This is a genomic window from Psychroserpens sp. BH13MA-6 (genome assembly GCF_052983595.1).
In genome coordinates this window covers 461371-519041 of the sequence record NZ_JBRJGE010000001.1, presented here as the reverse complement: position 1 = coordinate 519041, position 57671 = coordinate 461371, and the positions used below count along the sequence as shown (strand labels likewise).

At 36.2% G+C, this 57671-nt stretch carries 47 protein-coding genes and 1 tRNA gene (1 of these 48 running past the window's edge); 25 read left to right on the top strand and 23 right to left on the bottom strand.

The window, feature by feature from the left end; translation table 11 throughout:
• Window positions 1–170: 170 nt before the first annotated feature.
• The gene (locus ACU8DI_RS02210) at window positions 171–668 is read right to left on the bottom strand and encodes a DUF456 domain-containing protein (RefSeq protein WP_447111100.1); all 498 of its coding nucleotides are present in this window, start codon (window positions 666–668) and stop codon (window positions 171–173) included.
• A gap of 274 nt (window positions 669–942) precedes the next feature.
• Between ACU8DI_RS02210 and ACU8DI_RS02205 the strand changes: the two genes are divergently transcribed.
• Genes ACU8DI_RS02205 through ACU8DI_RS02190 form a run of 4 tightly spaced genes read left to right on the top strand, consistent with a single transcriptional unit; the run spans window position 943 to window position 4960 of the window.
• Window positions 943–1305 (top strand): BlaI/MecI/CopY family transcriptional regulator, encoded by a 363-nt coding sequence (locus tag ACU8DI_RS02205; RefSeq protein ID WP_447111099.1) that lies wholly within the window; start codon window positions 943–945, stop codon window positions 1303–1305.
• 3 nt (window positions 1306–1308) lie between these two features.
• Window positions 1309–3303, top strand: a complete 1995-nt coding sequence (locus tag ACU8DI_RS02200) for an energy transducer TonB (RefSeq protein ID WP_447111098.1) — start codon at window positions 1309–1311, stop codon at window positions 3301–3303.
• Window positions 3303–4433 (top strand): tetratricopeptide repeat protein, encoded by a 1131-nt coding sequence (locus tag ACU8DI_RS02195; RefSeq protein WP_447111097.1) that lies wholly within the window; start codon window positions 3303–3305, stop codon window positions 4431–4433. Before ACU8DI_RS02200 ends, ACU8DI_RS02195 begins: the two co-directional genes overlap by 1 nt.
• A 50-nt stretch (window positions 4434–4483) precedes the next feature.
• The gene (locus ACU8DI_RS02190; RefSeq protein WP_447111096.1) at window positions 4484–4960 is read left to right on the top strand and encodes a hypothetical protein; all 477 of its coding nucleotides are present in this window, start codon (window positions 4484–4486) and stop codon (window positions 4958–4960) included.
• Here ACU8DI_RS02190 and ACU8DI_RS02185 read toward each other — a convergent pair.
• The 4 genes from ACU8DI_RS02185 to ACU8DI_RS02170 are packed head-to-tail and all read right to left on the bottom strand — an operon-like array spanning window position 4957 to window position 8726.
• Window positions 4957–5694 carry a Bax inhibitor-1/YccA family protein gene (locus ACU8DI_RS02185; RefSeq protein WP_447111095.1) on the bottom strand — a complete coding sequence of 246 codons (738 nt, stop codon included), beginning with the start codon at window positions 5692–5694 and terminating at the stop codon, window positions 4957–4959. The two genes, ACU8DI_RS02190 and ACU8DI_RS02185, sit on opposite strands and share 4 nt — an antisense overlap.
• Window positions 5695–5697: 3 nt before the next feature.
• Window positions 5698–6570 carry a hypothetical protein gene (locus ACU8DI_RS02180; protein ID WP_447111094.1) on the bottom strand — a complete coding sequence of 291 codons (873 nt, stop codon included), beginning with the start codon at window positions 6568–6570 and terminating at the stop codon, window positions 5698–5700.
• A gap of 53 nt (window positions 6571–6623) precedes the next feature.
• Entirely contained in the window at window positions 6624–7751 is a 1128-nt protein-coding gene (locus tag ACU8DI_RS02175; protein ID WP_447111093.1) for a glycosyltransferase family 2 protein, read from the bottom strand.
• A gap of 3 nt (window positions 7752–7754) precedes the next feature.
• Window positions 7755–8726, bottom strand: coding sequence for a lysylphosphatidylglycerol synthase domain-containing protein (locus ACU8DI_RS02170; protein WP_447111092.1), 972 nt, complete (start codon window positions 8724–8726; stop codon window positions 7755–7757).
• A 26-nt stretch (window positions 8727–8752) separates the two neighbouring features.
• On the opposite strand from ACU8DI_RS02170, the gene ACU8DI_RS02165 reads away from it, so the two are divergent.
• The 9 genes from ACU8DI_RS02165 to ACU8DI_RS02125 all read left to right on the top strand — a co-directional run bounded on the left by ACU8DI_RS02165 (window position 8753) and on the right by ACU8DI_RS02125 (window position 14346).
• Window positions 8753–9388 (top strand): cell envelope biogenesis protein OmpA, encoded by a 636-nt coding sequence (locus ACU8DI_RS02165; RefSeq protein WP_447111091.1) that lies wholly within the window; start codon window positions 8753–8755, stop codon window positions 9386–9388.
• Window positions 9388–9942: a crossover junction endodeoxyribonuclease RuvC gene (gene ruvC / locus ACU8DI_RS02160; RefSeq protein WP_447111090.1), complete on the top strand. Its 555-nt coding sequence runs from the start codon at window positions 9388–9390 to the stop codon at window positions 9940–9942. The genes ACU8DI_RS02165 and ruvC overlap by 1 nt, the downstream gene beginning before the upstream one ends.
• On the top strand, window positions 9939–11069 hold the full coding sequence (gene hemW / locus ACU8DI_RS02155; protein WP_447111089.1) for a radical SAM family heme chaperone HemW: 1131 nt from the start codon (window positions 9939–9941) through the stop codon (window positions 11067–11069). Before ruvC ends, hemW begins: the two co-directional genes overlap by 4 nt.
• Window positions 11070–11819: a cyclase family protein gene (locus ACU8DI_RS02150; RefSeq protein ID WP_447111088.1), complete on the top strand. Its 750-nt coding sequence runs from the start codon at window positions 11070–11072 to the stop codon at window positions 11817–11819. It abuts the gene before it with no gap.
• A 2-nt stretch (window positions 11820–11821) separates the two neighbouring features.
• Window positions 11822–12175: a DUF4260 domain-containing protein gene (locus tag ACU8DI_RS02145; RefSeq protein WP_447111087.1), complete on the top strand. Its 354-nt coding sequence runs from the start codon at window positions 11822–11824 to the stop codon at window positions 12173–12175.
• A 2-nt stretch (window positions 12176–12177) separates the two neighbouring features.
• A complete protein-coding gene (locus ACU8DI_RS02140; protein ID WP_447111086.1) occupies window positions 12178–12789 on the top strand; it encodes a DUF4230 domain-containing protein in 612 nt (203 codons plus the stop codon).
• 28 nt (window positions 12790–12817) lie between these two features.
• Window positions 12818–13186, top strand: a complete 369-nt coding sequence (locus ACU8DI_RS02135; protein ID WP_447111085.1) for an MmcQ/YjbR family DNA-binding protein — start codon at window positions 12818–12820, stop codon at window positions 13184–13186.
• A gap of 36 nt (window positions 13187–13222) precedes the next feature.
• Window positions 13223–13801: a PhnA domain-containing protein gene (locus ACU8DI_RS02130; protein ID WP_447111084.1), complete on the top strand. Its 579-nt coding sequence runs from the start codon at window positions 13223–13225 to the stop codon at window positions 13799–13801.
• A gap of 263 nt (window positions 13802–14064) precedes the next feature.
• Window positions 14065–14346: an STAS domain-containing protein gene (locus tag ACU8DI_RS02125; protein WP_447111083.1), complete on the top strand. Its 282-nt coding sequence runs from the start codon at window positions 14065–14067 to the stop codon at window positions 14344–14346.
• Between the two features lie 3 nt (window positions 14347–14349).
• On the opposite strand, the gene ACU8DI_RS02120 is transcribed toward ACU8DI_RS02125, so the two are convergent.
• From ACU8DI_RS02120 to ACU8DI_RS02100, 5 genes are all read right to left on the bottom strand, one after another.
• Entirely contained in the window at window positions 14350–14808 is a 459-nt protein-coding gene (locus tag ACU8DI_RS02120) for a YybH family protein (protein WP_447111082.1), read from the bottom strand.
• A 37-nt stretch (window positions 14809–14845) separates the two neighbouring features.
• Window positions 14846–15946, bottom strand: a complete 1101-nt coding sequence (locus ACU8DI_RS02115) for a DUF4407 domain-containing protein (RefSeq protein WP_447111081.1) — start codon at window positions 15944–15946, stop codon at window positions 14846–14848.
• Window positions 15947–16046: 100 nt separating this feature from the next.
• A complete protein-coding gene (locus ACU8DI_RS02110; protein WP_447111080.1) occupies window positions 16047–16895 on the bottom strand; it encodes a hypothetical protein in 849 nt (282 codons plus the stop codon).
• A gap of 175 nt (window positions 16896–17070) precedes the next feature.
• A complete protein-coding gene (locus tag ACU8DI_RS02105) occupies window positions 17071–19476 on the bottom strand; it encodes a M56 family metallopeptidase (protein WP_447111079.1) in 2406 nt (801 codons plus the stop codon).
• Between the two features lie 2 nt (window positions 19477–19478).
• Window positions 19479–19844, bottom strand: coding sequence for a BlaI/MecI/CopY family transcriptional regulator (locus ACU8DI_RS02100; RefSeq protein WP_447111078.1), 366 nt, complete (start codon window positions 19842–19844; stop codon window positions 19479–19481).
• 125 nt (window positions 19845–19969) lie between these two features.
• Here ACU8DI_RS02100 and ACU8DI_RS02095 point away from each other — a divergent pair, with 125 nt between their 5' ends.
• Window positions 19970–21367 (top strand): M28 family peptidase, encoded by a 1398-nt coding sequence (locus ACU8DI_RS02095; protein WP_447111077.1) that lies wholly within the window; start codon window positions 19970–19972, stop codon window positions 21365–21367.
• Here the strand turns inward: ACU8DI_RS02095 and ACU8DI_RS02090 are convergent, their stop codons facing one another.
• Both ACU8DI_RS02090 and ACU8DI_RS02085 read right to left on the bottom strand, forming a co-directional pair.
• Window positions 21368–22618 (bottom strand): DoxX family protein, encoded by a 1251-nt coding sequence (locus ACU8DI_RS02090; protein ID WP_447111076.1) that lies wholly within the window; start codon window positions 22616–22618, stop codon window positions 21368–21370.
• 1 nt (window position 22619) lies between these two features.
• The gene (locus tag ACU8DI_RS02085; RefSeq protein WP_447111075.1) at window positions 22620–24008 is read right to left on the bottom strand and encodes a dipeptidase; all 1389 of its coding nucleotides are present in this window, start codon (window positions 24006–24008) and stop codon (window positions 22620–22622) included.
• Between the two features lie 119 nt (window positions 24009–24127).
• On the opposite strand from ACU8DI_RS02085, the gene ACU8DI_RS02080 reads away from it, so the two are divergent.
• Window positions 24128–24209 (top strand) — tRNA-Leu (locus tag ACU8DI_RS02080).
• Between the two features lie 71 nt (window positions 24210–24280).
• Here the strand turns inward: ACU8DI_RS02080 and ACU8DI_RS02075 are convergent.
• From ACU8DI_RS02075 to ACU8DI_RS02055, 5 genes are all read right to left on the bottom strand, one after another.
• On the bottom strand, window positions 24281–25396 hold the full coding sequence (locus tag ACU8DI_RS02075; RefSeq protein ID WP_447111074.1) for a formylglycine-generating enzyme family protein: 1116 nt from the start codon (window positions 25394–25396) through the stop codon (window positions 24281–24283).
• Between the two features lie 450 nt (window positions 25397–25846).
• A complete protein-coding gene (locus tag ACU8DI_RS02070) occupies window positions 25847–28447 on the bottom strand; it encodes a DUF7619 domain-containing protein (RefSeq protein WP_447111073.1) in 2601 nt (866 codons plus the stop codon).
• 51 nt (window positions 28448–28498) lie between these two features.
• A complete protein-coding gene (locus ACU8DI_RS02065; protein ID WP_447111072.1) occupies window positions 28499–30901 on the bottom strand; it encodes a TonB-dependent receptor in 2403 nt (800 codons plus the stop codon).
• 88 nt (window positions 30902–30989) lie between these two features.
• On the bottom strand, window positions 30990–31892 hold the full coding sequence (locus ACU8DI_RS02060) for a FecR family protein (protein WP_447111071.1): 903 nt from the start codon (window positions 31890–31892) through the stop codon (window positions 30990–30992).
• 48 nt (window positions 31893–31940) lie between these two features.
• On the bottom strand, window positions 31941–32465 hold the full coding sequence (locus ACU8DI_RS02055) for an RNA polymerase sigma factor (RefSeq protein WP_447111070.1): 525 nt from the start codon (window positions 32463–32465) through the stop codon (window positions 31941–31943).
• Window positions 32466–32619: 154 nt separating this feature from the next.
• On the opposite strand from ACU8DI_RS02055, the gene ACU8DI_RS02050 reads away from it, so the two are divergent.
• The 6 genes from ACU8DI_RS02050 to ACU8DI_RS02025 all read left to right on the top strand — a co-directional run bounded on the left by ACU8DI_RS02050 (window position 32620) and on the right by ACU8DI_RS02025 (window position 39666).
• Window positions 32620–34404, top strand: coding sequence for a hypothetical protein (locus ACU8DI_RS02050; RefSeq protein ID WP_447111069.1), 1785 nt, complete (start codon window positions 32620–32622; stop codon window positions 34402–34404).
• A gap of 27 nt (window positions 34405–34431) precedes the next feature.
• Window positions 34432–34917, top strand: coding sequence for a hypothetical protein (locus ACU8DI_RS02045; RefSeq protein WP_447111068.1), 486 nt, complete (start codon window positions 34432–34434; stop codon window positions 34915–34917).
• A gap of 284 nt (window positions 34918–35201) precedes the next feature.
• Window positions 35202–35765, top strand: coding sequence for a hypothetical protein (locus ACU8DI_RS02040; protein WP_447111067.1), 564 nt, complete (start codon window positions 35202–35204; stop codon window positions 35763–35765).
• A gap of 104 nt (window positions 35766–35869) precedes the next feature.
• Window positions 35870–37441 (top strand): glycoside hydrolase family 32 protein, encoded by a 1572-nt coding sequence (locus tag ACU8DI_RS02035; protein WP_447111066.1) that lies wholly within the window; start codon window positions 35870–35872, stop codon window positions 37439–37441.
• A complete protein-coding gene (locus tag ACU8DI_RS02030; RefSeq protein ID WP_447111065.1) occupies window positions 37431–38780 on the top strand; it encodes a sugar porter family MFS transporter in 1350 nt (449 codons plus the stop codon). The genes ACU8DI_RS02035 and ACU8DI_RS02030 overlap by 11 nt, the downstream gene beginning before the upstream one ends.
• Window position 38781: 1 nt before the next feature.
• A complete protein-coding gene (locus ACU8DI_RS02025) occupies window positions 38782–39666 on the top strand; it encodes a carbohydrate kinase family protein (RefSeq protein ID WP_447111064.1) in 885 nt (294 codons plus the stop codon).
• On the opposite strand, the gene ACU8DI_RS02020 is transcribed toward ACU8DI_RS02025, so the two are convergent.
• Window positions 39659–42094: a DUF4982 domain-containing protein gene (locus ACU8DI_RS02020; RefSeq protein ID WP_447111063.1), complete on the bottom strand. Its 2436-nt coding sequence runs from the start codon at window positions 42092–42094 to the stop codon at window positions 39659–39661. The two genes, ACU8DI_RS02025 and ACU8DI_RS02020, sit on opposite strands and share 8 nt — an antisense overlap.
• Window positions 42095–42222: 128 nt before the next feature.
• Between ACU8DI_RS02020 and ACU8DI_RS02015 the strand changes: the two genes are divergently transcribed.
• Genes ACU8DI_RS02015 through ACU8DI_RS02000 form a run of 4 tightly spaced genes read left to right on the top strand, consistent with a single transcriptional unit; the run spans window position 42223 to window position 48004 of the window.
• Window positions 42223–43221: a GntR family transcriptional regulator gene (locus ACU8DI_RS02015; protein ID WP_447111062.1), complete on the top strand. Its 999-nt coding sequence runs from the start codon at window positions 42223–42225 to the stop codon at window positions 43219–43221.
• A 1-nt stretch (window position 43222) separates the two neighbouring features.
• Entirely contained in the window at window positions 43223–44371 is a 1149-nt protein-coding gene (galK, locus tag ACU8DI_RS02010; RefSeq protein WP_447111061.1) for a galactokinase, read from the top strand.
• 1 nt (window position 44372) lies between these two features.
• Window positions 44373–45404, top strand: a complete 1032-nt coding sequence (locus ACU8DI_RS02005) for a UDP-glucose--hexose-1-phosphate uridylyltransferase (protein ID WP_447111060.1) — start codon at window positions 44373–44375, stop codon at window positions 45402–45404.
• 17 nt (window positions 45405–45421) lie between these two features.
• Window positions 45422–48004, top strand: a complete 2583-nt coding sequence (locus ACU8DI_RS02000) for a hypothetical protein (protein ID WP_447111059.1) — start codon at window positions 45422–45424, stop codon at window positions 48002–48004.
• A gap of 61 nt (window positions 48005–48065) precedes the next feature.
• Here the strand turns inward: ACU8DI_RS02000 and ACU8DI_RS01995 are convergent, their stop codons facing one another.
• The 5 genes from ACU8DI_RS01995 to ACU8DI_RS01975 all read right to left on the bottom strand — a co-directional run.
• Window positions 48066–50993 (bottom strand): alpha-amylase family glycosyl hydrolase, encoded by a 2928-nt coding sequence (locus tag ACU8DI_RS01995; protein WP_447111058.1) that lies wholly within the window; start codon window positions 50991–50993, stop codon window positions 48066–48068.
• 64 nt (window positions 50994–51057) lie between these two features.
• Complete coding sequence (locus ACU8DI_RS01990; RefSeq protein WP_447111057.1) at window positions 51058–52857, bottom strand: SusE domain-containing protein; 1800 nt, start codon at window positions 52855–52857, stop codon at window positions 51058–51060.
• 11 nt (window positions 52858–52868) lie between these two features.
• On the bottom strand, window positions 52869–54005 hold the full coding sequence (locus tag ACU8DI_RS01985; protein ID WP_447111056.1) for a SusE domain-containing protein: 1137 nt from the start codon (window positions 54003–54005) through the stop codon (window positions 52869–52871).
• A 13-nt stretch (window positions 54006–54018) separates the two neighbouring features.
• Window positions 54019–55617 carry a RagB/SusD family nutrient uptake outer membrane protein gene (locus tag ACU8DI_RS01980; protein WP_447111055.1) on the bottom strand — a complete coding sequence of 533 codons (1599 nt, stop codon included), beginning with the start codon at window positions 55615–55617 and terminating at the stop codon, window positions 54019–54021.
• A 6-nt stretch (window positions 55618–55623) separates the two neighbouring features.
• On the bottom strand, window positions 55624–57671 hold the 3' portion of the coding sequence (locus tag ACU8DI_RS01975) for a SusC/RagA family TonB-linked outer membrane protein (RefSeq protein ID WP_447111054.1). The gene runs 856 nt beyond the window's last position; only the last 2048 of its 2904 coding nucleotides appear in the window; its start codon lies off the right edge, out of view; it ends in the stop codon at window positions 55624–55626.

Below are 57671 nucleotides of genomic sequence, written 5' to 3'. Positions count from 1 at the left end.
CGCATCAAGTTTACGGTTTTTCCGTAACAAAAAGTAAAAGACAATTTCTATATTTGAATAAGTCAACAAACTTAATTAATCCCTCTAAGTAATTTGTTGAATTAATAGCAAAGAAACAAACCTAACATTTCTCAACAAGTGTTAGGTTTATCTTTTGGTCACATTTTGAATTAGAAGATGACCTCCTGATAATCAAAGAACTTCACAATATAGAATCCTAAGAAAATCATCGCGACCATGAATTTTATAAAGGTAGAAGCGATAAAACCAAGAAAGGATCCAAATGCCGCTTTTAAAGCTTTATCAAATTCAGACTTATTAATTAATTCGCCAATAAGTGCTCCAAAAAAGGGTCCGATAATGATACCACCTGGAATGGGAGATAGTAACCCTACGATTAAGCCTATTGATGTCCCGATCATACCAGCTTTCGTGCCACCAAATCGCTTGGTGCCCATAGCTGGAATAATATAATCGAGAATCCATATACCCAAGGCAACAATGAAGGTGATAATGAGAAATGTCCAATTCATAGGGATAGCCTTGGCTAAATGAAATATGAGAAGACCTACCCAACTTGTCAAAGGACCAGGTAAGACAGGCAGAAAACTTCCAATAATGCCAAGGATCATGAAAATTCCTGCTAAAACAACTAAAAATATATCCATATAATAAATTTCAAACGTTAATGATTAGACGATAAATAACCCTTTATGTTACACTTATGAACTAAAAATTTAGTTGTAACTAAAAATTTAGTTATATTTGTGATAGAAAAACTATTTTGATTCATTAGAATGTTGTGAAAAAGGGGGTTGTCTTTGTGGTATTTTTAGTGTGCTAAGTGTCCGTAGCACAATCATCACATGCCCCAAACAATTTAGAGTTTATAAGAAATTTAATGCTTTGGTTAACTACCAAAGACTAAAATACAATTAAGTAATGAAGCAACTCACAAAAGCAGAGGAAGAGATTATGCAAATCCTATGGCAATTGGGAAAGGGGAATGTTAAAGATATTATTGCCGAAATAAAGGCGCCCAAACCTGCTTATAATACCGTGTCGACTATTGTTCGCATCTTGGAGAATAAGGGTTTTGTGGATTATGAGAAGCAAGGCAAAGGTCATTTGTATTTTCCCTTAGTAAAAAAGCAAGATTACAGTAACCAAAGCATCAATAATTTGGTTGAAAATTATTTTCAAGGCTCTTTCCAAAGCATGGTATCGTTTTTTGTAAAGAAAAATGATATCGATTTAAAGGATATGGAAACTATTTTAAAAGACATTAACGAATCAAAAACATAGCGTATGTTACATTATATTTTACAGACGATTGCGTTTCAATTAGTGTTTTTGATGATCTATGATTTAGTCCTTAGAAAGGAAACGTTCTTCAACTTAAATAGAGGTTATCTGTTGGTTACGGCTGTACTTTCAGTGGTTATTCCTTTTATAAAAATAGAACAAATAAAATCTGTAGTTTCTAAAGATTTTGTAATCACATTACCAGAAGTTATCATAGGTAATACAACAACACCTATTGATTTGTCACACCCTGAAATCGCCGCTCAAGCTGGACTCCCAATAGAGGAGCCATCAACATCCATTTGGTCTATCATTCTGATCATAGGGATGTGTTTAACAATGGCTGTCTTTTTATTTAAAATGTCAAGAATAGTGTGGTTAACTCTAACTTATAAAAAAAGATGGTTTGGAAATGTATTAATTATAGAATTGCTCAATAGTACTAAGGCATTTTCATTTTTTCACTACATCTTTATGGGAGAAAAACTGAAACCTCAAGAAAGGGCTGTTATCGTCAAGCATGAAATCATTCACGTAAAGGAAAAGCACACCTTAGACTTGCTACTATTCGAAATTTTGAGAATTGTTTTTTGGTTTAATCCTCTAGTCTATATGTATCAAAGTAGAATAGCCTTGCTACATGAATACATCGCTGATGCTAAAGCCATCAAACAACAAAATCCGAAAGATTATTATCAAAACTTGTTGTCTCAGATCTTTGAAACTCAAGAATTCTCTTTCGTAAATCCATTTTTTAAACAGTCATTCATTAAAAAACGAATCCATATGTTAAGTAAATCGAAATCTAAACAAATTCATCTATTAAAATATTTGTTATTCATTCCCATGGTATTTACAATGCTTTTATATACCACATCTTATGCTCAGGAATCTAATAATCAGGTGGATTTAAGTCAGTATAGTTACTCGATGTCATTAGATGACACTCAGATGTCTGAAGCTACCAAGAAAACGCATGAAGCTTATGAAGCATTTTTAAAATCTAATCATGATTACGTGAGCTGGGCGAAATTTGATAGTGCTTCAAAACGTGTCTTTTATTCGGTGCATTCTAAAAATGAAGAACGTCCAGATGGTTTTACGAAACACACGATGCGTTTTGAAGATGGGTCGTATTACGTGACTTATATGAATCTAAGTTCTGTGATCCAGGAAACTATGGAAATTCGAGACCTCAAAGCGTCAGATAGTCAATCGGAAGAAGTACCTTTTGCGATTGTTGATAAATCACCAACTTTCGATTTTTGTGATGCATTAAAAACCAATAAAGAACGCAAAAAGTGTATGACAGAAAATGTAGCCATGCACGTGAACAAAACCTTTAATACTAATCTCGCATCAAGTTTGGGATTAAGTGGTAAACAGCGAATTAATGTGATTTTTAAGGTTGATAAGGAAGGTTTTGTAACAGAAGTAAAATCGAGAGCGCCTCATCCTGCCTTAGAGAAAGAAGCGATTCGGGTGATCAACGAATTACCGCAATTTATTCCTGGTGAACACAAAGGCCAACCCGTAGTCGTTCCTTATAGTTTACCAATTATATTTCAGGTCGCTGACAAGAATAGTCCCTCTAAAAACACAAACAAATTAAAGAAGGACGAAGTGCTTTTTTCAGAATTAGACAAAGCTCCAAGTAATGAAAATTGTGAAAATATTGTTAGCAATGAGGACGCCAAAAAATGCTTTAGAGATTTTGTTTCTAGTTATGTCAATCAAAATTTTAATACCAAATTGGCTCCTAAATTAGGTTTGGAGCACCAATACCGTATTGTTCTTGCTTTTAAAATTAACAAGGAGGGAGCTGTGGTGCAAGCAAAAGCAACGGCAACACATCCTGAATTAGAGACCGAAGCTATAAGAGTTATCAATAGCTTACCAAAATTTACACCAGGTGAGTTAAATGGTGAGCCAGTAACGGTTAATTATTTTCTGCCAATTTTATTTCAAACAGCTCCAGATCAAAAGGATAAGAATTAATGAGATTAGTTGTATTATTTCTGTTTCTTGGCAATGCTTTATTTGCACAATCGTCCATGATTACTAAGGCAGATAGTTTATTTGTCAATGGAAATTTTAGTAAGGCAATTGCCATTTACAAAACACAGACCAATCAAGAAGAGGTGTATCATAAAATGGCACGATCATACGTGGCTATTGGAAATTACGATAAAGCGCTTGAATACTATCAACTAAGCGTCACATCTCAACCTAAAGAAGCACTAGTGCTTTATGAATATGCGAAGCTGTTATCGAAAACCAAAAAATATGATGCCGCTATCGAGGTCTTTAATCAACTCATGAATATCGATTATCGCAATCCGAATTACCATTATGAAATGGGTTTGGCCATGGAGCGGATGAATGATTCTACAGCGTTGAATCGGTTTAGAGCAGCTTACGACTTAGACAATTCGCATCAGAAAGCCATTTTTAAAATAGCCAAGCATTATCTTATCAAAAGGAAGCATGACATCTCTCTAAAATATATAGACCAAGGTTTAGAAAACTATGAGAATAACATGGAACTTATTAGTTTGAAAGCTCAGAACTATAATTATTTGAATGATTATAAAAATGCGCGACTCTGGTTTCAAAAATTACTGGATTTAGGGGAATCCTCAGAGTTTATTCATGAAAAGTTAAGTCTTATTCACGCTGAATTTTCCGATTATGAGTTGGCTATTGAACAACGAAAAAAAGCATTGGCTTTCAATCCTTATGATGCGAATGCCCTGTTCGTTATTGGCACCTATTACAATAGTTTACAAGATTTTGTAAATGCAGAAAAATACATGAAACAAGCCTTGGCTTTGAAAGATGTGCCCTTAGATTTCGAGTACCAAAAATTGGGCATAGTTTTAAATCAACAAAAAAAACACAAAGAGGCCTTAGCAGCTTTTCAAACGTCACTTGATGAGAATTCAGAGAATGTGGGTTCTGCGTTTTTCATGGTAGTAACTAAGGATAAATACTATGCAGACATTGATACCAAAATTCAACTATATCAAGATTTTAAGGAAAAATTCCCAGATAGTTTTTACAGTAAATTTTCGGAACGACGCATTTCTGAACTAAAAGAAGAGAAATTTATGAAGGAAAAGGAGTAAGTTACCGAAATATCTAAAAAAATTGTACTTTTCAGTTTCAGTTGACTTACATGAAACACGTCCTTTCAATAGTTCTATTGCTCAGTTTATGGTCTTGCGATTATTTCGATAAGAAAAAAGTGTATTCTGAAGATATCCTTGCGGAAGAACTTAAAACGTTCAATTGGAATGATGTTGATGAATATCCGTCTTTTCAGTCCTGTGATTCAACCACTGGAAAATCAAATAGAAAGTATTGTTTCGAACAAACCTTACGACAAATTCTCAACCGAAATCTGTCTCAACACCACATTGTGGTTTCAGAAGAAATCACCGATACTATTGCTCTAGAAATCACTATTGATAATCAAGGATCTTTTTTTATCAATACGATCAGGTGTCATGAGTCAACACGAACACAAATCCCACAGTTAGATAGTTTGTTAAGGCGAAGTCTCGATTCGTTACCCAAAATTTATCCAGCTATCAAGCGTAGTCAAGAGGTGGCTACGCAATTCGTTCTACCTGTGATCATAAAATTAGATTAAAATCGAATAGCTAATTTTTGGAGCAGTCTCAAGGTTTCTACATATAACCAAATAAGCGTGGCAAGAAGTCCCCAAGTGGCCAGCCATTCTTTAGATTTGGGAGCCTTATTTTTAAAACGCTCGATAAAGTCAAAATCCAATAATAAAGAAAACGACGCCACAATAGCGGCAATACAGTTAAATACAATGGCTAACCAAGATGTTCCCCAAAGGTAAGGTTTGACACCAAAGAAACTCAGAATCCATGAGATGAGGTAAACTACCATAATACTTACGGCTGATGTGATAATCACACTTCGCAATTTTTTCGTAACCACAATAATCCGTGTCTGATAAAGAACGAGCATTACAAAAAAGGTAATGATAGTAACACCAATTGCCTGATAAGGTAACTCTGGGAAATGTTTATGAGCATAGGATGAAAAGCCGCCTAGAAAACAACCTTTAGCAACGGTGTATAAGGGTACTAAAAATGGTGCCCAATGCTGTCTTACGGAAATGACAATACTGATAATAATAGCTCCCAACATACCACCTATGGTCAACCATCTTACAGGCATGCCATCTTCATTTAATTTCCAAATATAGGCTGTGATTCCTGCAATGACTAAAATACAGAGTATCGATTTAAGCGTAATTCCCAAAACCGACATCGTGTTTGATGATGATTTTGGTCCATCCCAAAAATAGCCTGAGAAAACAGGATTGTTGGTTTTGTAATTAGTGAGTTTCAACTTTTATAAATTAAACTTATAACCAACCGCAAAATCTATCGGGAAGTTGCCTTGATTGTCTAATAGTACAGAAAACAACTCATTGTATGCTAAAGTGATATAGCCATCTTTACCAACTTTTATGTCTGCTCCAACACCAAAAGTTAGTGGGACATCAAAGGCTGTTTCATTAAATTCTTCCGTGACGACACTGCCTTCATTTTCGGTCACTACAGTGGCATTCGAAAAATTCAAGGTGGCAAGCTTTACATTACCGTATAAACTGAAGCCTTCATTATTAATAGCTCGAAATCGATATCCAAGACCCAATTCTGAGGTTGAATATTGTAATTCATCTTGTTCTAAGACATGTCTAAATTGAAGAAAAACCGCATGTCTAGATATTAATTTGACATCTAAAACTTCTAGTTCTGCTCCAAATAGAGGTGTTGTGAGGTTGTCTGGATTAGTGATAAACGGATTATTCGTAATCCCAGCAAAAGCACCTAACCTAAACTGCAGTTTATTTCTAGTAACCGTAGATTCATAGGACGCATCCACAGAACTATTATAAGTATCTATAAATTCTTTAAGGCTGAAAAGGGTCAGATTTAAGCGGTCTGTAGACATACTCGCATTTGTCAATTCATATAAAATAGCCTTATATTCTTCTTGGTATTTACCATCTTTTTTAGTGTTCTTGAGCTCTACAATGGTATTAGATTCCGTTCTTACAAAATAGCGGTAATTGCCATCAATGATATTCCAAAGTAAATCCAATCGACCATCTACTTCATTTTTTAAAACTAATCGTTCTCCATCTACCATAAAGACTTCTTGCGCTTCAGATAAGGTTACGGTTAAAAGAAGGCCAACTAAAATGACAAATTTTTTCATTGCGATATTGGGTTAGAGTTAGGTAAATCTAACAAAAATAAATGATAAAAGCACTATTTTGTGAAGGCTCTGTCTTTCCATTTATAACGACTGAAAACTGAGAGAAAGGCTACATAAACATTAAAAAATGGATAGATGATACAAGCAAAGAAGTAGGACGGTAAACTGTACTCTTGTCCAAAAAATCGAGCGCTTTTAAAAATCAATAACAAATCAATAAGACTTTTGACTATAAAAGTATATAACAGGCTTTTTAAAGAGATAATTTGAAGTACATATAATAGTGGTAAACACACCAGTAAGGCATTGGTAACAAGTACTATAAATCCAGTCATTTTGCCAAGGAACCGTTTGTATTTTGATGTTTTTGAAGCCCATCTCACACGCTGTGCAACAATTGCTTTCCATGTTGTTTGTGGTTTGGTAGTTACAGTGAGTTGCGGATTTTTTATGTAATGCACTGCCTTTTTATCGTGGCTTAAAGCCTTTTCTAACAGAAATATATCATCACCACTAGCAATATCTGTATTCCCTGAAAACCCATTAAGTGCTTCAAATAAGGATGTTTTGTAAGCAAAGTTAGCACCATTACACATTAGTGGCTTATTTATACCAAATCCTCCAATCGTGATGCCTTGTAAACTCAATATTTCCAATAATTGAAAACGTTCGAAAAAGGAGTTGGCTTGGCCGTAAGTAACTGGAGCTACTAACATTTGGACTTTGTGTTCTTGAATATAACAATCCAAACCGTCCAACCAGTATTTGGGGAGGATACAATCGGCATCAGTTGTTACAATCCACTGGTATTTAGCTTGTTTGATAGCTGTAGTAATAGCGTCTTTTTTAGGAGCGCTAGTTTGGCGTTCATTGTTTAAAATCGTGAGCGAGATACTGTTTAAAATGGATCGTTCTTTTTCGATGCAGCTCAAGGAATCATCAGTAGATTCATCATTTACGAGGATAATTTCATAGAGCGACTTAGGGTAGTTCAATTTTGAAAGTGATTTTAATAATGGCGGTAAATTTTCAGCTTCATTACGAAAGGGCACAACAATGGTAAACGTTGTTTTTGGAGCAATATCTTTTAATTTATAATCAACCACTTTATCAAAACCATAAATAAAGCTTCCGATTAGAAACACGTAACACAAGAGGATAATAAAAAGAAGACTCAACATAATTTATGGTTTTGCTTTAGACAATTTAAAGTTTAGTACATAATAACTGCCTAAAATACTAGGGAGCACAAAATTAAGTAACCACATAAGTGTAATAATACTCAATACTGTAAATTCATTCACGCCTACAATTGTAAATAGATAGATGGCAACACTACCTTTTATAATGACATCAAAAATAAATATAGCAGGAATCACTGAAGCTAGTAAGTACATCGTAGTGATAACTACCATAGCATTAAAATAACTCACATCTACGCCAAACATCAGCAGGAGGTAATAAAACTGAAAAGAAAAGATGAGGTATCTAATCGCAGATAGCCAAAACGTCTTAAAAATAAGTTGCTTTGATAGTTGGCTAAAGAAATGCTTTAATCGTTCTAATGAAAACCCTTTAATCTTGAATTTGTCTTGCTTTAATGTAAATAGGGCAATAAAGGCTATCGTTAAAATGATCATTATTAGCCGAATGACTTTATAGTAATTGATATTCAGATCGTATTTTGAGTACATCACATAACATCCGATAACTCCAAAGATAACAGTAATGCTCATTTGCATAACGTTACCTAGTAGATTGAGAAGCATTATCTGTTTCCGCTTTGAAGCATGATAATACATAGCTTTTGCGCCATATTCACCAATTCTATTTGGTGTTAACAAGGAGGCAGTGAGGGATCCGAGACTTTGTTCAGTTGCACTTGTGAAGTTTATGGATGAAACACTATTTACTAAAGTTCTCCATTTTAATATTTCAAAAAACCAGTTCAAACTAGACAATATGACTAAAAAACTGATGTTTTTGAAAGAAAAGACGTTCTTTTCAGACAAAAACGCTAAAAATTGCTTGAAATCTAAATCACGATTGTCGGTCAATTTATGATAGATAAAATAAAAAGCACCAACAACGATACTTAATTTGATAAGTACAAAAAAGAATTGTTTAGTTTTGTAAGGAAGGCTGCCAAAATGCATAGTACAAATTAAACGATTATAATCATATGACCTCAAATTATAGACTTCAAAAATTAAGTATATTGATGTTATGCTTAAGCAGTGTGCTGTATTTGAATGCTCAAAAAAGTACCAATAAATGGAAAGCACAGATAGCGTTAGGTGTTAATAGTCCATCCCAATCGGGTTTTGTTGAAGCTTTTCAAAGTAAATCTTTAAATTTTCCAACCGTTCACTTAGGTATTCAACACATGTTTAAAAAGCAATTAGGCGCTAAGTTAGACTTTGGTTTTAACCGATTTTCTAGTGATGACAATTCTATTGATTTCAAAACGAATTATACGAGACTCAATGTGCAATTAGTTTATGACCCAACGGAGTCTATTGGATTTTTGCCAACACGATTTGGATTAGTAGCACACGCAGGTCCTGGTTACTCCTTTATAAGGCCTTTAGGGGATTATAGCGGTAATCAAACTTCTTTTTTTAATGTCATGGCTGGATTAGAAATACATTATGCCATGTCTCAATATATGTCCGTACATACGGATGTCTCCTATATCCTAGGATTTGGTGAGGATTTTGACCCTATTACGGACGGTTATGGGGCTTTTAATAGCGATCTTTTGACGGTTACTTTAGGAGTAACCTTCTCATTAAGCGGTTGTCAATATTGCGATTGATGGCTACAGAAAAAATCATATTGGGTATTGATCCAGGTACAACTATTATGGGTTTTGGTCTCATTAAAGTAGTAGGAAAAAAAATGACTTTTCTACAATTGAATGAACTGGACTTAAAAAAGTACAGTGATCATTATCTGAAATTGAAACTTATTTTTGAACGAACTGTGGAGCTCATCGATACCCATCATCCAGATGAAATTGCTATTGAAGCACCATTTTTTGGTAAAAATGTTCAAAGTATGCTGAAGCTAGGACGTGCTCAAGGTGTGGCCATGGCAGCGGGATTGTCAAGAGAAGTACCTATTACGGAATACTCACCTAAAAAAATAAAAATGGCTATTACAGGCAATGGAAATGCCAGTAAGGAGCAAGTCGCCAAAATGTTACAAAGTTTATTAGATCTCAAAACACTACCTAAAAACCTCGATGCTACAGATGGATTAGCCGCAGCTGTTTGTCATTTTTATAATGCAGGACGCGTTGAAATTGGTAAGAGTTATTCGGGTTGGTCGAGTTTTGTCAAGCAAAATGAAGATCGTGTAAAGAAATGAGTGGTATTTATATCCATATTCCATTTTGTAAACAGGCTTGTCATTATTGTGATTTTCATTTTTCAACAACCTTGAAACATAAAGATTCACTTATCAAAGCATTGGTAAAAGAACTGATACTTCGAAAAGATGAGTTTCACAATACCACCATTGAAACAATCTACTTTGGCGGTGGAACGCCGTCCCTACTAACGCTAGAAGAATTACATTTTATAATAACGTCTGTTTATACGCATTATGACGTATCAGATAGGCCTGAAATCACTTTAGAGGCGAATCCAGATGATTTGTCAGCCATAAAAATCGATATGTTGGCGGCAAGTCCAGTTAATCGACTTTCGATCGGTATTCAATCTTTTTTTGAGCAAGACCTCAAATTGATGAATCGTGCTCACGATGCCGAGGAAGCCAGAGCTTGTTTGGAAAAAGCCTGTGACACTTTTAGTAATATTTCCATCGATTTAATTTATGGAATTCCTGGTTTAAGTCATGAACGTTGGATAGAAAATATTGATATAGCGCTAAGTTATGGCATTCCACATATATCAAGTTATGCATTAACAGTTGAGCCGAAAACGGCTCTAGAAAGCTTTATTAAAAAAGGGCTTGTAGATGCGGTTGATGATGACATAGCGCAAGAACAATTTCATATATTGGTAGATAAATTGGAGCGTCATAATTTCATACATTATGAGCTTTCTAATTTCGGGAAAGAACGTTTTTTCAGTAGAAATAATTCGGCCTATTGGCAAGGGAAGCCTTATTTAGGTATTGGACCATCGGCACACTCTTTTAATGGTACACAACGCAGTTGGAACGTACGAAATAATTCAAAATATATAAGAGCCATTGAGAATCATGAGTTGCCATTAGAAATGGAAACGTTGACGCTTACCGATAAATACAATGAGTATATTATGACGGGACTACGAACCATTTGGGGAGTCTCACTAGAAAAAGTCAAGCATGATTTTGGTGTCAGCTATAAGGACTATTTATTACTTCAGGCGGAACCTTTTATAACGCAACATTTATTGTATATTGATGATGAAAAACTGAAGATTACTAAAAAAGGAAAATTTTTAAGTGACGGGATCGCATCCGATTTATTTAAACTCAATTTATAAATGCAAGCAACCATACAATATAATTCTAGAAAACTTCAAATTGATTTATCCAAACCCTTAGATATCTCCATTCCTATGCGTGCATCTCAGGAGAATGTCAATGCCTGGTACATCGACGCACCAAAAATTGAAGCTGAGGTTATTGAAGGTGATACCATCAGTGTTGAGAAAGGTGCTGCCGTGAATTTCAATACCATTCATTTTAATCCGCATGCACACGGAACACATACGGAGTGTGTTGGACATATCACTAAAAAAGTCTACTCTGTTAACAAGCATCTGAAGCAGTTTTTTTTCTTAGCAGAGGTGGTCACCGTAGCACCAGAGAAATTAATGAAAGATACCATCATTTCTAAGAAACAGTTGCAATTTGCTTTAGGTAACAAGAAACGTGATGCTATTGTGATTCGGACAATTCCGAATATGAAAGAAAAATTGTCTCGACAATATTCCAATAGCAATTGGACGTATTTGAAAGAGGATGCTATCAAGTTTTTGGTAAAAAAGGGCATCAAACATTTACTCATTGATTTACCCAGTGTGGATAGAGAGGAAGATGGTGGCGAGCTTAGAGGTCATAAAGCTTTTTGGAATTACGATGGAAAATTAAGAAAAGATTGTACCATCACTGAGATGATCTATGTGCCTAACACAGTAGCCGACGGCGAGTATTTCTTGAACCTCCAGATTGCACCGTTTGAAAATGACGCCTCACCTAGCAAACCTATATTATATAAAGTCTTGGAATAAAAATGGAAAAATTGCTCAAATTAGAAGAGCTTGCAATGTTGATACTAGGCATCATTGTTTTTAGTCAGCTACCTTTTAGCTGGTGGTGGTTTTTAGTGTTGATCCTCTTACCAGACTTAGGAATGTTAGGCTATCTAATAAATTCAAAAGTTGGTGCCGTAACATACAATATTTGCCATCATAAAGGCTTGGCATTGTGTTTGTACTTCATTGGTGTCTATTTTGAGATGCCTATATGGCAACTTAAAGGTATTATCATATTCTCACATGCATCTTTGGATCGCATTTTTGGCTACGGACTTAAGTTTGAAGATGCCTTTAACCATACGCATTTAGGTAAAATAGGAAAAAACTAATTATGGAAACGTTTTTAATCATTATTTTAAGCATACTTGTGACTTTAGGTGTTGTAACGCTTATCAAGCAATTTCGTAAAAAGCAACAAACCCATTCGCAATCGGTCATTTTATTAGACAAGATTAAAAAGGTGTGCAAGTTTATTACGGTAGAAGGCGATTTCGCTGAAATTTATCATTACGAAGATGTCAAAGAACGGTTTTTGAAGTTGATTTCTAGTAGAAAAAAAGCACTGGTAGTCATCAATGCAAAAGCCCATGTAGGTTTTGATTTATCTAAAATTAAAATGACATCTGATGTTAAGAGCAAAACGGTTACCTTATTCCATTTTCCACAGCCGGAAGTATTAAGTATCGAAACCGATTTAAATTATTACGATAAAAAGGATGGCATGTTTAACAAATTTGAAGCCTCTGACCTTACGGAGTTACACAATGAAGCGAAATTGCATATCATGAACAAAGTGCCTGAAAGCGGCTTGTATGAGATTGCGAAAAGAGAAGCCTTGGAATCGGTGTTGCTTATTGAATCTATAGTAGAAACTATTGGTTGGAAGCTAGACTATGCAGCATTGAAAATAGAGGCAAAGGAGGTAAAGGCTTTAAAATCCTAAGGTTTTTTAAATTCATAAATTTTTCGGAATGAACATTGAACAATTACGAGACTACTGTCTGCAAAAAAAAGGCGTCAGTGAAACCTTTCCATTCGATGCCGATACGCTAGTGTTTAAGGTCATGGGTAAAATGTTTGCCTTATTTCCATTAGAAAAATGGGAAATGGGTAAAGGTTCAGTTAATTTAAAATGTGATCCAGATTATGCTGAAGAATTAAGAGCAGAATATCACAGTATTGAGGCTGGATGGCACATGAGTAAAAAGCATTGGAACTCTCTTTACATTTACAAGGGCGAATTAAGACCTCAACTCGTTCTTGAATTGATTGATCATTCGTATGACTTAGTGGTAAAAGGCTTACCAAAAAAATTAAGAGCAGATTTATCCAATGAATGATATGAATATTTTAACTATCATTGCAAAAAAAATAACATGAGCGTATTACAAACGTTACAAGAGCGAAGCAACAATTCTTGTGAATTGTGTCAATCTACTGCGAACTTAAGTCAGTACACCATTCCACCTTCACTCAATGAAAATGTGGCTAATGATATTTTGGTCTGTCGTACGTGCTTAGAGCAAATAGAAGAAAAAGCCGACATGGATGTGAATCATTGGCGCTGCTTGAATGATAGTATGTGGAGTGAACATGTAGCGGTTCAAATTATGTCTTGGCGTATATTACAGCGCTTACGGAATGAAGGTTGGCCTCAGGATTTATTGGATATGATGTATTTGGACGATGAGGCTATGGCACTCGCTCGAGCCACCGGAGAACATGAAGATGAAGCAAATAAAATTATTCATCGCGATTCAAATGGCGTTATTTTAGAAGCCGGTGATTCTGTGGTTTTAGTTAAAGATTTAAAAGTTAAAGGTTCAAGTATGGTGGCAAAACAAGGTACCGCTGTACGGAACATTCGATTGGATCACGAAAATGCTGAATATATAGAGGGAAAAGTAGATGGTCAGCAGATAGTCATCATCACACAATATGTGAAAAAGCTGTAAGCATAATCTCAAGTTTTAAACAGGACATTCTTAACACAAAGCCATGCGCTTGTGATGGTGATTTAATGCGTAACGCTCTTATTTTTAGGTATTCATCTATTTAGTGTTTGTAGTTTATCGAACAAAAGATGCTATTCATAATACAAAACCAGCCAATTATACATTTTATCGAATATATAGTATAAGCCATTCAAATTTTCGGATATTTATATCATAATAATATTGATTAATAGCTCCAAAAAACAACCTTAAATCGTATTATTATGAACTTAGAAATTACCAGTGCAAATAACTTTTTTAAAGTTAAGGGATCGTTAGATAGACATAACATCCATTTGTTCAAAAAGCAATTCAGAAACATTTTTGAGAAGTCCAATTCAATAACTGTAAGTATTGAGGATTTGACGAGTATTGACCGTTATGGTGTGAGTGCCATCGCTCAATTGCACAATGAGGCCTTGATGAAGAACAAACGTCTTTCAATTATTGGTTTAGGACATAACAACCTTTATGATCATTTTAAAACAAAAGAGGTCGCAGCATAATCATTAGCAGGACATATCTGCAATAATTTTCCACTGATTATCAATCTTTTTAAAGATAATCATAAAGACACCATTGGCATTTCCAATGTCACGCGTCAAGTGATATTCACCCATGACCCAATAATGATCTGCTTCGATTCGACTGATGTCATTGATGACAAATCGTAATATGCCACTTTCTGCTGAAGTTGGGTAAGCTTTTTTGTAGTTAGCTAGCGTATTTTCCCAACCATTAGTGAGACCATTACTCCCATAAAACTTCAGGTTGTCACTGTTCCGATAACCTTCCATAAAACCTTGCAAGTCATGATTATTCCAAGCCTTTTTTTGATCAGACATCACTTTTTTAATAGCAGCGATATCCTTATCATAGGTAGCTTCTGAAGCCAGTTTGATTTCTTCAGGAGTCGTCGTCTGACAAGAAATCAATAAAAAGGAGAGCAGATAAAACGAGTATTTCATACAATAGCTATTTAAAGAGCTATAAATATACTCAAATTTATAGGGCGTTTTTTTGATGCTCAAAAAAGGCGTCCGCTTGGAGCTGCATTAATTCACGGGCTTTTTTGCGTTTGTACTGATATAGCTCGTCCTCTTCAGCAATATCATTGTATATTTTATTATTGAGTTTTTGATCAGTTTGAAGAAGGATTTTACGTTCATTAACTTTTTGTTCCACCCAAGTTTTAACAGCGGTCTCAGCATCTTCTAACTTATAGTCGTATTCTCCTTTTGGAGATAATAGTTTTGCGAAAATAGGCGAGGTTTCAATGGCAAGGAACAATAGAAAAATAAAGAAAGATGGCAACCATGGTAATTCACCCAAGGCATTGACGCGCGCCATTAAACCATCAAAGCCATCAATAATAGGTTGTGATGTGCTCACCTGAAGTTCATAATCGGATTTTAGTTGTGCCAATTGTGCTTCTGTAGCTGCAATTTTTGATTTGTTCTCAGCTTTTAATGCTTGTAATTCTGCAAGGGCAGCATCATGTTTTTCGCGCTTTTCTTTATAAACAGGTCCTTTTCCCAACAATTCTGTACCTGCAGTCCCTTCAGCTTCTGAAATATAAATATCGTAAAGGGCATTGACCTCAGCTTCTTTAGTGGCTATTTCGGATTGTAAGGTTTGAATATCCGCTTTAAGGACTTGTTCGTCTGGTGTAAATTGTTCGGCAATCTGATTTTGATTCGCCAAGGTTAGGTCATTTTTTTGTTCTAAAAGTACCTGATTAATCTCTTTTTCAAATATTTTGAGTTCCATCGGTTTGGAGATGACTACCGCAATAATGACCGCTAAAATAATTCTTGGTGAGGCTTGTATAATTTCATCAATAATATGATTCCTTTTTTTTATGGTAGAGACTATAAATCGGTCAAGATTGAATATGAGTAAACCCCAAATGAACCCAAAAGCGATAGCTGCTAATAAATTATCGAAGACCGTATAAAGTGCATAACAGCAGGCGATGAATGCCATGACCGCGGTAAAAAAAACGGTAGCTCCAATACCAGCATATTTGTTTTGCTCGCCTATGGCACAATTATCCAGAATATCCGTATCGGCCCCAGAGCAAATGATGAAGAATTTTTTAAGCATGATGATTTGATTTTTGATTGATTGACTATTAGAACGCAAAAACCATGAGTTTGTTACATTATTTAACAGAAAGGCCATAGAAAGTGCTACCAATCAAAAGTCATTCATTCGAAGCACAATAAAGCTTGTTACTGTATTTGCCACTCACATATACATCACTATTCTTTTTAATAACGAATTCAGATAGACCGACGTTTGAAGGATTGTCTGGACTCCAATCGTAAGTATATCCTAATTGTGTCCATGGATAGCCATACTCACTAAAGATAGAGTCTGTGCAATCATTATATTGGAATGCTCTAGTATTATTAAACCATTGCCGATATTCAGGTGTCACATTTTGAGGCAGATTTAAGCCACAGGTGTGATCGTTGGTTTCATTATCTGGAGTAGGTCTGAATAGATCTTCAGGTTTTACCCATAATTCTAAAAAAAATGTTTCTACAGTTAAGGGTTGAAGTCCAAGAAGTTGTCTGAGTCTCATATTGGCATCTTTATATGTTTTATGAAAACTGATACAACTGTCTTTGATGATGGGTGCAATAGTCACCCAAATGACGCGTGAGCTGTCGTTAAATTTTCCGGAGTCGGGATACCATGCAGGATTTAACTTCCATGAAACTACTTTGATATGACGAATGCCATTGATAGTCTTAGTGACTAAATTTGGATCCGTTTCTAAATTAATAAGCTGATGACTAATTTCATGTGGTTCAGGATTTTGAGCATCGACCATAGCAGCTTCAAACAGTTTTTTTAAATGTGGAATGCTGTCATGAATGATTGGCAAAAGTCCAGGCATGTCCTCGTTTTTTGAAACTGTATGATTTGTTGAATTTTCGTCTGGTTGTTCTTCAGCTTTTTTACACTTGGTTAAATTGAAGCCTAAAACAATAAAAAAGATAAGGGAGAGTAGAATGGTAAGTTTTGGATTGTCTGCTTTTTGCATCATCTACAGTTTAAATGTTGATACCATGAAAGTTAGCCTTTGTTTTAATGGTATTTGACACTTAAAACACCCAAATCCCGAACCACGTAGATATACGTGGCTGGGATGCTTCTTGTGATGCCGTTCTATAATTTCGAAATCTCAGTTAAAAGCTAACAAAGACAATGTCTAGTCGCTATTCTTTAGTAATGTACACCAACGGCATTTTAGTATCCGTTTCTTTGGCTTTGATATTTAAATCCTTGTTGTTTTTCACAATTGAAATCGCTTTATCTGATGAGATTTCTTTGTTTTCATAATAAAATTTAGCATTCGTTTTCGCCATATCAACGATAAAATCTAAAGGCGATTGTGGAGGTGGTGGCGGTGGCGGTAATTCGACGATTTCAGCTTGAGTTTTCGAAATAGGAACTTCTACTTCTATGATTTCAGGTGCAGCTGGTGGTTGTACTTCTTTGATCTCAGGGAAATTTGATGAAACTGGAACTTCCACTTCTATAATTTCTGGAGTTTTAGGCGCAGGTGGTGGAGGTGGAGGTGGTAAATCACCATACTTATCAGTAACATCTGTTAATCCATATTGGTTTATCAAAGATTTGATTTTTTTGACGGTGTCTTTAGGGGATTCATCGAGATACTTAAATAACACATGTTTGTGACCCTTAGATTTTGCTAAAGACTTGAAGTCTTTGGTGATTGATGATATATCTGCTAATTTATTATTTGCTAATAGCTGACCCTTTTGATTCAGAAAGATTGTATAAGGTTCATTTTGAACCACAGCTTCTTTCGTCCATTTTACAAGTGTTTTTTCTGAATCGGACAATGGCATATTTGGACCATGTCCCTTGTCCGTTTTAGCAGGAGTAGGAGGTGGTGGTGGCGTTGGACACTCTGGAAACGCTTCAGCCTTCGCTTTTTGTGTTACGGTCATTAAACTATAAATAGACTCAAGTTGCTTGATATCTTTCAGTTTTATAACGCGTTGATCGTTCGGTTGTTCATTGTATTTTTTTGCTAGCGCATTGTAGGTTGCTAATTGTTTTGGCGTCGCCCCTTGTTGCGCTCTTTTTTTCGCAGGTAATGGCGCAGGCGGAAAGATTTGATACTTTTCTTTTTCCGAAGATGAGAAAGCCGCATAAGTTCTATCCATTTGCTCCTTGAGTATTTTTAATTCTGAATGCTTTGTAAGGGTTCCGTTTAGATAGGATTGAATAGCATTCGAATATTTCTTTGAAAGCGTGCGGTATGTCTTAACGTTTGATTCTTGGTAGTTCGCTTGAAACCCTTCCTGTGTAAAAAGACTGTATTGGTACGGCTGCGGATATTTCTCGCTTCTCGCATTAGTATGTACAAAACTACCACTAAAATGTACGATATCTTCCTTAGACATGTCCTCTAAACGATTATTAGAAATGGGCTTGCCGTTTAACCAAAGGGCATAAGTCTTGGTGTCTTTCCAGGACTCAAATTGTGAGGCATTTGGTCGAATAGCGGTTACTTTAGATAAATCGATTGATGGAATGTTTGGGTATGGAGCGACGGAAGCGCGTTGTTCCTGAGACATCAAATTATAAATTGAAACCATGCGCTCGTGAGCATTGCTGTATATTCGGTGGGTGGCATTGTATTCCGAAAGCAATTGCTTGTATTCGGTCATGAGTTCTTCAGACACGCCTTCAGTAGTTGGTGTCTGAATCAAGGCGGTTGCATCTTGGATGACTTGTTTTCTTTCTGTAAAACTATACAATAGTATAGCTAACAATGGTAAAAGCAGTAAACTGCGCAACCATATGGACGGTTTTGATGTTCTTGTTTTCATAACTGTAAATCGTTTTTTAATTGATGAATAATTAATGGCATTAGCCAAAGATTGATGCGTGGCTTTTGATGTGTAAGCCAATAGCGTGTTTTGATAATCAGCTGCTTGTATTCCATGATTCAAAACCGCTTGATCGGCTAAAAATTCATGGTTGAGTTTTATGTCTTCTTTGAGCATATAAATCAAAGGATTGAACCAAAATACAATTTGGAAGAATTCTATGATAATGATATCAAAACTGTGTTTTTGTAGGGCATGTGTTTGTTCATGTAAGAGGACTTCCTTTGGGATTTCATGTTTTTCGTATTTCTTCTTATTTAGAAAGAGATAGTTAAAAAAGGTATATGGCGTGACAAGATTCTGAATGAGTACATTTACGAAATTCTGGTTTTTGTGTTTGGGGTTATTGCGGATTCTCGATATAATTTGATTCAAATTGAATGCGAATTTCAGTAAAAAAGCAACGGCACCAATACCATATAAACTCCAAAGAATAATAGGTAGCTGATTCACTGGAGCATGCTGTATATCAATGTCTTCAGTGGATATGTCTTCGATAGGTAGTAGTAAGGATGCGTCCAGCATGACGGGTTCTACATATTCTACAAAGGCAATATTCGGAACAATAAAAGCAATGATGACAGCACCTAACAAGTAAAACCGTTTGAATTTGTGAATGCTCATCGATTCTAAAACCAATTTATAGAATGCCATCAGAATGGCAAGGCACGCACTAAATTTAAGAATGAAAATGAGCATGATTATTTGTTTTTTATTTCGTTGTCTATTAACGCTTTCAGATCTTCTAATTCCGATTTGGTTAAATCCGTTTCTTTCGTAAAAAATGACGCAAATTGAGAAGCACTATCATTAAAAAATGTTTTTATTAGTGAATTTACATGCTTGGAAAAATAATCTTTCTTTTTAACCAAAGGATAGTATTCACGCGACTTTCCATAGAGCTTGTAAGCAACAAAACCTTTGTCAATCATACGTTTTAAGAGGGTTGCAACAGTTGTTGTAGCTGGTTTAGGTTCAGGGTAGGCTTCCAATAGGTCCTTCATAAACGCCTTCTCCAATTTCCATAAATACTGCATTAGTTGCTCTTCTGTTTTTGATAATTGCATTGCTCTACGTTTTTAGAATGTACTCTACAAATGTAGAATAAAAAATGTAATTACCAAATAACCAGATCGATTATTTTGATTAAATCCACTATATTTGATGCAAATTTCTTTGAAAGCTCCCAACAATGAATAAAGCATATGTATTAGTAACCATCTTGTTTTTTGGTTCTTTGTGTTCCTACGGACAAAGTATTCAAGACCTTATAGATGAAGTCAGTCTGCCTCAATTAACTCAAAAAATCAACGAGTTTTCAGGTGAGATTCCCACAACTGTGAACGGTAATTCTGTGACCATAATTAACAGACAACAAGCCAATAATGATTTGGCGGCAGATTATTTGGTTGAACAATTTCAAGCCATGGATAATCTGACGATAACCGATCAGGCGTTCAACAGTAATGGTAGGAACATCATTGCTACACAAGTTGGTAAGACCAATCCTAACAATATCTATATCATTTGTGCACATTATGATACGGTTGCAGATTATTGTGCCGATGATAATGCTACTGGAACAATTGCTGTTTTAGAAGTGGCAAGAATATTATCGCAACAATGTATGGATAACACCATTGTTTATGCCTTGTGGGACGAAGAAGAAATCGGGCTTTTGGGTTCTAATTTTTACGCCAATCAAGCGGTGGCTAATGGCGACAATATATTAGGTGTTTTAAACATGGATATGATGGGTTACGATAGCGATAGCCCAGGACAACCTGGAGATAATCAATTTGATATTGACTATCGGAATATCGCAGGTTCAGTCGCCATGAAAGACGATATCATTTCAGTGTTAAATTCATACACTTTTGATTTAAGCGTTGTTGAAGTCAATCCAGGAACCACAGCCAGTGACCATTCTAGTTTTTGGTTTGCTGGTAATTTTCCTAATGACGCCATTTCAGCTGTTTTGGTTGGTGAATCATGGGAAACAAATGACGAAACCCCATTTTATCACACTTCTGGTGATCGTGCTTCAACTTTAGATTTCCAATATTATCACGAAATGGTAAAGTTGATAACGGCATATACAGCCACTAAAGGTGGACTGTTAGATGTTGATAATACGGTGTCCCAAAATATGACGATGCTTACGTCCAATGAAGATTTGGCGTCTTCCTATCAATGGTACGATTGTGATACAGACATGGCTATAACAGGTGCAACAAGCCAAAGTTTTGTACCATCATCTAATGGAAATTATGCTGTCGAAATAACAATTGGTAGCTGTACGGAACGTAGTGAATGTCTGCTATTTGAAGCTCTAAATGTCGCCTCTTTTGAAGATGGTGAAGTCATCGTGTATCCAAACCCAGTTAAAAACCATTTGCAAATTGAATCGGGCAATATTTCCGACTTGGAAATGAAGCTTTATGATATGTCTGGAAAATTAGTAAGATCTATTCAAAGTGCCTCAGGAACTTTAACGACTATTGATGTGAAGCGTTTACCACAAGGGGTTTATTTTCTGAGTGTTTTGAATTCAGAAAAAGGAGGGACGTTCAAAATTATTAAGGAATAATTATCGATTATACGGCCTTTCATTAATCCAGTGAAATCCGCGTGATTTTAGTTCGAACGAATTCAAATCTTTTCGTCTCATTATTATTTGTAATGTGTCTTGTTCTAAGATACCTTCCAATGTCAAAATATCAGGATTCGAATTGTCGTAAGTAAAGTTGGAAAATCCAATTTCCGATTTAATTGGATATAATTTAATTAGATTCGTAATAGAATCAATTGTAAAGTGATAATTCTCTTTTTGGTCATCCATAAATTTAACCGTTGCGATATCTTTATAGTCAGATATGAAGTAACGCCAACGTTCATCATCCGTAACAAGTGGTGGAAGTGTATCTCCATTTTTAATAAAGTTACTGGTCTCCCAAATACCGTATAGTAAAGGTTTCTGGCGTTTATGTCCTCGTTCTCGTTCTGATTGATATCCAAAAACACAAATTAGCACTGTAAATACGCTTAATACAATAGCTTTGAGCCATATAATGGATTTATGGTAAGTCTTATGTTTAACGGGATAAAAATAATTAATCGCCTTAGTGGGTTGATTCTGAATAAAGACATTAACAAATCGTCGGATATCCGTAAAAAAAATAACGGCCGCCATTCCCACCAAGTGTGAAGACATCAGTTTGACCGGAATATCAAACATAAAATTCATAATTGCTACATGCGTCATAACACCCATAACGATAAATGCACCTAAGGTTTGTGTACGGCGTGGAATTAATAAAAGAGCGCCCAGTACTTCCATAAATCCAGTGAACATATTAAACCCTTCAGAATAACCCATATAGGTCCAAGCAAGACCCATGGGCGAATAATTACCCAAAGGCTCTAATAACCTCACTAAACTTGGTTGTGGAAATTGGATTTGAAAAATTTTGACAGCGCCGTAAAAACACATGGTGAAAATAAGGACGACTCTCAATAGCACTAAAAACCAATAAAAGAGGCGGTTGTAACTTTGGCGTTTTCTGTCTAATACTGTCCAAATGATTACAAGCATACCTGTTAATAGCACGTTCATGAATAACGTGACATAGGCATAGGTATGATCACCGCTGCCATAACCACTAACATCATATGCGTAATTAATCCCTAAACACGTGCTAGCTATCCATCTGAATGGTACCTCAAATAAAGAAGCGGTAAACGTGAGACATATGTATAATGAAAAGTAAGTAGCTGTAAATCGAAACCACAACTTTTGGCCAAAGGACCATTGTTCCAGGTATTCCTGATTTTTAAACATGTTATTTACTTAATTCCGTAAAGTACTTATAGAATAATGGAATGGTTTCGATACCTTTAAAATAATTCCAAATACCGAAATGCTCATTGGGAGAATGTATGGCATCACTGTCAAGACCAAAACCCATCAAAATGGTTTTACTTTTTAATTCTTCTTCAAATAAGGAAACAATAGGAATACTGCCACCACTGCGCTGAGGAATAGGTTGCTTTCCAAAAGTGTCAAAATATGCTTTTGATGCTGCTTGATAACCGATGCTATCTATAGGTGTAACATATCCTTGTCCGCCATGGTGTGGTTTCACAGTCACTTTAACACCTTCAGGAGCGATACGTTCAAAGTGCGTTTTGAATAATTGAGTGATCTCTTCCCAATCTTGATGCGGTACCAATCGCATTGATATTTTAGCATAGGCCTTACTAGCAATAACTGTTTTTGCTCCTTCGCCAATGTAGCCACCCCAAATACCATTCACATCAAGAGTAGGTCTAATAGAATTGCGTTCATTTGTTGTGTAGCCTTTTTCTCCATAGACAGCGTCAATATCTAAAGCTTTTTTATAGTCCTCAAGCGAGAAAGGTGCTTTGGCCATCTCTTGTCGTTCTTCATCAGACAGCTCCTCGACTTTATCATAAAATCCAGGAATGGTAATATGATTATTGTCATCGTGAAGTGACGCAATCATTTTTGTAAGTACATTAATCGGATTTGCTACAGCACCACCATAAAGCCCTGAATGCAGATCTCGATTAGGTCCCGTCACTTCAACTTCTACATAACTCAATCCGCGAAGACCAGTTGTAATTGAAGGGACATCTTTGGCAATCATGCCGGTATCAGAAATTAAAATCACATCATTTTTAAGTTTGTCTTGATTGTTTTTGACAAAGGTTGAAAGATTGACACTGCCCACTTCTTCTTCACCTTCAATCATGAATTTGACATTGCATGGTAATTGATTGGTTGAGGTCATAAACTCTAGGGCTTTCACGTGCATGTACATTTGACCTTTATCATCGCAAGCACCACGAGCAAAAATAGCGCCTTCTGGATGCGTCTCCGTTTTTTTAATCACCGGTTCATAAGGCGGAGAATCCCACAATTCAATGGGATCTGCAGGTTGAACATCATAATGGCCATATACCAACACGGTGGGAAGATTCTTGTCAATCATTTTTTCACCATAAACAATAGGAAAACCATCAGTTTTACAAATTTCTACGTGATCACAGCCTGCATTTTCTAAACTAGACTTAACTGCTTTCGCCGTTTTGATGACGTGATCTTTAAATGCAGGATCTGCACTCACAGAAGGGATCTTTAATAAGTCGATAAGCTCGTTTAAAAAGCGATCTTTATGTGTTTCTACATAAGATTGAATATTTTGCATGGGTGTTTTTTTTTGATTCCTTCAAAAATACAAAAATGAGGCTGATTTTTTCCCAAATAAACTTATTTGAATATTGAAACTATTGTTTATATTTGCATCCCATTATTCAATGGAAAGTTGCAGGCGTGGTGGAATTGGTAGACACGCTAGACTTAGGATCTAGTGCCGCGAGGTGTGCGAGTTCGAGTCTCGCCGCCTGTACTGAAACTAAAAGCCAGAACATTTGTTCTGGCTTTTTTAATTTCTTTGCTGATTAATTTTATAACCTTAGTCTAGTTTTTTTCAAGCATCTCAGGTGTTACTACAGTTCTAAAACCGGTGTGATCTGAACCAGAATCCAAAGACATACCCATACGCGCTGATATTCTAAAGCTGGCACAATAGGAAGCATGGCATAAAAAAGAGCCGCCTTTCATCACAATTTCTTTTTGGTAAGGATTATCCGGACTATAAGGTTCGCTGGCACCTGTTGGATTGATCAAAACGGAGGACGGATCTAAGCTGTTATAGTAATTCACGTTGAACCAATCGGACGTCATTTCCCATACATTTCCCAACATATCATAGATGCCAATGCTATTTGGTGCATAAGATTTAACAGGCGCGATGAGTGCAAAACCATCAACACTATCGTTTTTGATTGGAAAGGTGCCTTGCCAGGTGTTCGCTTTTTCAGTTAAAAGACTGGTGTCATTACCCCAAGTGAAAATAGCATCGGTTGAGGCGCCTTGCGCTGCAGCTTCCCATTCGGCTTCGGCGGGCAGACGTCTATTAGCCCATTTACAATAAGCTTGTGCATCTTCAAGAGCGACGTGTACCACCGGATAATCATCTTTCCCGTCAATACTGCTGTTTGGACCTTCAGGATGTCGCCAATTGGCACCAATTTTCCAAGTCCACCACTGACTGTAGTTCGACATGTTGGCCACCGCATTGACCTGTTTGTTAAAAATGAGACTTCCTGGCTGTAAGACTGAATCATGTGGTTTAGGAGTCCCTTCTGGTAATTCCTTTTTCATCTGTTCCCAATCAATAGGTCGTTCTGCAACCGTGACATAATTGGTAGCCTCTACAAAGGCTTTGAATTCTTTATTGGTCACCTCGGTAATGTCTATAAAAAAACCATCGACCGTCACTGGATGACTCGGTTTTTCTCGTCTCATGGCAAATGGGTCATTTGCTTTTGCACCTTGCATAAAGGTTTTACCTTCCACCCAGACCATATCTTTTGGTGTGGCGATATGGGCAGGTTTTGATTTTAAAATGGTGTGAGGTTCGTCTGCAATTACTGGTTGAGACTCCTTGTTTTCTGAAGATTGTTTACAATGAAACATCACAGTAAACAGTACGATCATTAGCGTGTTAAGTGATTTGTTTTTTAACGACATAAATTAAGGATATTATCATGAATTTTATTTTAATCACATTTAACTCTCAAAACTAAACAAATTATTGGTGTTGATTTTTAAAAAGCAACTACTTGTTATATTTTTTAGTCTAACTTGGCTACTAGGTTTTTCACAAGGTAGTGTTGAATTTCAGCAGTTAAGAGGCGAGAACGTGCTAACACAGAGCATTACTTATGCGGTTCTCAAGATAGTGTTGGGAACATTTGGATCGCCTCCGAAGAAGGCGTCTTAAAGCATAATTCTAAATATTATTGTATTTACAATTCTTATTCTGGACTTTCGAATCTTATGAGTAATAGGATCAAGGAGGTGTTTGTTGATACCAAACAGCGCGTATTTGAATTGAAACTTATCCATTTCTGAAATAAGAAATATTCACACTTTCTCTACTCGATAGATTCATAACTAAAACTTCTAAAGGGATTTTAATTACATCTTTATAAACTTTTTAGTGACTTTGTTATGTTCTGATTGAAAATGAATTACATAAACGCCACTAGATAGTTGTGAAATATTCAGGCTATTTGCGCTCTGATTTGGCTTGATATTCTTTACCAATTTCCCAAGTGAATTACATATTTGAATATTTTCCATTTTAGATGCAGAGTGATATGTTAGTATATCTTCAACCGGATTAGGATAGATGCTTACACTATCAGAAAATTCGAAATCATTGACGCTTAAATTGTCTGTTACTACAGTGGTACTATAACTATTCGTTTCAATAGGAAAATTGTAATCAAAATAAATGTTTGCACTATTTACAAAAGTATCCTCCAATTCCAAAGTGGGTAGCGTCCTTATTTTATATAGAATAAATCCATCATTATTAGCGTCATCAAAAGGTAAGTTTATATTTTCAAAAATAAACTCTACCTTATTTCCAGTCACACGACTTTCAAATTGATGATTACTAGTTAAAATTTTGAGACTAGATAGATCAAATTTTTGAAGATCAATGTCATTTTCAACAACGATATTTTGCGCAGGAAAGGTCCCTGTATTCTCAAAACGTATACGATAATGCACATAATCGCCAACATGATCTATAAGGATAGTTTCACCTTCCAAACAAAGAATGTCATTAGGATCAAAAGATCCCACAACTACCTGATCTAGTGAGAATACATTATTATCTGGCGTAATGTCATCAGTTATTGGATTCGCAGTGGCTGTATAGGCCAAAACATCGTCAATGTTTACAGGGAAATCAGGGTCAGTTGGTGGATTTACGTTAAATGTGATGTTAACTGTATACGACTGAAATGGATTCAAATCATTGAAGTTCCATGTGAAGCTATTTATAGTTGAAGCATCAAACGGTATATCAGAATCTATAAAAGTTACTAAGTCTTCAGGATAAACTAGGTTCACAGTACCACTTATTACTTGATTACCTGTGTTTTTCACCATTAACTGATATTGGGAGTCAAAACCCGGTCTAGCTGGTGTAAGTGGAATTAATAGCGCTTCTAAGTCATTCACTACGGAATTAGGAACAATACAAATATCCTGATTAAACGGACTAGCTTCTAGAGGAAAGTCAACAGTATAATTTAATGGCGTGACATCAAAAAGCGCAGGATCAATAGAAATAGGCGTAATTGTATAACTTCCAGCTTGTACAGGTATACGATACGAACCTGTGCTATCAGCGATAGCAATACCTTCATTGGTACCATCGTTAATTGTAAATGTCATAAATGGAACCATAGCATCTGAAACAGTGCAGCCATCGCTATCAAAATCGAATTGTGACTGACCTTGTATTTCATAAAACTCGCCGCCAGGATTAAAGGAACAATAGGTATTTATATTGATAGTTCCATAACCATTGTTACTCAACCAACTTTGAACATCATTTAATTGTTCATCATCTGCACACACATATTGCAAGTTTGGCAGGTTACTAATATTGATGTTAATTAGAGATTCTATACTGCCATTTTTAAGCAGAATAGATTCCAAATTTGGATTATTATTAAAAGATCCCCAATTTAAGTTGGTGCAATTGTTCAAGTTAATTTCAGTAAAAAGATTATTTGCCAATTTGATTTGATTAATGTTATTATTTTCAGCAACGATTAAATTGTCTAATACATTGTTTTGTACTTCAACAATTACGGTGTTGGGTACACCAGACAAATCCAGTGTATTTAGTTGGTTGTCACTCATGACTAGCGTAAAAAAGAGCGGACAATTTTGGATGCTGAAATTGCTTATCAAATTTCCAGCGGCACTGATAGATTGCAGCACAGGCAAATCCTGAACCGTTAAAGATGTAATTTGATTTGAGGTGATATTTAAATTGCCTAAACTTATGGCTCCAGTCACATCGATGCTAGATAGATTATTATTTTCAGCAAACATAGTTGATAAATTAGCCAGCCCGCTTAAGTCTAAACTTGTTAGGGCACCATACTGGCAGTTTAGATCTTCGAGTGCTGTGCAACCATTTACATTTAAGCTTGTCATATTATCGTTACTGGTACAATGAAGATCAGTAAGATTAGTTAGATTACTAACATCAAGACTAGTAAGGTTGTCACAATAACTAATATCTAAAATGGTTAGTGAGCTCAGTGTACTTAAATCAATGCTGCTAAACGGGTTGCCATGCGCCCAAAAAATCTGAAGATTTGAGAGTCCTGTAAGATTGGTGGATGTTAAATTGTTATTGCTAAAATTGAGATATTCTAGATTAGTGAAAGCAGTACCATCAAAAGTAGCTATGTTATTTAAATTTATCTCTAAACGTATTAAATTAATGAAATTTTCTAATCCGGTTAGATCAGTGATATTGCTTGAACTTATATTAAGCTCATATATGGCTTGTGCTTCGTTTATATCAATTTCGTTGTCAGCGTTACTGTCAATGTTTATAGGATTTCCATTAACATCTAATGCGATAAAATTGCTATTACTTGAAGCTAATAATTTGTTTTTTAATTCTACATCTGGAAAATTTATTATTTGTCCTTGAGCGAAACACGTGAAGAGTAGAATGGCAGAGTAGTAAATAGTTTTCATAATTTGAAGATTTAGTGATAACCCACAAGGTTATTTTGGTTGTGTTGACTTTTAAAAATAAATTCGGAAAACGGCGTTAGCAGTAAGTTCTAAGGAGTTTCTAGAAAACTTTTCAACCACGTTATTTTCATTAATTCTATAATAATTATTTATGGCATTTTCTCTGTTAGAAATGTTCCAGATTGATGCGCCTATTTCCGATTTGAACCTGTTATTAATTTTAAATTTATAAACGGCAGAAGCATCTATTCTTAAATAATCAAGTAACCTTTCATTATTGGCTCGGTCAAAGTTGACATCGTCATCTATAATCTCCAACCCATCCAATGGAATTGAGGTTGGGTTTCCGGTTCTATAATTCAAACCAGCGGATATATTCCATGATTTATGACTAAAAGTACTTCCAAGCGTTACCGAGTGAGTAATGTCAAAATTGCTTGGAAACTCGATGTCTTCAAGGGTATCAAAGGTGTAGGTATTATTTATGTACGAATAGCTTAACCAACTATTGAAATTATGGAATGTTTTTCTACATAGAAACTCAAAACCGTAGGCATTATAACGTCCTTTTTCCTTCGCAAATTCATATTTCGTGGTGAAGCTCTGACTTTGGGTAGTGATACCGTCCACTATTTTAAAATAGCTGGTGGCATCCAAGAACCATCCTTTATTTTTATACATAAACCCAAGAGAAACTTGTTTGCTTTGCAGCACAGGAATACTATCATTATCTGTTAGTTGCCAGCGTCTTTTCTCAATGCCTAGAAAATCATTCTGGAAATTGACGATTTGCGATGTGCTTTGATGTTTAAATTCGGCCTGCGCTTCAATGTCTATATGAGCGCCTATCGATTTTCTAATACTCACTCTAGGTTCAACGATTGTTTTTTTGAAACGGGACAAATAGTTAGCTCTTACACCAGCTCTTACTGAAAAGTCATTGTTTGAATTTTTGTACCAAGCTTGACCAAAGACACCATGTTCTCTCAAAATTTCTTCATCACGCCTAACAAATCGCGGTAAGTCAATATCATTCAGGTTAATGACTTCAGTTTCTGTAAATTGATATCCAAGATGATAACGCCATCGATTTGCTTCGAATACATTATTAATTCGAACACTCGATTCAGACACAATATTCTCTTGTAATTGCAGCTGATTATTTAAGACGTCTGCGTTAAGCGCTTCAAGCTTATATTCATTATTATAGATATTGATGTCAGAAGAGAACTTTTCAGTCCATTGTCTTTGGTAGTTGAATCCAACTGCAAGTGTGTTTTGAGAAATACGACTTCTTCTTGTTTGTGCAACGTCATTCACATTGGCGGTTTCATTAAAACCTAAGTTATTATTAATTAAAATAAAGTTGAATCTTAAAAAATCTTTATCCGTTGGTTGGTATAACCATCGAAGTGAAGCGTCATAGAAATCAAACTCTTGATTGGAGTTGATGACATTGGCAACATTGTTATCAGCTTCCGTTTCTTGGATAACTCTTTCAAAGTAGACATCATAAGTTGGTGTCCTAAGGAAATCATCTAGTGACTTTCTAGAAGCAACTTGAATGGAAGACTTATTGCCTATACCTATGTTTGAAAACAGCTCTGCATTTAAAAAATTAAGACCAAAAACACCTTTGAATTCTGAATCAATTTGTTTGTCGGTTTGCATATGGATCGTTCCTGAAACACCATCTGTTAAAGAGACATCAGACCCATTATTAATAACACTCGCATTTTGAGTGATGAGAGGATTAAAGCTTGATATAAGCCCAAAGAAGTGCCCAGTTTGATACATCTTGATATCATCCCAAAGTATCAAATTTTGGTCGTTTGAGCCACCTCGAATATTGATATTAGATACCGTTTCATCAACACTTAAAATACTTGGCAATGCCTGAACAGTTTGGAGCACATCAGATTCAATAAGACCAGGTAGCAAACTGAATTTGTTATAATCGATGGAGGTCGTCCAGTCCTGTCTTTTATCAATTCCTTTTACGAGGTACGTTTCAATGAGTACGGGTGCGATAAGTTCTTTTTGAACGAACATGGAGATGGTTCCACATGCTTCCAAGTCGAAATAAGTCATTTGGCGTTCAATAGTTTTAAATCCTAGATGTCTTATGGTGACATTGGCATTTTTAGATGTCAATACAATTTCGAAGAAGCCATTGTCGTCAGTTAGTGCATAGGCGTTTTTACTTCTGATTGTTGCGCCAGAAAGCGGATGTTCTGATTCTGAATCTTTAATATAGCCACACAATCTTACGGCTCTAGAAATACTGTAAACAAGATGGCTTACCTTTTCAAAAATTAAATCAGATTGCTGTTCGAGATTTTTAATCTTTGCGGCTAAACTTAAATCCTTTGAAACAGGCATGACAGTCACATCATTTAAAAGATGACTCTCATAATTAAAAACAACAGCATGCTGACTAGAAATTTGTTCCAATACTTCTAAAACTGGAATTTTATTTCCGGTGCTTTGACCGTGAGATTTACATATCGAAACGATACATAATACTAAAAATATGTGAAATTTAGTCCTGCCCATTCCTAATAATGACCTCGTTAGTATTCTCGATAGTGTAGGTCAAATTAAGGGGCTGGGTAATGGACTTTAAGGCATTTTCAAGGTTGTTGTGTTCAAAGGCACCTGTGAATTTCAAATCGGTGTCCGTTGGAAAATCGACGGTAAGATGATATTGCTTTTCAACTTCGGCTATAACATCTTCAAGTGCCGTATTTTCGAAAACGCTCATGTTTTTGAGCCAATATGGTTCTGCGATTACAATGCTTGATTTTACACCTTTGCCAGATGCTAAAACAAACTCTGAACCAGCAGGTAGCTTGATTTGATGATTGTTATAAATAACTTGAACTAAGCCTTCATAACAGGTGACTTTAAAAATGCTATCTCTAGATAATACATTAAACTCTGTTCCTAAAACAATCACCTTTCCAAGGTCAGTATTCACATCAAATCGTTTGCCTTTTTCAACATCAAAATAGGCTTCTCCTTTCAAGTTTAAGGACCTATTATTATTCCAATCTGAATCATTATAAGCTAACTCTGACAACTCATTCAGTTGAACCTTGGAATTGTCTGGTAAGGTGATGGTTTCATTTTGAGCTATATCAGTTTTATATGCGCTTAACGGATCTCTGTTTATTAACGTAAATATGGTAACACCAATAACCAGAACAGCAGCAATTCTTGATATCGTTTTTAACCAATGTGTCGAAGTCGCTTTTTTGCTATCTAGTTTTTCATTTAAGGCCTCAAATGTTCCAACTTTAGCATTAGTATTGCCTTTAAAACGGTGAGCTTCTTCAATAATTTCTTTGTACAAGTCTGCACCTTCCAACGCTTCAAATGCCTTTGCTTCGGCATCAGTAAGATCATTGTTTAACCACTTTTTTAATAGGTATTCTTTTTCCATAATAAGCTATTATATATTTAAAACAACTTAAAATAGAATTGTCCCAAATTATTTTCGATTTAATTCTTCAATGTCTATTTTAAGTTTATTCAAAGCTGCATATATCCGATGCTCAGCCACCTTTTTGGTAATGCCTAAAATGTCGGCTACCTCTTTATGTGTTTTGCCATCGACCTTATTTAAAAGGAAAGCTGCTCGTTCTTCTTCTTTTAACGACGACAATGCACGTTCAAACCGCTTTAGAAACTCTTTTTTGCGTAACAAGAATTCAGGAGATTCATTGGTGTAATCCTTGGGCTTTACTTGTTGATATTTTAAGACCACTTTTTGATGCTTTACTTCATTGAGCATCATATTATTTGCGGTCGTATATAAATAGGATTTTGCAGCTTCTGGAGTTATTTTAGCACAGTTCTCCCATAGTTTAATAAACGCTTCCTGAACTTTATCAGCTGGGTTTAAAAGATTTCCATATTTATAAAAGAGAATATTGCCCAATGATTGAGCGTACTTTTCATAAAGTTTTGAAAAGCGAATCTTATCGCATATATCTTGATGTAAAGATGTTGGCAAGGTTTATTTAATTTGATTTCTGAGTTGAAAGGTAAATAAAAAAAAATCTTTTTTTTCTTGGGACATTTTTTTATCGAGTTGTTTTAAGAATAAAGCGTCGAGTTATAAGCTTACTATCAATCGAACTTAAATATTAAAAAAAACACATTTAGTTATGAAAACATTACAACCAATTTTACTGCTACTTCTTAGTGTGATATTCACTTTGACCTCCTGTAGAACAGAAGACGATTTAGCCATAGATCCTCCAGTGGAAGAAACCATCGAAGCCAATTCAGCGGTGGCTAATTTAATGAGCAGAACTGCTTCAAATGATGGGTCTGATGATAATATTATAGACAATGCCAGCTGTTTGAGTGTGCAACTTCCAGTGACGGTTACAGTTAATGGCATTGAACTAACGATAAATGATGAAGATGGTTATGAGGACATCGAGGATATTATTGATTTGTTTGAAGATGATGTGGATTCTATTGTTATTTCATACCCTATCACAATAATTCTCACAGACTACTCAACAGTTATCGTAAATTCAGATTCAGAATTGGCGGCTCTTACGTCTAATTGTGTTGGTGAAAACGAAAATGATGATGATATAGAATGTATCGATTTTCAATATCCTATTACAGCATCTATTTTTAATGAGAACAATGATCTAATAAGTACAATCACTATTAATAATGATAATGATATGTATGATTTCATTGAGGATTTGGATGAATTTGCAGCCGTAACAATTAACTTCCCGCTTTCGGTAATTTTTGCAGATGGCACTACACAAATCATTAATTCTATACAAGAATTAGCCAATGCTATTGAAATGGCTGATGATACTTGTGATGAAGATGATGATAATGATTTTGATGATGACGATTGTGAAAATTGTACAACCAATGACTTGGAAATGGTCTTTGCCGACTGCTCTGAATGGTGGGTTGATAAATTAGAACGTAATGATGATGATCTGGAGGATAACTATGTAGGATATGCGTTTGTATTTAATAATGACGGCACAATTTTAGTGACGCAAGGTGCTAATACCTACAATGGTACTTGGGTCGCTTCTGGTACAGGAAATAATATTTCGGTGGTTATTAACGTGACTGGATTAGCAGATTTTAATGACAATTGGAATTTGCATGAGATACAGCAAGAACCAGGCGAAGTGAAAGTAGATTTAAGAATCGGTGATGATCGATTACGATTTGAAAGTGATTGTTCGAGTAATGGAAGCATTGATGATTCAGCCTTAGTAAGCGCTTTAACAAATGGCGATTGGTATGTGACCTACTTTTTTGACGACACAGATGAAACTTCAGACTTTGCAGATTTCGTTTTTAATTTTGCCTCCGACAATACAGCTACAGCAACGGATACTAATGGTACTACCAACGGCTCTTGGTCTACCACATCCGGAGACGATACCGAGCTAGGCCTGAATTTAAATTTTGGAACAGGGATTCCATTAGATGAATTAGCCGATGATTGGGATGTTCTCGAAGTTACCAATGATATTATTCGATTAAAAGATATTAGTGGAGGAGATGGTTCTGAAGACTTCTTAACTTTTGAAAGAACACCGTTTGATGGTGGTAATGGAAATGATGACCTACAAAATATTCTAACCGATGGTTTGTGGATTGTGGCTTCTTATTTTGAAGATGCCGATGACCAAACGGCTAACTATTCAGGGTATGAACTCAACTTTGACATAAATGGAACTGTTTCTGCCTCTAACGGCTCTAACACCAACAATGGCACATGGTCTGTATTTAGTTCTGGTAATCAAATGACGCTTAATTTTGGAACAGAATTGCCATTTGAAGAATTTAATGATGATGATTGGGATGTGATATCAGTTTCTGCTACAGAAGTGGTCATTCAAGATGTCAGTGGTGGAGACGGTGGAATTGACACCTTAACGCTTCAAAAACTATAATAATATATTAATCTAAAACTAAGAATTATGAAAAAAGTATGTAATATCGGGCTTCTAATAATGTTAAGTTTTTCACTTATGTCATCTATGTGTTCAAATGATGATGATGATGGGAATCCAAACAATAATAGTCAACAAATTGTACAAATAGAAAGTACCGCTGAATCTGGTACTTGGAGAATTACCAATTTTAATGACTCTGGTCAAAACGAAACTTCTGATTTCAATGGTTATGACTTTAGTTTCAATGCTGATGGTACGCTTGTAGCCACTAATGGTTCAAACACTGTCAATGGCACTTGGTCAGTAACAGATGATAGTAATAGTAATGATGATAGTAGTAGTGATGATGATATTGATTTCAACATTTTCTTTCCAGTTCCAGAAAGTAATAACTTTGAGGACTTAAATGATGATTGGGATATAATAGCTATTTCATCAACCACAATAGAACTCATTGATGTTAGTGGAGGAAATGGCGGTACGGATCTGCTAACTTTCGAGATGAACTAATGAATATCAAGTTTTGAATTAATCAAATGATCCCTCAGCCCCAAAAATATTTGATTAATAGCAAGCCAACTATGAGTTTCATAGTTGGCTTTTTTAATTTCTTGTCTAATTTACCTCAAAACTATAGTATATTGTCTTTTCAGGTTATCCTGTAATTTACATTAGGTTAATATAGAATATATATCCGATAATCGAGTATCGTAGTAGGTTCTTTTTTATGCTGAAATTTGTACCTGAAATAAGATTCTATTTCAAGTTAAGTTTAAACTATAAAAGAACACGTTATGAAAAACACAAAATTTTATCCAACATTATGGCAACCATTGCCATATGAATTGTTTGACAACAATTGGAAATATAAACAAGCAAAAGTAAAATCGACTGAGCTGATATTAAAGAATGATGATATCTTAGAAAAGGGAATTTCTGAAATGACCATAGAGGTGACCAAACTAGCATTCATTGACGCGACGGGTCAAGAGCATCAAATTTCAGATTTTACCAATCAACAGCTACAATTAAAAGGTGATCACACAGGCTTGTTTATTACATCCAAAAATGCGTTAATGCTAAAGGAGGGACGTTATAAAACTATCAGGTTTTATCTCAATGGAAAGATAGATGAAGCCGTTTATGTAGATAGAAGTTGTGAAACAATTCACAATGTTAATTATTTGGATTTTCAAATAGAAAACGGACTAAACGTAAGTAGCGATTTCTCTTGTCAAGTGATTCTAAGATTTCAATTAAATCCCAATAAGTGGTGGAGCTATTTTTATCCAATTAAAGACTTTTTTGAGAAACATTTAATAAAGACCAAAAGAATGGCTAATAGCTTTTACAGCTAAAAAGGACATGTATAAATATCGAAAGACGCTACTATAGCGTCTTTTTTTACGAATTGGTTATCTATAAATACTTATATTTATGACATCAATAAACCGACCAATTCATGCGACTTATTTTTATGACTCTCTGTTTCGGATTTCTGCTTTTAAGTTCTTGTAAGGGCGAATCCGATAAAACTCGTATTCCTGAAGAACAACAAAAGACTGAACAAACCGATTTATATACCGAAAAATTTAGACCACAATTTCATTTTACGCCTCCTGAAAAATGGATGAACGATCCCAACGGACTCGTATATCACGATGGGGTCTATCATTTGTTCTATCAATATTATCCGGAAGATATTGTTTGGGGTCCTATGCATTGGGGACATGCCGTAAGCGAGGATCTAGTGTCTTGGGAAAACAAACCTATAGCACTATACCCAGATAAGTTGGGTTATATTTTTTCAGGTAGTGCCGTTGTTGATAAGACCAATTCATCAGGTTTTGGCACCTTAGAAAACCCACCGTTGGTAGCGATGTTTACATACCATTCTGACGAAAGAGTCAAACTCGGTACTAATGATCACCAAACACAAGGGATTGCTTATAGTTTAGACAATGGTGATACTTGGACCAAATATGAGGGTAATCCTGTGATTGGCAATGAGGGATTGATGGATTTTAGAGATCCGAAAGTTTTTTGGCACGATGCTTTAGAAAAATGGGTCCTAATTTTGGTCGCTGGTGATCATGCGCTGTTTTATCATTCAGATAATTTAAAGGATTGGGAGCTTAAAAGTGAATTTGGTAAAAACCGCGGTGCTCATGGCGGTGTTTGGGAATGTCCCGATTTATTTAAGTTGCCGGTTGAAAATGGTGAAACCGAAAAGTGGGTGTTATTAATTAGTATCAATCCTGGTGGACCTCATGGTGGAAGTGCTACGCAGTACTTTGTTGGTGATTTTGACGGTACCACATTTACAACGGATCAAAAAGATATCAAATGGTTAGACTTAGGAGCCGATAACTATGCTGGGATTACATACAATAATGCACCAACAGACGATCGATTGTTTATTGGATGGATGAGTAATTGGTTGTATGCGCAAAAGGTGCCGACGAAAACCTGGCGAAGTGCCATGACCTTACCAAGAACCTTAAAATTATTTACTGATAATAACGACTATTATTTAAAAAACTACCCAATAGAAGCCTTTGATGATCAGCGCTATAATCCGAAAACTATGGCAGCTATCAATTTAGAGGCGCCTGTAACGATGGAGAATTCTAATTTTAATGCAAGCGATATTCGTTTTATGATGAATCTTTCCGAGCATTTAAGATTGGAATTTTCTAACGCTAAGAATGATACTTTAGTATTTCAATTGAGTCCAAAAACTTCAGAAATTATAGTCAATAGAGAACAGTCTGGACAAGTTGATTTTGAACCAAATTTCGCAAACAATATCCAGCCACAGTTTTATCAGCCTCAAGATCGAATGGTTGAGGTACGATTAATTATGGATGCAGCGTCTCTCGAAATTTTTATCGATAAGGGGAAATATGCTATTACAAACACTATGTTTCCTTCGGAACCTTATACCAGTTTAACCATTAAATCGGAGGATGGTAACACGCTTGAAAACTTAACGATTACTAACGTAAAATCCATCTGGAATAATGAGAAATAAAATATTTATTTGGTCTATCACAGTAGCTCTGGCTGGCTTTCTATTCGGCTTCGATACGGTTGTTATTTCTGGCGCTAATAAACCGCTTCAAGACTTGTGGAATTTATCACCTATCAATCACGGGACCTTTATCATGTCTATGGCATTATGGGGAACTGTTTTGGGCTCTTTACTAGGTGGTATTCCAACCAAAAAGTTGGGTCGGAAAACGACCTTATTCTGGATAGGTATTTTGTTTTTTGTCTCTGCAATTGGGAGTGCCTTGGTAAGTGACCCATACTTATTTTCGTTTTTTAGATTTATAGGTGGAGTTGGCGTTGGTGTAAGTTCAGTTGCTGCGCCCATTTACATTTCTGAAATTACCTCACCAGAAAGTCGCGGTCGCTTAGGAGCTTTGTATCAGTTTTGCTTGGTTTTTGGAATTTTGATGGCCTTTATAAGTAATTGGGCACTCAAAGGTGTTGGAGGTGAGAATGATTGGCGTTGGATGTTAGGTGTTGAAGCTATACCTGCATTTTTATATACGATTATGGTTCTAAAAGTTCCAAAAAGCCCTAGGTGGTTGGTTTTGCAGAAGGGTGATGATGATAAGGCCTTGCCTATACTTAATGTGATCTATGAAAAAATTGAACTTGCCAAAGCGAAATTAGCTGAAATTAAAGCAGATGCCGCCTTACCTAGTAGCAGTGACAATTTGTTTAATAAAAAGTACAAGCGTGTACTTTGGTTAGGATTTCTAATAGCCTTTTTTAATCAATTATCCGGAATTAATTTTGTGCTCTATTATGCGCCTGAGATTTTAGAACAAGCAGGATTAGGTGGTGAAGATTCCCTGTTTAATTCCATCGCAATTGGTATCGTGAATCTATTATTTACGCTTGTTGGCGTAAGACTTATAGATAAACTGGGTCGACGTCAATTAATTATCATTGGGTCAATAGGTTATATTTTTAGTTTAATAATGGTTGGCTTATGCTTCCAGATGGATTTGAGTCCAACATTGCTTTTAATATTTATCTGTCTTTTTGTAGCCTCACATGCGATTGGTCAAGGTGCAGTGATTTGGGTCTTTATATCAGAAATTTTCCCAAATCGTGTACGCTCTTACGGTCAGAGTTGGGGCACAGGAACTCATTGGGTCTTTGCGGCCATTATTACTTTGGTAACGCCTTATTTTATTGATAGTGATGAAGGTGTCTTTAGAGATAATCTCCAAGTCATCTATTATTTCTTCGCAGGAATGATGGTGCTTCAATTATTATGGGCCATATTTAAAATGCCTGAAACGAAAGGTGTTTCTCTGGAAGATTTGGAAAAAGAACTGATAGACAACGAATAGAATGACACCTAAAGTCATATGTTACGGCGAAATCCTTTGGGATGTTTTTCCAACCCATACCGTCATTGGAGGCGCTCCTTTGAATGTCGCATTGCGTATTCAGTCGTTTGGCATTCCAACGGCTGTAATAAGTCGTCTTGGCAAGGATGATCTTGGAAATAAAGCTTTGGCATTCATCGAAAAACGGCAATTGAACGCTGATTTGATTCAATTTGATGAGGATCTTGAGACAGGATCTGTTAAAGTTATATTGGATGACAGTGGTTCGGCATCTTATGAAATTCATAAACCAGTGGCTTGGGATAGGATTCAGTTAACTAACGACAATAAAACCGCCGTGAGCGCAGCTGATGTATTTGTCTTCGGAAGTTTGGCTTGTAGAAGTGAGATATCCAAAAAGACCTTACTGCAGTTGCTTCATCTTTCTAATCACGCTGTTTTTGACGTGAATTTACGTCCGCCAGATTACGACTTATCATTTATTGTGGAGGTAATGTCGCAATCACATACCATCAAATTGAATGACGACGAACTTAATGAAATCGCTGATTTTCTAGGTTTCCAAGATCAAACTATGGAAACACAAATTCAATTATTGGCTGAACAGACTCAAACGACTACCATTTGCGTAACGAAAGGAGGTGCTGGTGCACTATTATTTTTTAAAGGGAAATTTTACAATAACAATGGTTATCAAGTGACAGTAGAAGATACAGTAGGCGCAGGCGATTCGTTTTTAGCAGCTTTAATTTTTAAGCTATACATTGAAGCGTTGAAGCCACAAGAAGCCTTAGATTTTGCCTGTCAAGTTGGTGCTTTAGTAGCTTCCAAGAAAGGTGCAACGACTCAATTAACAGAAGAGGATTTCAAAAAGCTTATCAGTTAACAGAATTCAAGGTTACGGTTCCTGCTTTTAAACCTTCACCAGTGACCAGCAACTCTATAGGACCCGATGCTCTTGTTGATTGCACTAAAACCACCAGTTTTCCACTAAATAGTTTCATAGTGGGTTGGTGAAATAATTCAAGTGAGGTGGCATCGCCATTACAAGCAGCCCTAAATGAACCACTGCCGCTCACTTTGAATTGTAGTTGGTTGGTCGCAGTCGGACAAGGAATTCCATTTTTATCCACCACCGAAACAGTGACAAATGAGATGTCTTCACCATTGGCTTCAAGTGTTGTAACGTCAGGTTCTAAAACAATCTGATGTGGTTTACCAGCTGTTTTTATGTCTTTTTCTGCAATAGGATTTCCATGGGTGTCAAGTGCCACAACTTTCAACGTGCCTGGCTGATATTTCACATCCATCCACATCAAACGGTAGCGATGTTGTTTCGTACCTTCTTTATGTTTCTTTTGTATGCCTAGACTTTTTCCGTTTAGGAATAATTCAGCACTATCATAACTCGTATAAACGAATACAGGAGTTATTTGCCCTTCACGACCTTCCCAATTCCAATGTGGCAATAGGTGTAATGTTTCATCATTGGTATTCCATTTACTCCGATATAAGTAAAATCGGTCTTTCGGTAAACCAGCTAAGTCGCTAATTCCAAAATAAGAGCTACGCGATGGCCAAGCCTCATCATAAGGTGTGGGTTCACCCAAGTAGTCAAAACCTGTCCATACAAATTCACCAATAACCCATGGTTTGTCGTCTTGCATGACAAAATCATCTTCTGGTAAATTAGACCAACTACAGTATTCTAAATCATAGGATGACGATTGAAAATCCTTATAAGTTTTCATACTGCCAATTTCTACGGGGAACTTATAAATTCCTCTAGAACTTACTGTGGAGGCTGTTTCTGATCCTAAAATAAATCCTTGAGGAAAGGTTTCATAAGCTTCTTCATATAGATGGACCCGATAATTTAATCCTGGAACATCCATAAGCGCACCAAAACCTGATGCCATAACAGCTTTTACCTGATCCATTCCAACCGTAACTGGACGTGTTGGATCTTCTCGATGGAAGATGTCTTGTAACCATTTAGCGCGTTTCACGCCGTCACTTCCCCATTGATCTGGTACTTCATTGCCAGAACTCCACATCACAATAGATGGATGATTTCTGGTAGCCCTTACCAAATTAACGACATCTTTTTCAGCGTAATCCTTAAAAAAGCGATTGTAGCCATTTTTTACTTTGGGTTTTGCCCATTCATCAAAACTTTCAGCAATAAACATAAAACCCATTTCATCGCATAGTTCTAATTGTTCAATAGAAGGCATATTATGCGCACTTCTAATAGCGTCACACCCCATGTCTTTTAAGATTCGTAATTGCCGCCTAAGTGCCGATTTATTAACGGCCGTTCCTAAGGGACCTAAATCGTGGTGCAAACAAACACCTTTAAATTTTCTAACCTTTCCATTAAGACTAAAGCCCTTACTCGGTTCAAATTTTATATCTCGAATACCAAAACGTTTAGTCACTTCATCCTTTAGGATATTTCCGTCATACAAGCGCGAAACAAGCGTATATTGATAGGGTGTTTCAGGGCTCCAAAGCTTAGGAAACTTCACTGGAATATTTTGTTCAAACTGATGCGCAAATAGGGTGTGAGTGTCGTTCGTACCAATTATATTTCCACTAGCATCATAAATTTCAGATACCAATCGCAAATCTTCACCTGATACCTTAGTTTTAATATTGACTTGCGCAACTTCAGAGGTGATAATAGGTGTAGTAATAAAAGTGCCCCATTGGTCAATACTGTGTTTATTTTTGGTTATTACTTGAACTTTTCTATACAAACCAGCACCAGGATACCATCGGGATGATAGACCGACGTTGGTAAGTTTTACTGCAAGCGTATTAGTGTCTATATGGTTGATATATTTTGTGATATCGAAATAAAAATAGCTGTAACCATATTTCCATTCGCCTACTTTTTTACCATTGATATAAACTTCCGGCTCACTCATAGCACCTTCAAAAACGATTAAAGCCTTTTGGTTTTCATCAAAATTAGGTAACGTAAAGTGTGTGCGATACCAACCTTCACCGATATAGGGAAGCGCTCCTGTTCGTCCTGTTTTCTCAGTAGCCTTAACTTCTCCGTTCTGTTCAATAGCAATGGTTTGTTTATCGATCTCTTTATTAAAGGGACCATAAATAGCCCAATCATGTGGTACAGTAACGGTTTGCCAATGAGAATCGTCAAAGGATTCTGAGGCCGCATTTGGGTGTGTACCTTGACTAAATTTCCAGTTTCTATCAAGTGTTAAAACAGCTCTTGATTGTCCGAGGATAGTCGTCTGATAAATCATTGAAAAAACAAGAAGTAATACAAATTTACATGTCATGGTTGTCTTAATTTAAAAGCCCATTAGATGGCTCAGTACGGTTAAAGGATGTTGAAATAAGCACTAAATTAATAAAAGTATTTCATAAACCATACCAGTACCTACCAGTTTATTTTTATATTTGCTTTATGGGAATCATCAGTGTGAAGCAAGATTTAGGAATTCCTAAATACAAGCAAATTATACAATCGGTAGAGGATGGATTAAAAGAAGGACGACTTAAAAAAGGCGATAAGTTGCCGTCGGTTAATAGCATTAAAAATCAATTTTCACTATCTCGAGATACGATATTTATGGCATTTGGAGAGTTGAAAAACAGAGGCATTATTGAGTCGGTTGCAGGGAAAGGCTATTACATAAAGAGTGAAGATGTAAAGATTACACAAAAGGTCTTTTTACTTTTTGATGAGTTGAATGCGTTTAAAGACGATCTATACAATTCATTTTTAACTTTTTTAGAACCGACAGTCCAAGTAGACATTTTTTTTCATCACTTTAATCGACAAGTGTTTGAAAAACATATTAATGACAATGCTGGTAATTACCATTATTATGTCATAATGCCAGCGAATTTGGAGAAAACGGATCAAGTGATTAAGGTTTTACCGACTGACAAAACCTATATTTTAGATCAAACACATCCAGAGTTAAGTGCGTATTCTTCCATTTATCAAAACTTTGAAACGGATATTTTTAACAGTTTGATAAAGGCCTCACCCTTATTGAAAAAATATCAAACCATCATATTACTTTTTCCTAATAAAAAGCAACCCATGGGAATGCTAAAAGGGTTTGAGAAGTTTAAAAAAGCCACAAATATGTCATGTGAAGTTATTGATTCTCTTCAAGAACGCCGATTTGAAAAAGGGGAGGTTTATATCATTTTAGACGATAGTGATTTAATTTATTTTATCAAGTCCATGAAAGACCAACAATTAGTTTTAGGTGAGGATATTGGCGTCATCTCTTACAACGAAACTTTGCTAAAGGAAGTTGTGGAAGGTGGTATAACGACGATTTCAACAGACTTTAAAGCTATGGGAAAACGATTGGCACAAATGATTACCCATAACGAACAAGGTCATATAGAAAACCCTCATGACTTCATTCTAAGAAATTCACTTTAAAATGAATCAAGATTTAGTACATAAAGTCAAACAGGCATTCGGGTCTCAATTTGGATCTCCGTGTTTGCTTATTAATTCACCTGGTCGCATTAATTTGATAGGTGAGCATACCGATTATAACTTAGGGTTTGTCTTTCCAGCGGCTATAGATAAAGGGATTATTTGCGCCATGAATCATAGTAATTCCTCTAAATGTACAATCAGTGCTTTAGATATGAATGAAGTATTTGAGTTGGAGTTGGATCGATTAACTATAGGTCAACATGGCCATTGGATCAATTATATTATTGGTGTTGTTTCTGAAATTCAAAAAAAAGGATGGCATATAAAGCCCTTCAATATGGTCTTTAGTGGCGATATTCCAAAAGGAGCTGGACTTTCATCCTCAGCGGCTTTAGAAAACAGTATTGTATTTGGTTTGAATGAACTCAATTCACTCCGGCTTTCCAAAATGGAAATGATTCATATTTCGCAAAAGGCAGAACATAATTATGTTGGTGTAAATTGTGGAATTATGGATCAATATGCCAGTATGTTTGGCGAGGAAGATAGCGCACTCATGATTGATTGTGCCTCTTTAAAAGCCAAGATTGTTAAAATTGCAATTCAAGATTATGACATCATATTGGTCAACTCTAATGTGAGTCATAGTCTCGTAGACGCAGCCTATAATGATCGACGCGAGGTTTGTGAAAAAGTAGCTAACTTACTTAATGTTGAGGCCTTACGATTTGCCAATGCGAACGACTTATTAAAATTAAAATCTAAAATTTCCGAAGAAGATTACCATAAGGCGCTTTACATTATTGAGGAAAATCAACGTGTAATTGACGCCTATAAATGTTTGGATGAAGGTGATATTTTAGGTTTTGGTGCCTTATTATTTGAAGCTCACAAAGGTGCGAGTGAACAATTCTGTATAAGTTGTCCTGAATTAGATTATCTGGTAGCTTTTTCAAAAGCACATCCTCATGTCATTGGCGCAAGAATGATGGGTGGTGGATTTGGAGGCTGCACTATTAATTTAGTTGCTAAAGACAGGGTCACTGATTTTATAACTGCTATTTCGGAAGCATATCATCTGGAATTCAACAAACCTTGTACAACCTATAAAGTACAACTATCTCAAGGAACACATTTAATTAACTGATATGGATACACAATTGCAAGATTTTTCACATAAGCGTTTTAACCCACTTACAGGCGAATGGGTCTTAGTGTCGCCACATCGTGCTAAGAGACCGTGGCAAGGGCAGGAGGAAGCGGTTGCAGATGAAGAACGTCCTCACTACGACAAGAATTGCTACCTATGCCCAGGAAATAAGAGAGCCAACGGAGACATCAACAAGGATTATGAAGATACGTATGTATTCACGAATGATTTCTCCGCACTTCAAAAGGAAGCTCCAGAATTTCATATGGATAATGGATTGCTAAGGGCTGATAGCGAACGTGGCATTTGTAAAGTGATTTGTTTTAGTCCAGACCATTCCAAAAGTTTAGCACAATTACATGTTAAGGACATCGAAAAAGTGATTTTGACTTGGCAAAATGAATTCAGATTATTGGGAAAGGAAGAAGGCATTAATTACGTCCAAATATTTGAAAATAAAGGGGCTGTTATGGGTTGTAGTAATCCTCATCCACATGGTCAAATTTGGAGCCAATCAACGTTACCTAATGAAATAAGTAAAAAGGATATACAGCAAGACACCTATTATAAAGATCATCAAAAGACCTTACTTTCAGATTATTTAAAGCAAGAATTGAAAGAAAAAGATCGCGTTATATTTGAGAATAGAGCCTTTGTAGTGTTGGTGCCATTTTGGGCAATTTGGCCTTACGAAGCTATGATTATTCCTAAACGACCTCAAAAGACTATTTTAGAAATTCCTTCAGAAGAGACCATTTTATTTGCCGAGGCCATTTCTGTGCTTACAAAAATTTACGATCAATTGTTTAAAACTGCTTTTCCCTATTCCAGTGGGATTCATCAAGCACCAACTAATGGACATTCAAATAAGCATTGGCATTGGCATATGAGTTTTTATCCGCCATTGTTGAGAAGCGCTACTGTAAAAAAGTTTATGGTAGGCTATGAAATGTTTGCGAGTCCACAGCGTGATATTACAGCAGAATCGGCCGCATCGACCTTAAGACATTTAGCAGATAATTTGTATTAAATCTAAAAGTTACCCTCATGAAAAGTTTATATACACTTATTTTATTAGTTGTGTTTGTTAGTATTGGTCATTCACAAGAGCATCCAAATAGTGATGTGTTTGTAGATGAAAATGGTATCATGCGTTGGACTTCCACTAAAGAAGAGGTTAAGGGTTTCGGTGTCAATTATTCTGTGCCATTTGCGCATGCCTATCGATCTGCACAACGCCTAAATATAGATGTCAAAAAAGCTATAGATCAAGATGTTTATCATTTTACACGTTTGGGGTTTGATTTGTATCGTCTGCATGTTTGGGATACAGAGATTAGTGATGTTCATGGAAATCTTATTGAGAATGATCATTTAGATGCATTCGATTATTTATTGAACAAGCTCAAGGAACACCAAATTAATTATGTCATTACACCTATTGCTTTCTGGGGTAATGGCTGGCCAGAACCAGACACTGAAAGTCCGGGCTTTTCACATACATATGGCAAAGCCGATTGTTTAACAAATCCTGATGCCATTGCCGCCCAACAAAATTATTTGTATCAATTTTTGAACCATGTAAATCCGTATACAGGAGTCGCATATAAGGATGAACCCAATGTCATCGCTTTTGAAGTGAGTAATGAACCGCACCACAGAGGTAATGCGCAAGATGTGACGACATTTGTAAAAGGCATGGTGGATGCCATGCGAAGAACAGGAACCTCAAAGCCTATTTTCTATAATATGAGTCACGCTGTTCATAATATGGATGCCTATTTTCAAGGTGGTGTACAAGGTGGGACGTTTCAATGGTATCCAACAGGATTAGGATATGGAAAAGAATTGTCAGGAAATTTGTTGCCTAATGTTGACGACTACCACATGCCTTTTGATGATGTCTTTAAAAAGCACCAAGGCGCAAAGTTAGTGTATGAATTTGATGCCGCTGATGTAGGTAGGTCTTATATATATCCTGCCATGGCTAGAAGTTTTAGAACTGCTGGAATTCAAATTGCCACTCATTTTGCCTATGACCCGAGTTATTTGGGACCTTTCAATACGGAATATAATACGCATTATATGAATTTGAATTACACCCCTCAAAAAGCTTTAAGTTTAAAAATTTGTGCGGAAGTGTTTCATGAAATACCATTGCATGCCAATTATGGACGTTATCCTCAAAATACGAGCTTCGGAAATTTTAAAGTTGACTATAAAAATGATCTTTCAGAATATAATTCTAAAGCGAAATTCTTTTATACCAACCATACAAAATCACAACCTATAGATGAGGCTAGTTTGACGGAGATCGCAGGATTTGGAAGTTCGCCATTAGTAGAATATGAAGGTGTTGGCGCTTATTTTTTAGATAAAATAGCAAGAGGTGTTTGGCGATTGGAGGTGCTGCCCGATGCGGTTTGGGTCGATAACCCATTTGGGAGAAACAGTCTTAATAAAACGGTTGGGGTTACTAAATGGCAAATCCACAAGATGCGAATAAAGCTCAAAGATTTGGGAACCGATTTCAGCATGACGGCCATTAATGAAGGAAATACGTTTCAAACTGATGTCGTCAATGGGTCCTTTAATATACAACCAGGAACTTACGTGTTAAGCCGTAAAAATGTAGAGAAATCTTGGACCGAAGACGATGCATTCAAAACTAATAAGCTCAATGATTTTTATGCACCGCCATCTCATGTTAAGAAAACTTGGTTAAAACATCAGCCTCAAGAAACAATCGCTCAAGGTGAACCTTTGCAGATTAAAGTACAATGCATTTCAGAATTTAAACCTAAAGAGATTAGCTTAGTCGGCTACAACAGTAATGGGACTTATTTTAATCAAACTTTTGAAAGTTCAAGTCCGTATCAATATACCGCAACGATTCCTTCAGAAACGATAAAAACAGGTTATATAAATTATTATATAATTGTTACTGAAGAAAATGGAAAGCAAATCACCTTTCCTTCTGGGAAGCAAGGCCATGTTTATGATTGGGATTTTTATGATCGCGCGTCTTACAAGGTTCCTGTTCTTCCTAAGGCATATCCAATATATCTTTTCAACGCTCAAGAAGACGCAAATGATTTAGTGCGACAGTGGCGACAAGGGTTCAAATTAATACCTACGGAATATACTGGTATCGCTGAATACCAAGTCAAGTTAGATACTATTTTTAAAATAGATGAAGAAAACCGCAATGCAACACCTATTTACGACTATAGCTTTAAACATTATGTAATAGATAAGCTGAGAGGAAGGACTTCAGTTTTGCCTTTGAAGGATAAGCTCATCTTTAATGGGAGATCTTTGAATGAGCAACCGTGCCAACTGCAAGTAGCATTGGTGCTTGATGACGGTTCGTCGTATGGTGCCATCATCAATGTTGATACAGAAATGAAAGATTATGTATTAAATATATCAGATTTACAACCCGTTAAAACGGTGACTTTACCGAGACCTTATCCTAGTTTTTTACCGTATTATTTTAATCATAACAATTCAAAGAGATTTGATATTACCAGAGTTGAAAGTATCCAGTTTTCCATAGGTCCTGGTATTTCAGTAGAACAAATAATGGATGCACATGGTATTGGCATTGTAAGTGTGAGGTTAGAATAAAAAAAGCTTCCCAATTTCTTGGGAAGCTTTTAGGCTAATTCAAATCACTAATTAATCTATATTAAAGTTTAATAAGCTTCGTAGTTAATGTTTGACCATTAAGATTTTCGATTTTTACCAGATACATACTCTGTGGTAAATTGGAAATATCATAACTATCAGTTTGCGTAAAATCCCCTTCAAAGGACTTCACTAATTTTCCAGTAATATCGTAAATCTGTAAACTAGTAAGTGCTTTGTTCGTTTTGAACATCGTGTTTACAGGATTTGGATAGATACTGAAACTGTTGTTGATTTCAAAGTCATCTGTACTTAAGGTCGATGGCTGATTACCAAAAATTCTGAATTGTCCAGGTGCAATGGTAATACTTGCAGCACTATAGGTTGTGTTCCCAGTTTCATCCATAAGATCAAACCAGTTTCCAGCAATTGGGAAATTAGTACTCACAGTTCTCGGAACAACATCAAAATTCGCTAAAACAATCACGTTTCTTAATTCCGTAGTTGGAATAGACGTGTCGAAAATATCAATTCTAGGAATTAAGTTACCAGACGTTAAAGTATAATCACCTTCGAAAACGGGCTCATTAATTTTAAGATCAATCAATCTTGCCCAGTCATTATAAATCTGACTACGGTTACTGTCACCCAACCAGTTCTCATTCCATTGCGGTTGTGGTTTTGTATCCAGCTTGCAATCACCATCACTTCCTCCAGGTTCATTAACAACACCATTATTACATGTAAAAATGGAATTGTCCATACCTAAAGCTCCAAAATGCCAGATCATTTTCGGACCCGGAACTGTAATCGTCATCGCTCCTAAAGCAGACATTCTTGATAAGGCTGTATTTAGATCACGAACATTATGCGATCCATTAGAGTCATTTCCAAAAGTTACATTCCGGTACATCAGGCGTTCTTCATCATGACTTTCAGCATATCCAATAACTCGAGGGCCGTTAAATTGTGCACGAGATTTGTGACCAATAGCATTGATGTTGTTGTTGGAATTATAACCCATGGTCAATTGGTTGTATTGATTGTTCATTATGCCCCACATCATAACGCCTTTGCCTTCATTAAGGCGATAGTTCGCCCATTCCTTTTCTTCATTTTCCTGACCCAAATGTTCAAAAATCACGTAGTGATCTGGATCTAATGACCAGGAGTAATCTGCATACGTTTTCAGGATATCAACACGATCTTGGTTATAACCGTTTGTACAACCTTCATTATTTTCACAGTTTTGAGTAAATCCTTTGGTTAAATCCCAACGGAAACCATCAATTTTAAATTCAGTAATCCAGTGTTTAATCACGCGTTTCACATAATCATTAACAATTGGATTTGTAGTATCGTTAGTGCTAGCATTAGGATCATTAGGTTCCTCTTCTGTATGGCTGAAATCTGAACCAACACTATAACTGTGCTGTGCCACTTGATTGAAATAAGGATTTTCTATGCTAGGTCCTCCCCAGCCATCACCATCAGGATCATCCATCCACATTCTTACCATTGGATTTCTGCCAAAGGCATGGTTTAAGGCAACGTCCAAGATAACAGCAATGCCATTTTGATGACAAACATCAACCAGTTCTTTAAATTTTTCTTCAGTACCGTAGAATTTGTCTAACGCTAAATGAAATGACGTATTGTATCCCCAACTTTCATTGCCTTCAAATTCCATGACAGGCATCAGTTCAATGGCATTAACATTGAGATTTTTAAAATAATCGATTTTGTCGATTAGATCTTGAAAATTACGGTCGGCATCGAAATCGCGAACTAATACTTCATAAACAATAAGATCTTCCTCCTTTGGTTTATTGAAGTTAGGAACTTGCCAATTATAAGCTGTTTGCCCTGTTTGTAATACCGTCACTTCTCGTTCTTGACCAGCAGGATAGGCTGGAAGGTTAGGATAAGTACTGGCAGGAATAAAAGGGTCATCAAACGGAGACAAAACCAAGGTGGAGTAAGGGTCAGCAGTTTTTACCAAAGTTGGAGAATTGGCAATTGGTGTGGTGTCAAAGACCCAGTATTGATAGGTTTCGATTTGACCAGCGGATAGGCCAGTGATTTCTAACCAATATTTACCTGTTGAAGGGTCACGCTTCATGACATCAGCATTTGATGGCATATAATTATTGAAACTTCCAGCAACCTGTACAAAGTCTTTTTTAGGTGCATTGAGTACGAGCGTCGCTTTTGTTAGATCAGCACCATAGTTGATGCCATCTTCAAGTCCGGCTGGCATTGCCTGTTCTACAACTGTAGGAGCTACAATCACTTCAAAAGTGGCTTCTCCAACTTCTGTTGATCCAGGAGGTGTACCAACAAATTTAACAGTACCGCTTTCTGTGATGTTGTTTATGGTTGAATTACATGCTGGAAACCCACAAGAACCAGAAGTTATTGATACGTCGTTATAGAATATTTCAAAAGAACCTTGAACCGTCGTCGAACCTTGAAAGACAATAGTTGCGCTCACAGCGAGATTGTCACCAGAATTCACCACCACTAGATCCTGGGTCGGTTGCAAGATGTTAATTTGTACACTTCCTATCGGAAAAATAAAATCATTACATCCATTGTCTTTAAGTTCTTGAGTACCATCAGCATTTCTAAATACCATACCTATCTGAGTGGCATTATCAGCCTGCATTGGCGTCAAACCATAATAGGTTTCAGGCGTGATGGTTATGCTATAAGTTCCATCACCATTACTGGTCATTTCTCCAACGCCGTCATCTTGACCCCAATTCCCAATAACACTAAAACCAAATGCGTTAGCGTTATCTCCAATACCAGAATGCATATAAACTTTAGCAGGATTGTTAAGACCGTTACAATTTGAGTCGGTACTATTAATATCAACAGTAATTGTTACTGGTTGATCTACTTCAATGGCTCCAACGTCAAGACTCACTTGAGCATAGCCTATAGTGCTTAGAAGTAAAGAAAATAAGAATAAAATTTTTTTCATAGTCAATATTTTGTTAAAAAAAAGGCCATGTAAATTACATAGCCTTTTTATTGTATTTTATAATTTATTCTACAGTAATCGTTAGATTTCCTGTGTCTACAGTTACAGTATATGTGCCTGGTGTACCATTGAAGAAGAAGTTACTATCTCCATCCATGGCATTTGTCAGGTCACTATCAATAGTATAACCGTCGGCTTCGTAAGTTGGGTAATTGATACCAGTTCCCCAATCACTATTCACTGTAAAGAATCTAAAGGCGTCATTTGTTAAAGCAACAGATCCTGAATAGACACCTGCTCCTGTACAAGGTAATGCCACTGGAGAATCCCATGACCATCCAGCATCTACCACACCAGCACCTACTAACCACAGTTGTTCAAAATCACACTGTAATTGTTCAGGACCTAAGGTAATTGTTTTATTGATATCATCTACCGTTAAGAAATAAGTACCTGGTGTTCCATTAAAGAAGAAGTTACTGTCGCCATCCATGGCATTCGTAAAGTTAGAATCTATGGTATATCCATTTCCTTCATACGTTGGATAGTTTGTTCCACTTCCCCAATCACTATTTACAGAGAAGAATCTAAACGCATCATTAGTCAACGCGACATTTCCTGAATAGGTTCCATTTCCTGTACATGGAAGTGCAACTGGTGTATCCCATGACCATCCAGCGTCCACGATACCAGCACCAACTAACCACAATTGATCGAAGTTACAGTTTGGACCTACGACTGGTGGGCCTAATGTAATGGTTTTAGCCGCTGTATCTATTTCTATGAAATATTCTCCAGGTGTGCCTACGAATTGGAAATTACTATCACCATCCATCGCATTTGCGAGGTTAGAGTCAATTGTATAACCTACGGCCTCATAGTAAGGGTAGTTGAGACCCGAGCCCCAATCATTATTCACTGTAAAAAATCTGAAGGCATCATTAATTAAATTAATATTACCAGAGTATTTAGTTCCTTGTAATGGCAATTCAATAGGATTGTCCCAAGACCAACCAGCATCAACGGCACCCGCTCCAACGACATATAAAATTGGTGCTAATTCTACACTGTAAGGCGTTACAGCAATCGTTACAGGATCTGAAAAACGTTCCATGTTACCACCATCCATTTCAATAGTCGCCTTGATTCTAAAGTCCAAACTTCCAACCTCCTCGGCTGTTAGTCCTGAATTCAAGACAACCTCATTGAATGCTTCATGCGTATATGATACTGACGTACCATCAGCGCTTTCCGAAACTGGACTATCAAATCCTGCACTTGTTTCAGTAAATTGTACTTCATAAATGACATCTACAGAGCTATTTTCTCCAAAATCTGGGTCTTCCCAAGAAATAGCAATAGCTTCATCATTAGGCGTTGTTTCCATTAATACTAATGAGAACGTACTATCCGGACTAAGAACAACAGGTGGTGCTTCGGAATACGAAGAAACGCTAAAGCTTACACTGTTAGAAATTTCTGAACCGCTCACAACTCTCATAAAAACTGCAAAAGGTTCAAAGGCATCTCCTCCTGCGTTTAAGACAGTATTATTAAATTCAGCAACAGTCATTGTAAATCTATCTGTTGTAGAAGATCCAATCACCATTGGACTTTCAAATAACGGATCTGGTGAGAGTTCAACCATATATCCAGTACTTCCAGATGTTATCTCATCATTCCAAACAATAGTGAAAGCCTCATTGTCAGGAAAATTATAATTTAAGTTAATATTGGAAATTGCCGGCTCCAACAACGTAAGTGCTGGATCTGGCTGAGTAAGTTCAATACTTTCTTCTGTTTCACATGCCACAAATACTAAGAAAAAGCTCAGTATTAAAGCACTAATTTTATTAATTTTCATAGTTTTTATTTTTATAAGTTTAGTGGAATCATGATATATTCCCCTGTCAAGTCATTAAACCAGACTTCGTAATCATCTTGTACAACTACTGGTATACTTGTGGTACCTTCCGCAGCAACTCCAGAGAAACTTGTAGATCCGCCCCAGCTTGCACCAGTGTTTGTGAGGAACTGTACATCTCCTGGTTGAAGGTTGACACTATTGATATACCAAATGTGAGAATCGAAAGACAATTGCGTCATAGCGGTATCTGATGCCACGCCAGAACCTTGTAAGGTCATTCCAGTAAAACTTGTCGCACCTGATGCATCGAAACTTTCAATGCTATATGTGTTTGATGAGAAGTTCACTGTAAAGGTATAGTAACCGTCAGCTGTGACTCCAAATCGTCCTGGATCACTATCTTGAGTTCCTGGATTACCTGCAATACCACCAGAGGATTCGATAGGATCACTTCCATCTGGATAAGTGGTTCCCCATTGCGGTTGCCATTGTCCTCTAACTTCTAAAAGTTTGAAACGACCATCGCCATCACCACCACCACCTTTGGTAAAGAAACCAGTGTATTTGTAAAGATTGCCATTTTCTCCATCTCTAAAAAGAGGAGGATTGTTGTTATTATTATTCCAATCTGCGGAAGTTCCGTTGCCTACCAAATAAAAATCCTCATAAGGATAATTGAAATATGGTTCTACCTCAAAACTAATTGTATTAGAACTAACTGGAAGTCCATTCTGAGTACCGATAGAACTTTCTACCTTAGCGTACATCGTGCTTAAGGTAAATGGAGGTAAACCTGCATTACCAGCAGCAGCATTTAATTCGTTAACGGATAATGTCACTGCGGTAGTACCTGTTATCGAAGTTGCGGTTACTGGATTTGTAAAATCTGCATCTGATGCCAATATTAAGGCATAGTTTTCAGAAGCAGGTTGACCATAATCAGCTTCATTCCAATTGAATGTCGCAGCTGGATTACCAGGATTACTGGCATCCAATACGATTGTCGTAATAGATAATTCCGACAAGGTAATTGGTTGTGTTTCTGTGACTGTAAATACAGAAGTGTCATCTTCACAAGAATTCATGAAGAGCCCTAATGAAAGTACAGTGAGCAGAAGAACTTTTATTTTAAATATTTTTTTCATTGTGTTGTATATTTTAGTATCCTGGATTTTGAGTAAGGTTTGGATTAGAGGACATACTTAGATTAGGGATTGGATATAAATTAAAGTGAGCAGGAATTGCGATTCCATTACTTCCATTACCTTTCCATGCCCAGTTATAATTTCCTCCAGTAAATAAACCGTAACGGATTAAATCTTGTCTTCTATGTGCTTCCCAATGTAATTCTCTTGATCTTTCATCTAATATGAAAGGTAAGGTCAAATCATCACTCGAAATCAAATTGGGATTATTTGCTCTAATTCTCAAGTCATTGATTAAATCTACTGCTGTTGATAGCATACCGCCTCCACCTCTTAAGTGTGCTTCTGCGTACATTAAGTGTACATCGGCCAATCTAAATAATGGGAAATCAGTATCAACAAACGTAAGATCTACTCCAGGAGTTCCATTAGAACTTACATTAGAATACTTTTGGATAATAAACCCAGTATCTCTATCTGCGATATCTGTAATTCCAATAGGTCTGTTTGCAGAGATAATGGTATTTCTATCATCATCAATGAAGTTACCACCTTGCCATAATTCGGCGAATTCTCTACGCACTCTTAGTGCGCCTCCCCAGCCACCGTCGGTAACGCCAACTTCTGTTCCATTCACTTCAATACTTCCTACAGAACCATTAATCATAACGGTTGTTGGACCAAAATTTTGTGTTGTAAATCCATCAGAAACGATTGGGAAAATAATTTCATCGGCTGCAGAATTCGTATTGTTATCTGCCATAAAATTATGTAAGTAATCGGTTGCTAAGCTATAGCCAGAATTCAATAATTGTTCACAGTAATTGATACAATCTGCATATCTGTTTTCTCCAATATATACTTCAGCATTTAAATAGATTTTCGCTAAAATCATATAGGCGACACCACGATCTGCACGACCATATTCGTTTTGACCAGCAGGTACTAAATCAGATTCAATAGCTAAAAGTTCACTTTCAATGAATTCAAAAAGCTCAGGACGATTTGCCACTGGCAATACTGTATTTACAGGATCTGCTTCCGTTCCGAAGTTAGCTTTGCCGAATAAATCCATCATATAATAATAAGATAGTGCTCTTAATAAACGTGCTTCTGCTCTGTACGTCACAATTTGTTGACGTGTTTGCTCGGAAACATTTCTACTGTCTAATTTCTCTGGAGTAGTTTCTCTTAAGAAATTATTAGCAAAAGCTATCGTTAAATGTGTTCTACTATACATACCCAAAATCAATGGGTTTTGAGCAGTCCAAATGTTTCTTTGGATTTCTCTTGTACCTGGGTCATTTTCGTAGGACCAAATCATCTGATCAGCAGACAATGTTTGCATGTATAACAATACACGACCAAACTGACTTGTACCTGCATCAATACCTTCGATGTTTGAAGTACCTGCACCATCTGTTCCTGTTAGAGCTAAGTTGGCATAAACACCAGCTATTACTCGTCTGTAAGCGCTTTCGTCTTCAAAAAGCTCTTCACCTAATAAAGTGTCATCGTCATTGGGTGTGATATTCAAATCCTCTGTACATGACAGGAATGTGAAAATCATTAATAATGAAAGGACACTAATGTTTTTAATTCTTTTTTTCATAGTCTTTTAAAATTTGATATTAGCACCAATTAATATATTGCGAGGTCTAGGATAGATGGTATTGTCGATTCCTCCAAATACCTCTGGATCTAAACCACTATATTCTGTTAAAATAAATACGTTTTGAACACCTGCCCATAATCTGACTGATTTGACGTATCGCGATAAATCCTTGAACGTATATCCTAATGTAATATTATCCATTTTTAAGAAGGATGCATTTTCAACATATACGTCAGAGATGATGACATCTGAAGTTCTTTGGAAATTCGTATCCATTACAGACGTTGGAATATTCGCCAAAACAGAATTGTCTAAAAGCAATTCATATTGTGCTCGCGATGAATTAGCGTTATTGTACACATAGTTACCTAAGTTCGCTCTCAAGTTGAACGCAAAATCGAAGTTCTTGTATTCAAAGTTCGATTGAAATCCTAAAATAACATCAGCATCAGGATCTGCTTTTAAATAACGGTCTTCGTCATTGATGATATTATCACCATTCAAGTCTGCGTAAGCTCCTTCAATAAAGTTACCTTGTTGATCTCTCAATTGTTTAAAAACGTAGAAGGAGTTAGGCGCTTCACCTTCTCTAAATAATTGAATGAAGTTACCAGTACCTCCAGCAATACCACCAGTGGTCACATCTTGGCCAAATGCCAATTCAGTAATTTCTCTATCTAGAAAAGTTGCATTGAAATTAAAGTTCCAGCTCATGTCATCTTTTTTAATGACATCCACATTGGTCGTAAATTCGATACCTTGAATTCTTAAATTACCAATGTTTTGAACGATGCTATTAGAAAAGTTACTTCCATCAGGAACAGGTGCGTTAAATAATAGGTCTTCAGAATCTTTCTGGAAGACGTTTAAACTACCTGAAATACGGTTATCAAATAAACCATAATCTAGCCCAATTTCCAACGTTTTTGTTTCCTCCCATTTTAAATCTGGATTAATTTCAGAAGGTATTACCGACTGCACAACACCATTTCCAAATTGGTATTGGGAGTTTTCATTTCCAGATCTGTAACGACTCAAAAATAAATCGCGTTCACCAATTTCTTGTTGCCCAGTAATACCGTAACCAACTCTTAATTTTAAATTAGAAATGGTTTCAGAATCTTTTAAGAAGTCCTCCTCACTAATTTGCCAAGCCAAGGCTCCTGAATAGAAATCGCCCCAGCGATTGTTCTCAGCGAATCGTGATGTTCCATCACGTCTATAAGTTCCCGTTACTAAGTATTTATCGAAAAACGTCAGGTTAGCCCTACCGAAAAATCCGATTAAAACAACATCAGGATCAGCAAATGTATCACCGACACTTAAAGGATCAAATCGGTTACCACTGAAGAAACCTTCATTGGTAAAACGTTGATAAGAGTAACCAGCGGTTAAGTCGGTGTCTACATCACCAAATTCTTTTTTGTAATTCAAAAATCCATCTAGGGATTGGTTTTTTCTTATCTGATAACTTACTGAGTTATTAGCAGAAATATCATCATTGGTAGCAAAAACAGAACTATTATCGGTCCATCCTTTGGTTTGATCATACCCTAAATTCACAACAAACTTCATTTCAGGTAGAAAGTGAAATTTATAATCAAAATTCACATTTCCAAAGAAACGGTCAGAATTACCGTAATTATTCGTTAGTAATAAATTAGCAACAGGGTTGGTCGTTCCGTTCAAGAGCACATCACCATTTCTGTGTTGGTAAAATCCATTAAAAGGCGATGTTGGATCGTACACAGGATGTGTTGGATCATATCGCTGAGCGGCACTTATTTGCCCTTGATCTGCAAAGCGGTTATCTTCAAAAGCTAAATTAGCATTCACATTAATTTTTAAGTGGTTGTCTAATAAGCTAGGGTTTAATGCTAAAGAGAGGTTACGTCTGTTAAATTCAGATGTTAATAAGGCACCTTCTTGTTTGGTGACACCAAAGGAAAGACGTGCAGGTAATGCCTGAAACAGAGAACCTCTTAAAGTAACATTGTGTAAAGCTGAAACGGTTTCTCTAAATATTTCATCTTGCCAATCTGTACTAGCTT

Excerpts from the sequence above, each read along its gene's own strand:
- ACU8DI_RS02210 (WP_447111100.1), bottom strand. The coding sequence starts at position 668 with ATGGATATATTTTTAGTTGTTTTAGCAGGAATTTTCATGATCCTTGGC.
- ACU8DI_RS02205 (WP_447111099.1), top strand. The coding sequence starts at position 943 with ATGAAGCAACTCACAAAAGCAGAGGAAGAGATTATGCAAATCCTATGG.
- ACU8DI_RS02200 (WP_447111098.1), top strand. The coding sequence starts at position 1,309 with ATGTTACATTATATTTTACAGACGATTGCGTTTCAATTAGTGTTTTTG.
- ACU8DI_RS02195 (WP_447111097.1), top strand. The coding sequence starts at position 3,303 with ATGAGATTAGTTGTATTATTTCTGTTTCTTGGCAATGCTTTATTTGCA.
- ACU8DI_RS02190 (WP_447111096.1), top strand. The coding sequence starts at position 4,484 with ATGAAACACGTCCTTTCAATAGTTCTATTGCTCAGTTTATGGTCTTGC.
- ACU8DI_RS02180 (WP_447111094.1), bottom strand. The coding sequence starts at position 6,570 with ATGAAAAAATTTGTCATTTTAGTTGGCCTTCTTTTAACCGTAACCTTA.
- ACU8DI_RS02175 (WP_447111093.1), bottom strand. The coding sequence starts at position 7,751 with ATGTTGAGTCTTCTTTTTATTATCCTCTTGTGTTACGTGTTTCTAATC.
- ACU8DI_RS02170 (WP_447111092.1), bottom strand. The coding sequence starts at position 8,726 with ATGCATTTTGGCAGCCTTCCTTACAAAACTAAACAATTCTTTTTTGTA.
- ACU8DI_RS02165 (WP_447111091.1), top strand. The coding sequence starts at position 8,753 with ATGACCTCAAATTATAGACTTCAAAAATTAAGTATATTGATGTTATGC.
- ruvC (WP_447111090.1), top strand. The coding sequence starts at position 9,388 with ATGGCTACAGAAAAAATCATATTGGGTATTGATCCAGGTACAACTATT.
- hemW (WP_447111089.1), top strand. The coding sequence starts at position 9,939 with ATGAGTGGTATTTATATCCATATTCCATTTTGTAAACAGGCTTGTCAT.
- ACU8DI_RS02150 (WP_447111088.1), top strand. The coding sequence starts at position 11,070 with ATGCAAGCAACCATACAATATAATTCTAGAAAACTTCAAATTGATTTA.
- ACU8DI_RS02145 (WP_447111087.1), top strand. The coding sequence starts at position 11,822 with ATGGAAAAATTGCTCAAATTAGAAGAGCTTGCAATGTTGATACTAGGC.
- ACU8DI_RS02140 (WP_447111086.1), top strand. The coding sequence starts at position 12,178 with ATGGAAACGTTTTTAATCATTATTTTAAGCATACTTGTGACTTTAGGT.
- ACU8DI_RS02135 (WP_447111085.1), top strand. The coding sequence starts at position 12,818 with ATGAACATTGAACAATTACGAGACTACTGTCTGCAAAAAAAAGGCGTC.
- ACU8DI_RS02130 (WP_447111084.1), top strand. The coding sequence starts at position 13,223 with ATGAGCGTATTACAAACGTTACAAGAGCGAAGCAACAATTCTTGTGAA.
- ACU8DI_RS02125 (WP_447111083.1), top strand. The coding sequence starts at position 14,065 with ATGAACTTAGAAATTACCAGTGCAAATAACTTTTTTAAAGTTAAGGGA.
- ACU8DI_RS02120 (WP_447111082.1), bottom strand. The coding sequence starts at position 14,808 with ATGAAATACTCGTTTTATCTGCTCTCCTTTTTATTGATTTCTTGTCAG.
- ACU8DI_RS02115 (WP_447111081.1), bottom strand. The coding sequence starts at position 15,946 with ATGCTTAAAAAATTCTTCATCATTTGCTCTGGGGCCGATACGGATATT.
- ACU8DI_RS02110 (WP_447111080.1), bottom strand. The coding sequence starts at position 16,895 with ATGCAAAAAGCAGACAATCCAAAACTTACCATTCTACTCTCCCTTATC.
- ACU8DI_RS02105 (WP_447111079.1), bottom strand. The coding sequence starts at position 19,476 with ATGCTCATTTTCATTCTTAAATTTAGTGCGTGCCTTGCCATTCTGATG.
- ACU8DI_RS02100 (WP_447111078.1), bottom strand. The coding sequence starts at position 19,844 with ATGCAATTATCAAAAACAGAAGAGCAACTAATGCAGTATTTATGGAAA.
- ACU8DI_RS02095 (WP_447111077.1), top strand. The coding sequence starts at position 19,970 with ATGAATAAAGCATATGTATTAGTAACCATCTTGTTTTTTGGTTCTTTG.
- ACU8DI_RS02090 (WP_447111076.1), bottom strand. The coding sequence starts at position 22,618 with ATGTTTAAAAATCAGGAATACCTGGAACAATGGTCCTTTGGCCAAAAG.
- ACU8DI_RS02085 (WP_447111075.1), bottom strand. The coding sequence starts at position 24,008 with ATGCAAAATATTCAATCTTATGTAGAAACACATAAAGATCGCTTTTTA.
- ACU8DI_RS02075 (WP_447111074.1), bottom strand. The coding sequence starts at position 25,396 with ATGTCGTTAAAAAACAAATCACTTAACACGCTAATGATCGTACTGTTT.
- ACU8DI_RS02070 (WP_447111073.1), bottom strand. The coding sequence starts at position 28,447 with ATGAAAACTATTTACTACTCTGCCATTCTACTCTTCACGTGTTTCGCT.
- ACU8DI_RS02060 (WP_447111071.1), bottom strand. The coding sequence starts at position 31,892 with ATGGAAAAAGAATACCTATTAAAAAAGTGGTTAAACAATGATCTTACT.
- ACU8DI_RS02050 (WP_447111069.1), top strand. The coding sequence starts at position 32,620 with ATGAAAACATTACAACCAATTTTACTGCTACTTCTTAGTGTGATATTC.
- ACU8DI_RS02045 (WP_447111068.1), top strand. The coding sequence starts at position 34,432 with ATGAAAAAAGTATGTAATATCGGGCTTCTAATAATGTTAAGTTTTTCA.
- ACU8DI_RS02040 (WP_447111067.1), top strand. The coding sequence starts at position 35,202 with ATGAAAAACACAAAATTTTATCCAACATTATGGCAACCATTGCCATAT.
- ACU8DI_RS02035 (WP_447111066.1), top strand. The coding sequence starts at position 35,870 with ATGCGACTTATTTTTATGACTCTCTGTTTCGGATTTCTGCTTTTAAGT.
- ACU8DI_RS02030 (WP_447111065.1), top strand. The coding sequence starts at position 37,431 with ATGAGAAATAAAATATTTATTTGGTCTATCACAGTAGCTCTGGCTGGC.
- ACU8DI_RS02025 (WP_447111064.1), top strand. The coding sequence starts at position 38,782 with ATGACACCTAAAGTCATATGTTACGGCGAAATCCTTTGGGATGTTTTT.
- ACU8DI_RS02020 (WP_447111063.1), bottom strand. The coding sequence starts at position 42,094 with ATGACATGTAAATTTGTATTACTTCTTGTTTTTTCAATGATTTATCAG.
- ACU8DI_RS02015 (WP_447111062.1), top strand. The coding sequence starts at position 42,223 with ATGGGAATCATCAGTGTGAAGCAAGATTTAGGAATTCCTAAATACAAG.
- galK (WP_447111061.1), top strand. The coding sequence starts at position 43,223 with ATGAATCAAGATTTAGTACATAAAGTCAAACAGGCATTCGGGTCTCAA.
- ACU8DI_RS02005 (WP_447111060.1), top strand. The coding sequence starts at position 44,373 with ATGGATACACAATTGCAAGATTTTTCACATAAGCGTTTTAACCCACTT.
- ACU8DI_RS02000 (WP_447111059.1), top strand. The coding sequence starts at position 45,422 with ATGAAAAGTTTATATACACTTATTTTATTAGTTGTGTTTGTTAGTATT.
- ACU8DI_RS01995 (WP_447111058.1), bottom strand. The coding sequence starts at position 50,993 with ATGAAAAAAATTTTATTCTTATTTTCTTTACTTCTAAGCACTATAGGC.
- ACU8DI_RS01990 (WP_447111057.1), bottom strand. The coding sequence starts at position 52,857 with ATGAAAATTAATAAAATTAGTGCTTTAATACTGAGCTTTTTCTTAGTA.
- ACU8DI_RS01985 (WP_447111056.1), bottom strand. The coding sequence starts at position 54,005 with ATGAAAAAAATATTTAAAATAAAAGTTCTTCTGCTCACTGTACTTTCA.
- ACU8DI_RS01980 (WP_447111055.1), bottom strand. The coding sequence starts at position 55,617 with ATGAAAAAAAGAATTAAAAACATTAGTGTCCTTTCATTATTAATGATT.